46 protein-coding genes, 1 other RNA gene and 1 pseudogene (1 of these 48 running past the window's edge) are annotated in these 57,671 nt (G+C 36.8%); 28 read left to right on the top strand and 20 right to left on the bottom strand.

Annotation, left to right across the window (positions count from 1 at the left end; genetic code table 11):
• Both dgcA and dgcN read right to left on the bottom strand, forming a co-directional pair.
• Positions 1 to 343 carry the beginning of an N-acetyl-D-Glu racemase DgcA gene (dgcA, locus tag H5084_RS04605; protein WP_182689670.1) on the bottom strand. Its footprint begins 635 nt before the window's first position, so 343 of the gene's 978 nt are visible here — the first part of the coding sequence; it begins with the start codon at positions 341 to 343; its stop codon lies off the left edge, out of view.
• 10 nt (positions 344 to 353) lie between these two features.
• Positions 354 to 1,358 (bottom strand): N-acetyltransferase DgcN, encoded by a 1,005-nt coding sequence (gene dgcN / locus H5084_RS04600; protein ID WP_182689669.1) that lies wholly within the window; start codon positions 1,356 to 1,358, stop codon positions 354 to 356.
• Positions 1,359 to 2,251: 893 nt separating this feature from the next.
• Between dgcN and H5084_RS20025 the strand changes: the two are divergent.
• A pseudogene (locus tag H5084_RS20025) lies at positions 2,252 to 2,778 on the top strand (paraquat-inducible protein A).
• A gap of 270 nt (positions 2,779 to 3,048) precedes the next feature.
• Here H5084_RS20025 and H5084_RS04590 read toward each other — a convergent pair.
• A complete protein-coding gene (locus tag H5084_RS04590; protein ID WP_028868435.1) occupies positions 3,049 to 3,462 on the bottom strand; it encodes a PACE efflux transporter in 414 nt (137 codons plus the stop codon).
• 138 nt (positions 3,463 to 3,600) lie between these two features.
• Between H5084_RS04590 and H5084_RS04585 the strand changes: the two genes are divergently transcribed.
• Positions 3,601 to 4,479: a LysR family transcriptional regulator gene (locus tag H5084_RS04585; protein WP_028868434.1), complete on the top strand. Its 879-nt coding sequence runs from the start codon at positions 3,601 to 3,603 to the stop codon at positions 4,477 to 4,479.
• Between the two features lie 159 nt (positions 4,480 to 4,638).
• Here the strand turns inward: H5084_RS04585 and H5084_RS04580 are convergent, their stop codons facing one another.
• On the bottom strand, positions 4,639 to 5,520 hold the full coding sequence (locus H5084_RS04580; RefSeq protein WP_182689668.1) for a LysR family transcriptional regulator: 882 nt from the start codon (positions 5,518 to 5,520) through the stop codon (positions 4,639 to 4,641).
• A 142-nt stretch (positions 5,521 to 5,662) separates the two neighbouring features.
• Here H5084_RS04580 and H5084_RS04575 point away from each other — a divergent pair, with 142 nt between their 5' ends.
• Positions 5,663 to 6,853, top strand: a complete 1,191-nt coding sequence (locus tag H5084_RS04575) for an MFS transporter (protein WP_182689667.1) — start codon at positions 5,663 to 5,665, stop codon at positions 6,851 to 6,853.
• 217 nt (positions 6,854 to 7,070) lie between these two features.
• Here H5084_RS04575 and H5084_RS04570 read toward each other — a convergent pair whose 3' ends face one another.
• A complete protein-coding gene (locus H5084_RS04570; RefSeq protein ID WP_182689666.1) occupies positions 7,071 to 7,967 on the bottom strand; it encodes a LysR family transcriptional regulator in 897 nt (298 codons plus the stop codon).
• Positions 7,968 to 8,128: 161 nt separating this feature from the next.
• On the opposite strand from H5084_RS04570, the gene H5084_RS04565 reads away from it, so the two are divergent.
• The 3 genes from H5084_RS04565 (at position 8,129) to H5084_RS19660 (ending at position 10,005) form a co-directional block, all read left to right on the top strand.
• Positions 8,129 to 8,728, top strand: a complete 600-nt coding sequence (locus tag H5084_RS04565; protein ID WP_028868431.1) for a short chain dehydrogenase — start codon at positions 8,129 to 8,131, stop codon at positions 8,726 to 8,728.
• A 392-nt stretch (positions 8,729 to 9,120) separates the two neighbouring features.
• The gene (locus tag H5084_RS19665; protein ID WP_259396679.1) at positions 9,121 to 9,549 is read left to right on the top strand and encodes an AraC family ligand binding domain-containing protein; all 429 of its coding nucleotides are present in this window, start codon (positions 9,121 to 9,123) and stop codon (positions 9,547 to 9,549) included.
• Complete coding sequence (locus tag H5084_RS19660; RefSeq protein WP_259396678.1) at positions 9,550 to 10,005, top strand: helix-turn-helix domain-containing protein; 456 nt, start codon at positions 9,550 to 9,552, stop codon at positions 10,003 to 10,005.
• 555 nt (positions 10,006 to 10,560) lie between these two features.
• On the opposite strand, the gene H5084_RS04555 is transcribed toward H5084_RS19660, so the two are convergent.
• The gene (locus H5084_RS04555; RefSeq protein ID WP_182689665.1) at positions 10,561 to 10,962 is read right to left on the bottom strand and encodes an ACT domain-containing protein; all 402 of its coding nucleotides are present in this window, start codon (positions 10,960 to 10,962) and stop codon (positions 10,561 to 10,563) included.
• 380 nt (positions 10,963 to 11,342) lie between these two features.
• Here H5084_RS04555 and H5084_RS04550 point away from each other — a divergent pair, with 380 nt between their 5' ends.
• Entirely contained in the window at positions 11,343 to 11,867 is a 525-nt protein-coding gene (locus H5084_RS04550; RefSeq protein WP_182689664.1) for a M48 family metallopeptidase, read from the top strand.
• Positions 11,868 to 11,920: 53 nt separating this feature from the next.
• Here the strand turns inward: H5084_RS04550 and oleD are convergent, their stop codons facing one another.
• From oleD to mnmC, 5 genes are all read right to left on the bottom strand, one after another.
• Positions 11,921 to 12,994 (bottom strand): 2-alkyl-3-oxoalkanoate reductase, encoded by a 1,074-nt coding sequence (oleD, locus tag H5084_RS04545; protein ID WP_182689663.1) that lies wholly within the window; start codon positions 12,992 to 12,994, stop codon positions 11,921 to 11,923.
• A 48-nt stretch (positions 12,995 to 13,042) separates the two neighbouring features.
• Entirely contained in the window at positions 13,043 to 14,743 is a 1,701-nt protein-coding gene (oleC, locus tag H5084_RS04540; RefSeq protein ID WP_182689662.1) for an olefin beta-lactone synthetase, read from the bottom strand.
• Entirely contained in the window at positions 14,744 to 15,625 is an 882-nt protein-coding gene (locus H5084_RS04535; RefSeq protein ID WP_182689661.1) for an alpha/beta fold hydrolase, read from the bottom strand.
• Between the two features lies 1 nt (position 15,626).
• Positions 15,627 to 16,676: a 3-oxoacyl-ACP synthase III gene (locus H5084_RS04530; protein WP_028870123.1), complete on the bottom strand. Its 1,050-nt coding sequence runs from the start codon at positions 16,674 to 16,676 to the stop codon at positions 15,627 to 15,629.
• A gap of 153 nt (positions 16,677 to 16,829) precedes the next feature.
• On the bottom strand, positions 16,830 to 18,986 hold the full coding sequence (gene mnmC / locus H5084_RS04525) for an FAD-dependent 5-carboxymethylaminomethyl-2-thiouridine(34) oxidoreductase MnmC (protein ID WP_182689660.1): 2,157 nt from the start codon (positions 18,984 to 18,986) through the stop codon (positions 16,830 to 16,832).
• Positions 18,987 to 19,099: 113 nt separating this feature from the next.
• Between mnmC and fabB the strand changes: the two genes are divergently transcribed.
• The 7 genes from fabB to H5084_RS04490 all read left to right on the top strand — a co-directional run bounded on the left by fabB (position 19,100) and on the right by H5084_RS04490 (position 29,278).
• Complete coding sequence (gene fabB, locus H5084_RS04520) at positions 19,100 to 20,314, top strand: beta-ketoacyl-ACP synthase I (protein WP_028870125.1); 1,215 nt, start codon at positions 19,100 to 19,102, stop codon at positions 20,312 to 20,314.
• A gap of 223 nt (positions 20,315 to 20,537) precedes the next feature.
• On the top strand, positions 20,538 to 21,683 hold the full coding sequence (locus H5084_RS04515) for a 4-phosphoerythronate dehydrogenase (RefSeq protein WP_182689659.1): 1,146 nt from the start codon (positions 20,538 to 20,540) through the stop codon (positions 21,681 to 21,683).
• 2 nt (positions 21,684 to 21,685) lie between these two features.
• A complete protein-coding gene (locus tag H5084_RS04510) occupies positions 21,686 to 22,699 on the top strand; it encodes an aspartate-semialdehyde dehydrogenase (protein ID WP_028870127.1) in 1,014 nt (337 codons plus the stop codon).
• Between the two features lie 132 nt (positions 22,700 to 22,831).
• On the top strand, positions 22,832 to 25,717 hold the full coding sequence (locus H5084_RS04505; RefSeq protein ID WP_182689658.1) for a FimV/HubP family polar landmark protein: 2,886 nt from the start codon (positions 22,832 to 22,834) through the stop codon (positions 25,715 to 25,717).
• Between the two features lie 166 nt (positions 25,718 to 25,883).
• Positions 25,884 to 26,903 carry a beta-N-acetylhexosaminidase gene (gene nagZ / locus H5084_RS04500; RefSeq protein WP_182689657.1) on the top strand — a complete coding sequence of 340 codons (1,020 nt, stop codon included), beginning with the start codon at positions 25,884 to 25,886 and terminating at the stop codon, positions 26,901 to 26,903.
• Between the two features lie 261 nt (positions 26,904 to 27,164).
• On the top strand, positions 27,165 to 27,704 hold the full coding sequence (gene ycfP / locus H5084_RS04495) for an alpha/beta hydrolase YcfP (RefSeq protein WP_028870130.1): 540 nt from the start codon (positions 27,165 to 27,167) through the stop codon (positions 27,702 to 27,704).
• 287 nt (positions 27,705 to 27,991) lie between these two features.
• Positions 27,992 to 29,278: an NAD(P)/FAD-dependent oxidoreductase gene (locus H5084_RS04490; protein WP_037072222.1), complete on the top strand. Its 1,287-nt coding sequence runs from the start codon at positions 27,992 to 27,994 to the stop codon at positions 29,276 to 29,278.
• 97 nt (positions 29,279 to 29,375) lie between these two features.
• On the opposite strand, the gene H5084_RS04485 is transcribed toward H5084_RS04490, so the two are convergent.
• Entirely contained in the window at positions 29,376 to 29,837 is a 462-nt protein-coding gene (locus tag H5084_RS04485; protein WP_028870132.1) for a DUF2919 domain-containing protein, read from the bottom strand.
• 66 nt (positions 29,838 to 29,903) lie between these two features.
• Here H5084_RS04485 and H5084_RS04480 point away from each other — a divergent pair, with 66 nt between their 5' ends.
• Complete coding sequence (locus tag H5084_RS04480) at positions 29,904 to 30,875, top strand: Gfo/Idh/MocA family protein (RefSeq protein ID WP_037072224.1); 972 nt, start codon at positions 29,904 to 29,906, stop codon at positions 30,873 to 30,875.
• A 77-nt stretch (positions 30,876 to 30,952) separates the two neighbouring features.
• Here H5084_RS04480 and sppA read toward each other — a convergent pair whose 3' ends face one another.
• The 6 genes from sppA to H5084_RS04450 form a co-directional block, all read right to left on the bottom strand.
• Positions 30,953 to 32,815, bottom strand: a complete 1,863-nt coding sequence (gene sppA / locus H5084_RS04475) for a signal peptide peptidase SppA (protein ID WP_028870134.1) — start codon at positions 32,813 to 32,815, stop codon at positions 30,953 to 30,955.
• Between the two features lie 491 nt (positions 32,816 to 33,306).
• A complete protein-coding gene (fabA, locus tag H5084_RS04470; protein WP_028870135.1) occupies positions 33,307 to 33,846 on the bottom strand; it encodes a bifunctional 3-hydroxydecanoyl-ACP dehydratase/trans-2-decenoyl-ACP isomerase in 540 nt (179 codons plus the stop codon).
• 150 nt (positions 33,847 to 33,996) lie between these two features.
• Positions 33,997 to 35,694, bottom strand: a complete 1,698-nt coding sequence (locus H5084_RS04465) for an AAA family ATPase (protein WP_182689656.1) — start codon at positions 35,692 to 35,694, stop codon at positions 33,997 to 33,999.
• A gap of 75 nt (positions 35,695 to 35,769) precedes the next feature.
• Complete coding sequence (locus tag H5084_RS04460) at positions 35,770 to 36,177, bottom strand: hypothetical protein (RefSeq protein WP_051369269.1); 408 nt, start codon at positions 36,175 to 36,177, stop codon at positions 35,770 to 35,772.
• 197 nt (positions 36,178 to 36,374) lie between these two features.
• Positions 36,375 to 37,151 (bottom strand): hypothetical protein, encoded by a 777-nt coding sequence (locus H5084_RS04455; protein WP_028870137.1) that lies wholly within the window; start codon positions 37,149 to 37,151, stop codon positions 36,375 to 36,377.
• Positions 37,152 to 37,223: 72 nt separating this feature from the next.
• Positions 37,224 to 37,910 carry a sensor histidine kinase KdpD gene (locus H5084_RS04450; protein WP_028870138.1) on the bottom strand — a complete coding sequence of 229 codons (687 nt, stop codon included), beginning with the start codon at positions 37,908 to 37,910 and terminating at the stop codon, positions 37,224 to 37,226.
• A 247-nt stretch (positions 37,911 to 38,157) separates the two neighbouring features.
• On the opposite strand from H5084_RS04450, the gene cysB reads away from it, so the two are divergent.
• A complete protein-coding gene (gene cysB / locus H5084_RS04445) occupies positions 38,158 to 39,126 on the top strand; it encodes an HTH-type transcriptional regulator CysB (protein WP_028870139.1) in 969 nt (322 codons plus the stop codon).
• A 192-nt stretch (positions 39,127 to 39,318) separates the two neighbouring features.
• On the opposite strand, the gene pabB is transcribed toward cysB, so the two are convergent.
• Complete coding sequence (pabB, locus tag H5084_RS04440) at positions 39,319 to 40,749, bottom strand: aminodeoxychorismate synthase component I (RefSeq protein ID WP_182689655.1); 1,431 nt, start codon at positions 40,747 to 40,749, stop codon at positions 39,319 to 39,321.
• Positions 40,750 to 40,856: 107 nt separating this feature from the next.
• On the opposite strand from pabB, the gene H5084_RS04435 reads away from it, so the two are divergent.
• From H5084_RS04435 to H5084_RS04415, 5 genes are all read left to right on the top strand, one after another.
• Positions 40,857 to 42,398 carry a fumarate hydratase gene (locus tag H5084_RS04435; protein WP_028870141.1) on the top strand — a complete coding sequence of 514 codons (1,542 nt, stop codon included), beginning with the start codon at positions 40,857 to 40,859 and terminating at the stop codon, positions 42,396 to 42,398.
• An 84-nt stretch (positions 42,399 to 42,482) separates the two neighbouring features.
• Positions 42,483 to 43,673 (top strand): amino acid aminotransferase, encoded by a 1,191-nt coding sequence (locus H5084_RS04430; RefSeq protein WP_028870142.1) that lies wholly within the window; start codon positions 42,483 to 42,485, stop codon positions 43,671 to 43,673.
• Between the two features lie 316 nt (positions 43,674 to 43,989).
• Positions 43,990 to 45,339 (top strand): CDP-diacylglycerol--serine O-phosphatidyltransferase, encoded by a 1,350-nt coding sequence (pssA, locus tag H5084_RS04425; protein ID WP_037072227.1) that lies wholly within the window; start codon positions 43,990 to 43,992, stop codon positions 45,337 to 45,339.
• 559 nt (positions 45,340 to 45,898) lie between these two features.
• An RNA gene (ffs, locus tag H5084_RS04420) (signal recognition particle sRNA small type) lies at positions 45,899 to 45,994 on the top strand.
• Positions 45,995 to 46,113: 119 nt separating this feature from the next.
• A complete protein-coding gene (locus H5084_RS04415) occupies positions 46,114 to 47,085 on the top strand; it encodes a lauroyl-Kdo(2)-lipid IV(A) myristoyltransferase (protein ID WP_182689654.1) in 972 nt (323 codons plus the stop codon).
• Between the two features lie 414 nt (positions 47,086 to 47,499).
• On the opposite strand, the gene H5084_RS04410 is transcribed toward H5084_RS04415, so the two are convergent.
• Entirely contained in the window at positions 47,500 to 48,234 is a 735-nt protein-coding gene (locus H5084_RS04410; RefSeq protein WP_182689653.1) for a YciK family oxidoreductase, read from the bottom strand.
• Positions 48,235 to 48,361: 127 nt separating this feature from the next.
• On the opposite strand from H5084_RS04410, the gene sohB reads away from it, so the two are divergent.
• From sohB to purF, 7 genes are all read left to right on the top strand, one after another.
• Positions 48,362 to 49,411: a protease SohB gene (gene sohB / locus H5084_RS04405; RefSeq protein WP_028870146.1), complete on the top strand. Its 1,050-nt coding sequence runs from the start codon at positions 48,362 to 48,364 to the stop codon at positions 49,409 to 49,411.
• A gap of 175 nt (positions 49,412 to 49,586) precedes the next feature.
• On the top strand, positions 49,587 to 52,247 hold the full coding sequence (gene topA, locus H5084_RS04400) for a type I DNA topoisomerase (RefSeq protein WP_182689652.1): 2,661 nt from the start codon (positions 49,587 to 49,589) through the stop codon (positions 52,245 to 52,247).
• Positions 52,248 to 52,484: 237 nt separating this feature from the next.
• Complete coding sequence (truA, locus tag H5084_RS04395; protein WP_182689651.1) at positions 52,485 to 53,270, top strand: tRNA pseudouridine(38-40) synthase TruA; 786 nt, start codon at positions 52,485 to 52,487, stop codon at positions 53,268 to 53,270.
• Between the two features lie 15 nt (positions 53,271 to 53,285).
• Entirely contained in the window at positions 53,286 to 54,617 is a 1,332-nt protein-coding gene (gene folC, locus H5084_RS04390; RefSeq protein WP_182689650.1) for a bifunctional tetrahydrofolate synthase/dihydrofolate synthase, read from the top strand.
• Between the two features lie 3 nt (positions 54,618 to 54,620).
• Positions 54,621 to 55,262 (top strand): SPOR domain-containing protein, encoded by a 642-nt coding sequence (locus H5084_RS04385; protein ID WP_182689649.1) that lies wholly within the window; start codon positions 54,621 to 54,623, stop codon positions 55,260 to 55,262.
• Positions 55,263 to 55,333: 71 nt separating this feature from the next.
• Positions 55,334 to 55,837 carry a CvpA family protein gene (locus H5084_RS04380; RefSeq protein ID WP_028870151.1) on the top strand — a complete coding sequence of 168 codons (504 nt, stop codon included), beginning with the start codon at positions 55,334 to 55,336 and terminating at the stop codon, positions 55,835 to 55,837.
• Positions 55,838 to 55,925: 88 nt separating this feature from the next.
• On the top strand, positions 55,926 to 57,440 hold the full coding sequence (gene purF, locus H5084_RS04375; protein ID WP_028870152.1) for an amidophosphoribosyltransferase: 1,515 nt from the start codon (positions 55,926 to 55,928) through the stop codon (positions 57,438 to 57,440).
• Positions 57,441 to 57,671: the final 231 nt, after the last annotated feature.

Genomic DNA, 57,671 nt, shown 5'->3' with positions numbered 1-57,671 from the left:
GTTGCGCCACAGGTATGTGCTGCCAAATACGTTGCCCTTGTTGTTTACATGCTAAATCCCAATAAGCACAATCTAAAGCATTACGAGCAGCGCCTGCTGGTAATAAAGATTGCATTTGCTCACGGGTTAAACCAGATTCAATCTTAGCGACCAAGGTTTCAAGTTCAGCGAGTACCGATTCGATCGACTCACCATAGCGAGCATAGGGAACACATTCCCCACGACCGACATATTCACCTTGCTGTAGTTCGACGACAACTACATTGGCATGGGTTCTACTGCCTCGAGATATGGTAAAAGTACCGCGAATAAGGAAGCTCTCGCTAACAAGTTTAACCTTCATATTAAACCCCCTAGATTGCTTTTAATTTTTCTACAATACGAGAAACACCTTCACGGAAAGGGTCAACAGCAGGTAAAGCAAATTTAGCTTCAATGTCTGTTAAGTATTTTTCAGCTTCAGCTTCTGACAAATTGGAAGTGTTTACAGAGATACCAACAAATTGAGCATCGGGGTTGGTAATACGTGCAAAAGTAAGGTTGAGATCCATACAGGTTTTTAGGTCAGGTAAAGGATATGTTGGTAAACCGCGCATATGTTCTCGTGTAGGTTCGTGACATAAAATCAATGCATCAGCTTGTGAGCCGTGAATTAAACCTGCTGTAACACCTGAGAATGAAGCATGAAATAATGAACCTTGACCTTCAATAACATCCCAATGATCTGGAGTATTATCTGGCGCAATAGTTTCTACCGCGCCAGCAATAAAGTCAGCCACCACAGCGTCAATACTCACGCCAGATCCACTAATAAGAATACCTGTTTGACCCGTCGCTCTAAAACTTGCATTCATATTTTGTGCAAGCATCTCTTTTTCAAGTGCTAAAGCGGTATACATTTTACCTACTGAGCAGTCAGTGCCGACTTGAAGTACGCGCTTACCTGTTCGTTTTAAACCACTTGCCACGGGGAATGTTTGTGTTGGGAAGCGAACATCAAACAATTCACGGCCTAAGCTATCTGCTAATGCTTTAAGTATTGGAATATCGTTTAACTTATTGTGCAGGCCTGCTGCTAGGTCAAAACCTGCTTCAAGTGCTTGCGTCAAAATTGAAATCCATTGCTCAGAGATTATACCGCCACGGTTAGCAACGCCAATAACTAATGTTTTAACGCCAGCTGCTTTCGCTTGTGCAATATCCATATCCGTCAAACCACAATCAGCAACACATGAGTCCATGCGAAATTGACCAGCACAATATTCTGGATGCCATTGGCTTATTCCCTGAGCAACTTTTGCTGCAAGAGGATCTTGTGCATCACCTAAAAATAGTAAATAAGGTTTTTTGATTTCCATTTTTTTGATTCCTATTGGTAGTAAAACTAACCTCATTGGTTAACGTTTAGTTGCTGATTGAAACGACCTAATATTAAACTTATCATTAGTCAGTTAAATTTAATACAGCACCTTTTGTGCCATAAATAAATATTAATTAACTTCTACTCTGTAAAAATAAGAGAAATTTTTAGTAGGAAAAACAATAGAATAAATACAACAGAAGAAAAAACTGTTAATCAAAAATATAATCACCATAGTAGTTTTTAATGTTATTTTTTCGATATTTTTAGTGTTTAATACTGGAACGTATTTCTCGATTTGTAGTTGAAAAAAGTAAATTTGGTTAACTTAGGGTTTAATATTATTGTTTGATTATGCGAATATTTTTTAAAAAAGTTATTTTTCGCACCATTTTTGATCTTTTGGGCTATTTTGGTGCATTGGATTTAGAGTGGCTTAATTTGTAAATGTGTCATTGTAAACTTAATAACTTGCATTTTATTATCCGAATCTGCTGCTACTGCACGGTAATAAAGAGCAGTTAAGCTGTTAAATAAAAGTATTTGGTTTAGGAGCGAGTATTTACGGTATATGGGGAAGTTATGCTGCAGGATAAAATTTTTAATAGTGCTTTATTTAACTGGTTTAATGGTGTGCTTTTATAATAGGAATCGACATCCAAACAGCCTGAACAGGTTCATGTTTAACCTTTAGCTCGAACCTTTTAAAACTAGCTTTTAAATGATATCTGGTTTTATTTTGTTTGGTGTCACAGCAAAAGCTTGAATCCAATTTATAGTGCATATGTCATAATGTGTTCACCATCATAGCCCACGTATTTATAACATATCCAAACAACACTATTTCAAGCCATTGGAAGTAGGGAGTAACAGAGAAATAGGAGCTCTAATATGTCACAAAATTATGTTCACCGATTAAATGTCGTTTTATTTAGTGTGAAAGCATTACGTTGGCTTTTAATCTTGGCGACTCTTCTCTTTTTACTCGGTTTATTTCTGCCCATGATCACCATTTCTAAGTTTATGGTTATAAATAACTCCATTTCGATTATCTCTGGTTTAGCCGAACTGGTTAGTCAGGGACAAATTTTAATTTTTTTGACTGTCGGTATATTCAGTGTGGTATTACCTATCTGTAAAATTGGATTTCTATTTCTATTATTACAATCGAATATAACCTCTACCAAACAATACAAGAAATTACTTTACTTGATGCACGAATATGGAAGGTGGCTATGTTGATTGTCACGGTAAAGTTAGGTGTTATTGCCAGTATCCAAGTGCATGCGGGCCTTTATTTATTTGGTATTGCAGTACTGTTGTTAATGTTTATCACCAGTAACGTGTCTAAATTAAAACTAAAAAAAACAGACGATGAAAACGAAATACAGCGTGATGACTATATTATTAAGGAATAAATAATCATAAAGATAGCCAAGATTCAAGAAAGTCTAACTCAGCAACCACCTACTTTTGTAGGAGGTTGTTGAGTTTATAAACTTGTAGGTAGTTAATTAGTAACAGTAACCGAAGAGGGGCATTTATGTTTCTACTTACAAGTTTAGAGGAAAAGATGCTGCTGAACGTTCAATATTTCCGCATGCTCTTTGCACTACTTCTAAATACCCAGTAAGCAGCAGGCTTTAAGTAATTTTTCCGCACCAGGCCCCATAAATGCATCGGTAATGTTACTCTGCACAAATAATCCGTTCGCGGGCTAAATCATAACACCAGTTATAAATAATGGCATACACTAAGAAGAAAACGACCACGCCAATATCCATTATAAATACAGTCCAAAAATCTAATTGCAGTACCCACATCATTAATGGCAGTGTCACAATAATCATTCCAAATTCAAAACCAATACCATGACTAATACGCATTTGAAATGAACGCTCTATACGATTTTGTCCGAACAGTTGGTCGAATACTAAGTTATAAATATAATTCCAAACCATTGCCAACACTGATAAACCTATTGCCAATCCGGTAACTGATGCGATCCCTGTATCGGTAAATACTAAGGCGGCAGTTATTACAAAAAATAAGGCTATCGCTTCAAATAATATACTGTGTAAAATTCGTTCTTTAGTTTTCATATCAATCTCGTTATGTTTTAGTTTGGTTGTCATTAATTTGTTGTAAGTCTTAACTAAGTAGTGGTTAGCTACTTATTGGTTGTTATAATAATCATTAATTTTGAAAGAATATAGTTAGTTACCATCAGGAAAAGTGATATGTATAATTTAGAACAGTTAAGAATGTTTGTTGAAACCGCACAGTCAGGTTCATTCTCTGCCTGTGCTCGTCAGTTGGGGAAAGTGCAATCTGCTGTCAGTCAGGGTATCGCAAATCTAGAAGTCGAGCTCAATACTACCTTGTTCGATCGCACCAGTCGTAAACCTTCACTAACCCCTCAAGGAGAAAGGCTATTACCTTTTGCTATCGCAATTCTTCAGCAAACTTATGAGCTCGATTCTGTCAATAATGCGTTAAATTTATCTCATGAAACAAATATAAAAATGGCGGTTGATGATTCATTATTGCCAATGACAGCAAGCCTACTTAGTGAGTTTTCAACTAATTTCCCTGGGACAGCATTAGAACTGTATGGAGTATCCACCTCTGACGTTTTAGACCTAGTACAAACTGGGCGAGCCGATTTGGGGTTAATGTTCTCTAGTAGTAATTTTCCGCAACAAGTGGATTTATGTTATATCGGTAGTTTGCCGTTTAATGGTGTTGTGAGCCCTACACATTCACTGGCAAGTTTAGATGTGGTGACGGTTTCAGATTTGATCCCTCATCGTCAACTATTGAACCGTGGGCTCGAAGGTCAGGCCGCAGCGCAATGCCCAATCATCTCTTCACATATTTGGCGGGGTAATACATTTAACGCAGTTAATACCATGGTAATGGAAGGACTAGGGTGGAGTTATATACCCGCTTATATGGCGAAACAATATGAATCTCAAGGGAAGATGGTCAGAATGAAGCTAAGTTTTGATCATAAACCTTGGCCTGTGCAGATTGAACGGGTAATGACCAAACAAAAGGAAAGAGGGCCTGCGTTACAATGGTTGGCAGAGGCTGTCACACAATTGCTAGATAACTAACGTGATGCCAAATCAGTAAATTACTGTGATCATTTAATTTCAACTGGATAAGTGTCTTTGGTATGTTGATGGCATTCAAGTTGTAAATTGTCATTCATAGAGGTAATTGGAGATAATTATATAACAAAGACAACTGCATATCACAAAGACTACTGGGTATCATAAGGACAATTTAGGCTGTATAAAATCTATAAATGCCGATATACGTCTAGCTACAGAAGATGATTTATAAAACACAGCATTAATCTGTTCTCGCTCGGTATTGATTAGCTTTCCATGCTCTAATAACGGTATTAATCTACCCGCAGCGATATCGTTTTTGACCATAAAACCGGATAAGCAAGCAATGCCATTCCCTGAAAGGGCGAGTTGACGTACTGTTTCACCGTTACTGGCTGTCAATGAAGGGGTAATATAATCGCTTCCAGCAAGCGGCCAACGGTTTAATACTTTGGCGCCCGTAAAACCAATCAATTGATGACCTGTTAATTCACTGTGTTGTTTTGGTAAACCTCTTTTCGCCAAATATTCTGGTGATGCCACGATATATAATAAACTTTTTCCTAGCGGCCTCGCATACAAGGTTGAGTCACTTAATTTACCAATACGGATGGCCATGTCAGTTCTTTTTTCTAACAGATCTACAACCCCCTCATTGGAGGTGATCTCTAATTGAATATCAGGAAATGCTTTATTAAAAGAGTGGATTAAAGGTACCAGTTGATGCAAAACAAAAGGGCTGGCTGCATCAACACGTAATTTCCCAGCGGGCAACTCTCCTCGAGCGACGAGATCTTCTTCTGCATGCTGAATTTGTAATAACCCAATACGAACCGAGTCAACAAACTGTCTGCCTTCATCGGTTAACTCAACACGACGTGTGGTGCGATTTAAAATAGTAACAGCAAGCTGTTTTTCTATTTTACTGACAGCACGAGAGACTTTAGCAACTTGAATATCCAGAGCCTCTGCCGCAGCAGAAAAACCGCCACTGTCGATCACTGCCAATAAAATCTGTAAGTCGTCTGAACGAGTCAGCATGTTGTTATCCCTTCTTATATTTGCAATTTTTACAAAAGTAATTTGTTAATAATGCCATTTATTACAAAATAAAACTAAACAATAATGCTTTCCAAACAAAACACCCATTTAATTTATTGTAAACAGAGAAAGAGGAAAAATTATGCCTTTAGCATTATTTGCATTGACGCTTAGCGCCTTTGCTATTGGAACAACCGAATTTGTTATTGTTGGGTTAATACCAACAATGGCGCAAGATTTGAATGTATCGTTGCCATCTGCGGGTCTGTTAGTCAGCCTTTATGCACTAGGGGTTGCCGTTGGAGCACCAGTATTAACTGCATTAACAGGTAAGTGGAATAGAAAGCATGTATTACTGGCTGTGATGGCACTTTTTGTCGCAGGTAACTTACTGGCATGGCAAGCCCCAGGTTATGAAACATTAATTGGCGCTCGACTATTAACTGGTTTAGCGCATGGTGTTTTCTTTTCTATCGGCACCACCATTGCGACTGGGTTAGTTTCAAAAGAGAAAGCCGCGAGTGCGATTGCCATTATGTTTACAGGTTTAACTGTGGCATTGGTAACGGGAGTACCGCTCGGGACTTATATTGGCCAAACCTTTGGCTGGCAAGCAACGTTTTTAGTGGTGGCACTGTTAGGTTTGATTGCACTCATTGGTAGCGCATTGTTAGTGCCAAATAACTTAAAGCAAGCAACAGCAAGTAAGATTTCTACACAATTAAAAGTCCTTTCAGAGCCTCGCTTACTGTTGGTGTATGCCATCACAGCGATTGGTTATGGTGGTTCATTCATCGCATTTACTTATTTGGCGCCTATTCTGGAGCAAATCTCAGGCTTTGACTCAAGTGCGATCAGTTTGATTATGCTGGTTTATGGTGTTTCTGTTGCAGTTGGTAATATCTGGGGCGGAAAAATGGCAGATAAAATGGGGCCAATTAAAGCGCTTTCCATTATTTTTACAGGACTTGCGACGGTGTTGCTAGTATTCAGTGTTACGGCGGTTAATCCAGTTGCTGCTGTGGTCACTATTTTAGTGTGGGGCGCTTTTGCGTTTGGTAATGTCCCAGGTTTACAAGTTTACGTTGTCAAACTAGCCGAACAACACACACCTAATGCAGTGGATGTTGCATCTGGTCTTAACATTGCCGCATTTAATGTCGGTATTGCACTAGGTGCTTGGGGTGGTGGTTTAATCGTTGAAAGTGCAGGCCTTATGAATACACCTTGGGTGGGGGCGATTGTGGTTTTATTGGCGTTAGTATTAACCCGCTTTAGTGGCAGTTTAGACAAAAAAGCAGAGCAGAAAGCTTTGTTAGTACAAACTGCTTAAGCGCCTTTAGCTTAATAAGAATAAGAAGAAGTGGTAACGATAAGGTGCCACTTCTTTTTGCTTTTAGGCGATTCTCCATCTCTGTTATATTTTTGAAAGCCTAAATCAGAAAGCCCTAGCGGCTAGTTATAAGAAAGCTCTCACGGCATAGCATAACGTTGTCATCAGTGTTCGTATGAGACATCAATGTCTCTTTATCTGTTTTGGTAAACAGTGCTTAGTTATTAGAAGCTGTGTTTTCGAAATTTGATACTAAGAAATCTATTAAAGCGCTTATGGTGGCACTTTGCAGTTTATTTGAAGGGTAAATAACATTTAACGGTAAGGGGGCAGCAGCAAAATCGTTGAGCACCTCTAGCAAATTACCATTCGCTAAATCTTCTCGCACATACAGTTCTGGGAGCATGGCTAATCCTAAGCCCGCTTTTGCAAAGGATAAAATACAGGCAGATTCATTAGTTTCTATATCACCTTTTACTTTTATGCTTTTAATTTGATGGTCAATCTTGTATGACCAACGTTTGGGATTTGCATGTCCAGTATTCACAATACAATTATGTTGATAGATATCTTTTGGTTCGTTTAGTGATGGGCTCTTTTTTAAATAATCACTACTGGCCACGGTTTTAAAGGCAATCTCACCAATTTTACGCGCGTAAAAACTAGAGTCAGACAAATGCCCAGCCCTAATTGCAATATCGAAACCTTCCTCAATAAGATCTACTTTTCGGTTCATCAAGGTTAAAGCAATATTCACATCAGGATGTTGGGCTTTAAATTTCAACAACAGTTTCGGAACAATAAGGTTACCAATCATCATCGGCGCGGTAATTTTTACTTTTCCCGTCAGTTGCGATTGATCTTCTTTTAATACTTGCAACGCTTCTATTTGGCTAGAGATATCCGCCATTTTATCCAGATATTGTCTACCATTATCAGTCAGGTGTAATGAGCGAGTAGTACGATAAATCAATCTTACCCCGAGCCATTTTTCCAATTCACTAACTTGGCGACTGACCGCCGACGGCACAAGGTTTAAGTGATTTGCTGCCCGTGTGAAGCTCTGATCTTCAACTACCTGTTGAAAAATTTTAATCGATTTGACGATATCCACGTTTTGTAATTCCCATACGGCACTATTAATCAGAATTTATCACAAGTGAATTCATATTGGTGATATTTTTTAATGTAATGATTAGGCGTAGCATCCAATTCAACATAGCGACGTAATAAATATAAATTACATCATAACGATAACAATCAGAGGTAAAACATATGAAAGTAGTATTAGTTGGCGCAACGGGCACAATTGGGAAAGCGATAGTTAATGAATTAAAAGATCATGACGTGATCCGTGTTGGTTTCAAAGGCGGTGATTACCAAGTTAATATTGAAGATCGCAGTACTATTGAAGCGCTTTTTAAAGAAATAGGTACGGTTGATGCCATTATTTCTACCACTGGCCTAATCGCATTTGCACCGGTAAAGGAACTTGCTTATCAAGATATTAAACAATCTTTAGATAATAAGGTGATGGGTAATATTAATTTATTTCAAATAGGTAAAGAGTACCTTCGCGAAGGCGGTAGCTTTACATTTTCATCTGGTTACCTTGCACAAAATCCAATGGCTGGTGGTGCTGCGGTGAGTATGGTTAATGCAGCACTAGATTCATTTGCAAAAGCGGCTGCTTTTGAATTAGGTATGAGTCTTCGTGTCAATACGGTTAGCCCTCGCTTTGTTAAAGAGACGATGGAGTTAATGGGCATGGACAGTAGCGATGGAATTTCAGCCGCAGGTACAGCAAAAGCGTATAGACATGCAATACAGAGCAAAGAGACAGGGCAAGCATTCGATGTTGTAGATTATCTATAACAAGTGATAAAAGTAAGCTCCAATAGAGTTGGAGCTTATAATATATCCTGTATTTAACTATTTTAACGACAGCTCTCTGTCTACTTAACAACCTATCTAGACGTTTAATTTCAACGATAGCTATGTAATTAACTATCGCCTACCAGTCCAGTAGAGCCATTACAGTAATACGCTGTTTGTAAAATGTGTACCTGATTACGTCCTACTAACCTTTAGATAACTTATTAGCTAATTAATCATTTCACCAAAAGATAATTATTTCGTAAAAAAAGAGAAGAAATACAACCTATTAGAATATAGTGATGCTATGGTGATTGCATAGCGGTTACATTGTGATGTCTAATGATTGCGTATTGATGGCATGCACAAGTAGTTGATAGATGGAGAAATAAATGCACATCCCAAAGGTTGGATTTAATCACAATAAAACGCAGCAAGCTGAGTTTGAAATATTTGGACTTGAATCGCTTTATCAACGTAACTTTGAACTTGCCACTCATCATCCTGAGCATCCCCATCGTATAAGCTTTTTTAATCTTATTTATATCGAGGAAGGAAGCGGCACGCATATGGTCGATTTTAAAGAGTATCCATTGTCTCCTGGGTCGTTTATTTTTATTCAGCGGGAGCAAGTGCATGCCTTTGATTTTGTCTGCAAAGTAAAGGGAAAGATTATACTTTTTACCCAGTCATTCTTAGATCAGGTGCATGCTAATATGCGTTTGCCGAATTACACTCCGACGCACCTTAATAGCCAACACACACCATTAATCAAGCTGGATAAAGAAAATAATCAGCGCTGCCAGACATTAATCAATTAGATGATTAAAGAAAATCTTCATGCTCAATCTGACCCTTTGATTCTTATGTACCTCTTCTCTACGCTTTCACTGATGCTGCATCGCTTAAGGCCAGAACTGCGTCCCGATGTGCTATCACAGGGGCAAAGTATTAAATTTGCTCGGTTTTTGGATCTGCTGTTTATTCATTTTAATAAGATAAGAGATGGCAACTGGTACGCCAGTCAGATTAATACCACCTATAAAACCTTGAATCAAATCTGTAAGCTGGCAACCAATCTCACTGCTAAACAGCTTATCGACTCCTACACCATTATTGAGATAAAACGCTGTTTAGTTGTCAGTAGCATAACATCTCAACAAGTTGCTTATGATTTTGGCTTTGAGGATGCCAGCAACTTTGTTAAGTACTTCAAGAAACAGGTCGGGTTGACACCAAGTCAATTTCAGAAAAAGTATCTGAAACCCGTGTTGTAAGAATAGGCGAGTTGTTGTTTTAGAGCATCTGAAAAGTTAACTTTACACTATTATCTCGTATTGCATATTAATGAAGTAGAAGTTAATTCATTTAGTGAAAGTGTTTGCCAGCGTTAGCGTACTTCATCTTCAACGCCATTACTTGCTGCGGGTTGGTTAAACAATGAACCTACTTCTAAAGCGGAATAGGCTACCGTGATTGCTATTATGTATTGCTAATTGGCGTTAACGAGTAGCCGATATATCTCGGTTTATGCGTGTTATTAATGAATCTATTGCTCCTAAAGTCAATAATAAAGAGGGGCATGTGGGTCTCGAAAGGGCGTTTCAAGCTGTAAATGTTGTTAACTGATTGATTTATTACGACTTTAATTCTATTCGTGCAAAAATAACCACAAGTGTGAAGTCTCTGAATACACTTCTACTTAGGAGTGAGTTCACTGTGTTGCTTTTAAATAAGAGCACAGTGATAAGTATTGTGGTCGTCCTTATTTCTATTGATTTTGTGCAATTTCAATTCACTCTCGTGTGTTGAAGCAATTATTAATAGTTTGGCTATGACGATTTTGAAAACTCTTGAAGTGCTTTGAACGCTGCATCTGCTTTGTTTTTTTGAACAAAGATGTGATCGTGATAGTAACCTGCTATTACGTTAGCACTGATACCATATGAGGCAAGTTTATTTGCAAAAGCTGCTGTTAACCCTACGGCCTCAAGGCTGGAGTGTACGGATAAGGTGATCAGGCTGAATACAGCATCAAAATCTAACTTAGCTTCCGTCGCTTTATGCTCTTCCAAAACCAGAGTTAAACCTTCCTTTTCAAGAAAAGTTGCTATTGGTTGTAAGGGTAAATAATCTAATAATGCTCCGTTCACTGTGCAAAATACGTAGTTTCCTTCAATAAGCTCTGGTGACATAGATTTTAATAGAATGTCCAAGTCTGTAATAGCAGTCATGATTGTTATCCTTAAATAATAGCGTTTTGTTGTTTTTTAAAAAAACTACAATAAACATTAACTGTGCATAAGTGAAATTAACAATATTAATCTATTATCAGTAAAGCTAATGTGATAATTGTGTATTTGATGCTTATGTTGAGTAGATTAGTAGATTAGTAGATTAATAAGCATTAATCATGCTTTTAGGTAGAGGGGACCCGAAACTTTAGACTTAAACTAGGGTCTCCTAATGAGTGACCGAAACTCTATGTAAGCCATACATCACCTTGACCAAGTCACTTTGTGACCACTAGCGACTTAGTTTTCTAATTACCTTATAATTTTAGAATTAATAATAAATAAGTTATAATTTCATTTATTTATCTCAAGATGTAATTATGTCTAAATCATTAAAGCAACCCGAGTCACTTAAGTACCTTTCTGCGTATTCGCCTCAGGTGCAAACTCAAATACAGACCCTACTTGATCAAGATAAATTAGGGGAATTTTTGTTAAAAAAATACCCCCATCAACATAATATTAATAACGATAAATTATTGCGTGATTATGTAATGGATATTAAAAACCGCTATTTACGTAAGTCATCGCCGCTTAGTAAAATCATTTATGATAAAAAAATTCACGTAGTAAACAACGCACTGGGTTTACATACTTTTGTTTCAAGAGTGCAGGGTAGTAAATTAAAAAGTAAAAATGAAATCCGAGTGAGTGACGTTTTTAAAGTTGCACCTGAACCATTTTTAGAGATGATTGTGGTTCATGAATTGAGTCATATTCGTGAGAAAAATCATGATAAAGCTTTCTATCAGTTGTGTGAGCATATGTTGCCGGATTATCATCAATTAGAGTTTGAAATGCGCTTATATTTAACGCAGTTAGAGCTCAAAGGCGGGATTTACTAGTTTATCTACAGCAAGACTATATAGGGTTGTGATGGCAGAAAGCTAATTGACGGCTACTTATTTGTTCCTAAGTACGCTTTTAATTGCACCATCCCTTGATCTATTGACACTAATGCTTGGTAGTTAAAATCTTGTTTTGCGGCACTTATATTAAAGTAATGGCTGGTGGATAGCTGCTTTGCTACAAAGCGCGTCATGATTGGTTCATTGGTGTTGCTGGTGCGTAAGTACCACCATTCTAATAGAGTGCCAACTAAGTAAGCGAGGTGACTCGATATTCTAGCGGTGACTTTCGGTAAATTTGCTGCTGATAATATTTTATTGAGCATAGTCGCCATTAAAATAGGCTCATCGTTACTTAAAAAGTACGCTTTTCCTGCACACTGTGAATTTTTTTTATTCAATTCTACTGCGGCAAGCAGATGCCCATAAACGGCATTATCAATATAAATAGTATCTACTAATTTATCTATTTTACCCACTAGTTTTAACTTACCTGCCTTAGCGCGATCAATTACTCTAGGCACTAAATGCGGATCGTATGGCCCCCAAATAAGATGTGGCCTTAAGGCAACTGTTTTTAAATTTTCTGTATTTTGTTGTAGTACTTTCTGTTCAGCGACGGCTTTCGATAAGCCATAAAAATTAAGGAATTGTTTTGCGTAGGGCTGCGATTCATCAATGTTAGTTTCGTCTTCGCCACTAAAAGTGACACTGGGTGTACTGGTATAAACTAGTCGCTTAATATGGTTTATTCGGCATGCTTCAATAACATTCTCCGTACCCAGTACATTGGGTGTGAAGTAACTTTTTTTATCTCCCCATACACCGGCTTTTGAGGCAACATGAAATACAATCGAGCAACCTTGCATTGCGTCAATCAACGATTGTTTATCCTGTAAGTCACCTTGAATTAATGTTACACCAAGAGCTTGTAAATGTGGGTAATGTCCACGACAAAATCCAACGACGTTAATATTCGCTGCGCGTAAATAACGACATAGTGCCGTCCCTAAAAAGCCACCTGCACCAGTAACGAATATACAATCAACTTGCGTACTGAGTTTAGACAAAATGGACTGTTGCTGAGGGTGAAGATCAGAAAAGAGAAGGGGAGTTATCGCCATAATTTATCTCGTTGTAGTTAGTACTTAGCCATGTGAACCATATTGAATTTACTCAATTTGTTGCTGTGCCCATACCGCCAGTTTTTCTCTGAATATCTTAGCATTATGGCGAATATCCATTGGAAATTTTTTATGAATATAAAAAAGCTCAATACCTTGTGTTTGTGTATGTTGTTTAGCTATCTCTTGTAATTCATGAAATAACCGAGATGAATCATAAGTATTACTACTTTCAACTTCGATGCAAATAGCGGGAGTGACTTTTTTATCTATAACAACCGTCACTAGTGCACTTCGTTTAATACTTTTATGTGTATTAAATATTCGTTCACAAGGAATAGAATAATAAGGTTTATTGTACGCTAGGTGATTAGATAAAACTTGATGGGCTTTGCGACCACACATCCATAATTTACCTTGGTCGTCCAGATAACCTAAATCACCCATACGGTGACGTACACCGTTACCATCTTTAATTTTAGCTTGTTTTGTTGCTTGCTGACGATGGTAATAAGCGGCACTTACTTGCGGACCTTTTACTACAATCTCACCTATTTCAAAGGGGGCTAATATTAACTGTTGGTGCCATGTATTTATATTTTGCTCAGTGTTCTTAATAATTTTTATGTCTACATGTTCAATAGCATGGCCCACACAAATGCCACCACCTTGTTCGGTAATGTTAGTGGTGGTTAATAATTGCTGACTACCGATTTTACTTATAGGTAATGATTCTGTCGCGCCATAGGAGTTAATCACCTCAGCATCACCGCTTAACATTCGGCTAAATAGATTAATTGCGTCTAAAGAAGCAGGTGCTCCTGCGGAAATAACACGTTTAATGCTAGACAAAGTGTGCTGTTGTTTTTGTCCTGCTTGGCCTAATACGTCTAATAAAGCCGGGTTCGCAAATAGGTTGCTACATTGATATTTTTCAATGGCGGCAAAAATATAGTTTGGATTGGCTTTAATTGGTTGGCTGGCATCCATATCTGGCACAATCGATGCCATTCCTAATGCGGGGCCAAATAGTGAGAATAGCGGAAATGTCGCTAAGTCCGCTTCACCCGGTTGAATTTTGTAATCATTTTTTAATACGCTGATTTGCGCCTCGAACATGCTATGGCTATAAACCACCCCTTTAGGGGTTCCAGTGCTACCGCTGGTAAATAAAATAGCAGCCAACTGATGGGGATTAAGTTGCTGCATTGAGTAGTGTTTAGCGCGAGGGTATTTTTTTAATATACTTGATAGTTGAATACCACCAAAAATAGCCGGACCATTAACATTAATAATATGTTTAATGGTTTGCTTACCCCATGAAAAAATTAATCTTGCAAGGTGTGCTTTGGGGATGCCGATAAAAGCATCAGGTTGTGACTCTTCAAAGCATTGCTTGAGGTTGTTAACGCCCATTCCAGGATCAACTAAAATGGGAATAATACCTGCTTTAAAAAGAGCAAAGGTAAGGTTAAAAAATGCGATACTTGGGGTAACCATAAGTACCGCTTTGTCGCCTGCTTTAAGACCCCATTGATTTAGTGCATAGGCGATATCATCGCTTTGTTGATGTAATTCAGCAAAGGTTAGCTGTTGATAAGTTAACCCTTTTATCGTCTTTTTTTGTACACTAACCGCAAGATTTTCAGGAAACTTTTTTGATGCTGTCACTAAGTGTCGGCACAAGTTCCCTTGTTTGTTATTTTGGTTTTTATTGGATATTTTTTGTGGTTTACGTGCATTGGACATTTATGTGTTCTTACTCATAAATGTTTTCACTATATCGATTACTTCACGACTTGCGTCTTCAAGAATATAATGACCGCAGTCTGCGAACTCGTGCACCTGTGCGTGTGGCATTTTTTGTTTCCAAACACTTAAAAAGTATTTATCAAAAACAAAATCCTGTAATCCCCAACAAATGACAGTCGGAACATTCTGAAATTGTTGCAAACCTGCATCAATACTTTCTACTAACTGGTAGTTGAGGTGATGCGGTAATAAAGGAATATCTTGTACAAATCGAAGTGTTGAAATACGATTTTTCCAGGAGTTAAAAGGCGCAACATAGGCTTTACGAATTTCATTAGGCATTTTATTGCGTTTTACACCTACGTATGAAGCTACTGACGAGAAGGCATTAAAACCACGTACAAGTACTGTGCCTAAGTACGTATTTCTACAAATCCATAATGGGATTGGAAATTTTTTCGACTTAGGTAAATTAAACGCGGCCGTATTTAAAATAACTAAACGTTTAATTCGCTCTGGGTGACGTGCTGCATAACCCATTCCGATCATGCCTCCCCAGTCATGTACGACTAAGGTAATATTTTCTTTTATATCTAGGCTATCCAGTAAGGTTTCAAGGTCATCGATACGTTGTGCCAATGTATAGTCATAGTCTTTATCTGATGGTTTATCTGATAAGCCACAACCGATATGATCCGGTACGATACATTGATAGTTTGAACTTAACGCGCTTACCAAATTTCGGTAATAGAATGACCAACTAGGGTTACCATGTACCATCACAACTGGCTCGCCAGAACCTTCATTTATGTAATGGTATTTTTGACCATTTAGGTCTAAAAAATTGCGTTTGAATGGCAATAAATTATCAAGACTCATGTTACCACTCCAATCCAAGCATCATACAATTCAAACCACTGCCTATTCCTAAGAAGCTGACATTGTCACCTTTTTGTAGAAACCCTTGTTCATCTGCTAATGCAGCGGTAACGGGCAGTGAAACGGTTCCCATGTTACCGAGGTATTGATAAGTCGGAAATTCTTTTCCAACGGGAATATTTAACGCAGCAAGGACCTGTTTTTGATTTGCAGAACCTACTTGATGACAAATTACTTTATCGACACTATCTACTGTCCATTGTTGCTGCGTTAAAAAATGTTGCCAAGTATCAAACGCTAAGGCGACACCTTCTTTCAGTAATGGGACTGCATTGGTACGCATAAACTCTCGATGTAATTTAAGACCAACTTCTTGTAAACCCCATTTACATAAATCATGATGTTGTGGAGCAGAAAGGTGGCTAGCACCTAATAGTTTGTGTTGACGTTGATTATCTAACTGCAATGAACCATCCGTCAGCAATACTGCAACAGCACCAGAGCCACCAGTTAACGTTGCCAGCGACTGTGAAAAATTTTGAATGGTAGGATTGGATATCATATTGTCGATAGTGATATCAACAATATGCCGTGCAGATTCGCAAGACACAACTAAACCGGCTTTGATTTGGCCTAATTCAATGCGGTTTGCGATGTCTAAAATACCCGATAACACACCTAAACATGCGTTACTAATATCGTAAATAGCGGTACTCTTATTAACACCAATTTCTGCAGCGATACGACAAGCTGTCGCTGGCTCATGTTGGTCGCGACATACCCCCGTATAAACAACTGCACCAATATCTTCTACATTAATGCCTGTTTCATTTAATGACTTTTTTGCTGCTTCGATGGCACCATCCGATAACCGATGATCACTTGGCCACCAACGTCTATCTTCAATGCCCGTTAAGGCAGCAAGTTGACCAGCTGGTATACGTAATTTTTGATATAAAGGCGCAAGACGAGCTTCTAAATCTTTACTTGAAACGACTTCTGGGGCTAATTCATAAGCCATACTATTGATATAAACGCGGGAATATTTCATTAAGTTGTAATTTTTCTCATTAATGCTTCAAAAAGGACCAATTTAATCAACCCTTAAACCGGAGGCGTAGGTTACCGTATATTCTGACTTTAACAAAGTCCAATCCTAAACTGACCGCTAAATACTGTTAATTTTGATCAAAATTAGCTCGTTTTAAGACTTTAACGGTTTGTTTTTGTTTATATAACTTAACCATTGACGCGGTATTTTCATTTTTTCATCAATATACTTTGCTACAGGTAAGCTTTCTTTATTTATTTTGCTTGCTAAAATCTCTGCTAATAAAGGGGCGCTACATAAACCTCGAGAACCTAAACCTGTTAATAAGTAAGCATTAGGTAACGATGCTATAGGGTAGTTGATAGACCCATTCATTTCATAACTTTTTTTAAGACTATCATAATCGGTTAATTCACCTACATAGGGGAAATGATCTCGGGTTGTACAGCGAATGGCTGTATGAGCTTGATCATTTAACACAATATTATCTACCCATGTTTTGTCTGAAATACACTTTTTTAATTTTTGGTGGTTATCGTTTTGCTCTGTTTCACGATACGCCGTATCACTATCATGGCGCTTAAATGTAGCTCCCATACAATGTTGGACTGCTATTGCTGGTGTTAAATAGCCTTCATGACACAGGGTTCGTTTTAATGCAGTAAGTTCAGGCGTCGACTCGATATGGCTGACTTGGCCACGTGCAGCGGATAGGGGGACGGCTCGACACTGTTGAAAGTTAAGTGAATCAAAGCCCGCCGCAATAACCAGAGTTTGATGCTTAAAAATACCTGTATTCTCTGTAGCACTTTCTGTTTGGTTTTGATGAGCCATCGCGTGTATTGACAAATCTATCATATCTTTAGCTGAGGTGTTTGTTGAAGTACTTGGCAGCTTTCTTTTTAATATCCATTGATCATTATTTTTATTTTTTGCATCTTGGTCATAGTAAATCTGCTCGATATGATGATCGCAATGAATAGTGACATTGTCATATTCAGCTAACAAGTGTGCTAACGAAATTATTAATTGGCGAGGACTTAACCATCCTGCTCGAGGATAATATAAAGCAGGGTGGTCAATTTCGACACCAGCTAATTGGTTTGTTGAGTTTGCATCTATCCAATGTACTAATTGTTCAGGTAAACCTGCCGTTTTTATTTTTTGTAATTTCTTAGTCGAACTTGAGTCGTATGCGAGCTGAATTAAGCCATTAAACTGATGTGCAAAAGGGTGACGTTGATTAATATCTTGGTAAAAATTTAACGCGAACTGGTAGGCATTACTGAATAATTGCCCGAGTGCATCATGCCGTTCATTCAAAAGAGGATATAAGGCTCCTTGTAAATTACCTGATGCTCCACTGCCTAGTGTTTTATCCGAACAATAAACTGTTACCTTGTGATCGCGTTTTGCTAAAGCAAGTGCTGTGCATAATCCAGCAATACCACCACCAATGATGGCTATGTCATTTACTACGTTAGGTACCGTTTTAATCGCTTCTTTTATGATCGTTCGACGGTCATCAATTGGGTTAATAGCATGGCCATCTATAGAGGTGCTTTCAGGTAGTTGTCCTACTAGCATTTCACGTTTTTTTCCGTAACCTTTACGTTTTAGCATAGTAAAACCGGCTTCATTTAACGCTCTTCTTACAAAGCCTGCCGCAGTAAAGGTGGCTAATGTTGCTTGTGGTTTAGATAGCGCCACCATTTTTTTAAATAATATTAGATGCCACATATCCGGATTGGTATTGGGGTTAAAACCATCAAGATACCAAGCATCTGCAATACCATTGTGCTCGTTACTCAGATTGTCTATTTGTTGATTAATATCACCAAACCATAAATCCAAAATAATATTACCACCATCAAAGAATAATCGATGACATCCGAGCAGTGGCATCGGATATTGCACCACAAGCGAGTCAAGTAATTCGCTAAATTGTGGCAATTTTTGCAGGCTTAACTGGATATCATTGCTAGTAAGCGGGTATTTTTCAAAGCTAATAAAATGTATACGTTGCAGTGGTTTGTCTATATTATTTTTTCTAAAATTGATGAACTGTTGTGCGCTATTAACAAAATTGAGACCCGAACCAAAGCCAGTTTCTACGATACAGAACTGTTTTTGTTTAAAATTAACCCATCTTTGAGCTAAATCGTTGCCTTCAAAAAAAACATATTGAGATTCGCAGTGACCTTGATTATTATTAAAATAGATATCATCAAACATAGTCGAATATGGCTCGGACTGATCTGACCAGTTAAGTTGTGCATGCTTAATTATATTGTTTTTGGCTTGAGACAAGTTATATTCCTCTATATATGCGATCATATTTCATAACAGTCAGGTTGATTTAAGAAAATTGGTTAACTTTTGATGATCATATAATTAGTCCCTCAAGCAATAAAGGCTTAATAATGAAAAGAGCAGTAATTACAGGTATCGGTATTGTTTCTAGTATTGGTAACAATAAAGAAGAAGTATTAGCATCACTTAAAAGTGGCAAGTCAGGCATTACATTTTCTGAACAATTCAAAGAAGTTGGAATGCGTAGCCAAGTTTGGGGTGATTTAAAAATCAATCCTTCAGAGCATATTGACCGTAAAGTAATGCGTTTCATGGGTGATGCTGCGGCATATACTTATCTTTCAATGCAACAAGCAATTGCTGATGCACAATTACCAGAAGACATGGTTTCTAATGTACGTACTGGTTTAGTAGCAGGCTCTGGCGGTGGTTCTTCAAAAAACCAAGTCGATGCATGCCAAATTATGAAAGACAAAGGGGTTCGTCGCGTTGGTCCTTATATGGTACCGCGCACGATGGCGAGCACAACTTCAGCTTGTGTAGCAACACCTTTCAAAATTAAAGGGATCAATTATTCAATGAGCTCTGCATGTGCGACAAGTTCACATTGTATTGGTCATGCCCTTGAACAGATCCAACTTGGTAAGCAAGATATTGTTTTTGCCGGTGGTGGTGAAGAATTAGATTGGACTATGGCTTGTGAGTTTGACGCAATGGGCGCACTTTCAAGCAAATACAATGAAACTCCAGATAAAGCATCTCGTACTTATGATTCAAAACGTGATGGTTTTGTTATTTCTGGCGGCGGCGGTATGGTTGTTGTTGAAGAGTTAGAGCATGCTTTAGCTCGTGGCGCTAAAATATATGCTGAAATCGTTGGTTACGGTGCAACGTCAGATGGTTACGATATGGTTGCTCCTTCTGGTGAAGGTGCGGTACGTTGTATGCAACAAGCACTAGCTACCGTTGAAGGCAAAGTTGACTACTTGAATACACATGGTACATCAACGCCTGTTGGTGATGTAAAAGAGTTAGAAGCGATCAATATTGTTTTTGGTGATAATGCGCCAAAAATCAGTGCTACTAAATCACAAACAGGGCACTCATTAGGTGCGGCCGGTGTTCATGAAGCAATTTATAGTTTATTAATGATGGAAAATGACTTTATTTCTCCTTCTTGTAATATTGAAGAAGTCGATGAGAAAGCGCTTAACCTGCCAATCGTTAAAAACAAATCAGAAGCTGCTAAACTAGATATTGTTATGTCTAATAGCTTTGGTTTCGGTGGAACAAACGCAACATTAATCTTTAAACGTTATCAATAAAGTTTAATATTGTAATTAAAAAAGGAGCTTAGGCTCCTTTTTTTGTTTTACTGGTTTGTTAAAGCACTTAAGCTTTACGTGGTTTTTGCTGATATGTCATTAAGATCATTTAACTTAAGAGCTAAAAGTGGTTGTTATAAGTAATCCTTTTGAAAAGTTGAAACGAATACTGGTTACTTGAATATAATATATGATTTGTACAAATTAAATTGGTTAAATGAATATGAAAATTTATATTGACGAAAATATGCCGCATGGCAAAGATTACTTTGACAGTTTTGGGGAAGTCATTACTTTCTCAGGCCGAGATGTAACTGCAGAACAGTTAAAAGATGCCGATATCTTGTTAGTACGCTCAATTACTAAGGTGAATGAAAGCTTACTCGCTTTGAACGAGCGTATTCAGTTTGTGGGTACTGCAACTATCGGTACAGATCATATTGACCAAGCTTATTTAAAACAACGTAATATTAGTTTTAGTAGTGCGCCGGGCTGTAATAAAATTTCGGTCGCGGAATATGTACTTAGTGCGCTTTTAATTTTAGCAGAGCGTAAACAGTTTGTGTTAAATGACAAAACAGTGGCGATTGTTGGTGCAGGCAATACTGGTAGTGCTGTTTACGAGTGCTTAACAGCAGTTGGTGTGACTTGTAAATTGTATGATCCACCATTACAAGCCGCTGGCGACCAAAGGGCTTTTTGTGATTTTGATGACGTTCTCGCTGCTGATATTATCTCTCTACATGTGCCAAAAACCATGCGCGGTGAGTATAAAACATTTCATCTATTTGACCATGAAATACTGCAGAAATTAAACTGCAATCAAATTTTAATCAATGCTTGCCGTGGCGAAGTAGTTGATAATAAAGCTCTATTATCTCTTGCACAAGAAGAAAAAGCCCCCATATTAGTATTGGATGTGTGGGAAAATGAACCTAATATCGAAAAAGCATTATTACCTTATGTTGAACTTGCAACGCCACACATAGCCGGTTATAGCTTAGATGGTCGTGTACGAGGTACTGAAATGTTATACCAATCACTTAACCAACATTTGAATCTACCGACAACTTTAAATAGTATTGATTTTAAAGCTAAAGCAAATATTACCGACATAACTATTTCGAATAACATTAATGCAGAATTATTAAAATCTTTAGTACATTTAATATATGATGTGCGCAGAGATGATGCGTTATTTAGAGCAAAAGTAAATGATCTGAATGGCTTTGATCAAATGCGGAAAAATTATCCTGAACGTAGGGAATTATCTACATTATCAATTACTTTAATAGATCCTATTAATCCTAGTTCAAAAGCAATTGATTTAAACAGAACCGGATTTACAGTAAATAAAAATAAAAGGTAGACATGAACAAAGAATATAACATTGCACTCATTGGTGAAATTGATGGTTGTATAGAAGCAACACTGGAAGTACTTTTAAAACGAGACTTCCCAATTAATAACCTGTTCCCTCTTAGTATTGGTGAATGTGATACAAACTCAGTGATGTATTCAGGCAAGCCTGTTGATGTTATTGAAATAGAATCTTTTGATTGGGAACAAGTGGATATTGCTTTATTTGTTTCTGACCGTGATGTGGCAATGCAATGGATACCAGTAGCCAAAGAGCATTGTGTCGTAATTGATATCAGTGGTTATTACTTAGAAGATCCATCTGTGCCATTAGTACAAATGGGGATTAATGAAGATGAAATAGCTCGTTATGGTGAATCAAATATTATTGCGATCCCAAGCCCTGAAACAGCACAATTAACACTGGCTATTAAACAAATCCATCAAGAAGTAGGTATTAAACGTGTCACTGTTGCAGGATTTCAATCAGTTTCTTGTATTGGTAAAGTTGGTGTCACGGCATTGGCGGGAGAAACGGCACGATTATTGAATGCAAAAGGAGTAGAGCAGCATAAATTTAAGCAACAAATTGCTTTTAATGTTGTTCCACAAATTGATGAGTTTAATGAAGATGGTATTGCTTTTTCTGAGCTACGTTTAATGGCTGAAACAAGGCGCTTACTCAATGATCCTGAAATGGTGGTATCGACAACACAGGTTGTTGTGCCAATGTTTTATGGTTGTTCACAAGCGGTTCATATTGTAACCCATTATCCTGTTGAGCTGAGTGAAGTTGCAAACGCGCTACACCATAGTGACAATATTATATTATCAGAATCAGTTGGTGATTACGCTAATATGATTGATGATGTGGTTGGAAATGTTGAAGTTCACGTGGGGCGTTTACGTAAAGATACCTGTGATGCTGCTGGTATTAATATGTGGGTTTGTGCTGATAATGTTCATTACGGAATTGCAACGAATGCAGTGTTAGTAATGGAAAAATTAGCTTTTACCTATCTATAAAGTTGTAGTAATTACGTTAAAGTGGGCTAGATCTCAATTCTAGCCTTATTACTTGCTTTAAACATCTTCTATTACTTGTCCTAGTTTATTATATAATCATTATTATTCAGCTTTTCCTCACAAGGAACGTTTATGAAGCGCATTTTGCTTAGTCTGGTTTTCTGTTCTCCATTGTTATTCAATGTACCTATTGTACAAGGTGTTGATTTAGTTGGTCCTAATGATGAAGACCAAGTAATACAACCCGCTGAAACAATTAAAACACCTTCGTCAAATACTACGTCCACAGTGGATACTTCTCTGACAATTTCAAAATATGGGCCTATCTCTTCTCGAGAAACTTTGTGGTCTATTGCGTCAAAATTACGTCCTGATTCAAGCGTGTCTGTATTTCAGACTTTAGTGGCAATATACAAAGCAAATCCAAGTGCTTTTTATCAAAGTGACATTAATAGAATTATTCCTAGATCGATGATCACAATACCTAGTAAAGCATTCATAGCACAACAAACAAACAAAGAAGCGGAACAATTATTAAGACCCAGTAAACCTGCACCAAAAGTAACAAAACCTGTTGTTCTGAAAGAGGTGATCGAAACAGCTCCCGTTGAACCAGTTATTGTAGATACTAAAAATACTGACGAAAACCTGAATGATGATAAAACTAACAGTGAGTCAACCGAGGTTGTTGAACCTGAAATTATTGACCAGTTGAAAAAAGAGGCGCTAGATAAAGCCGCCGCTTTAGAAGCAAAAATCCAGTTGCTAGCCGATCAAGAAAAAGAATTTCAATTATTGAATGAGCAACTGATAGTTGCCACTGAAGCTAATCAAAGTTTAAAACTAAAACTACAACCATTAACAGATCAAGTTAATAGCCTTGCACAACAAGTAGAGGAAGATATTGCCACACAGAAAGAATTGCAGGCGATAATTGATCAATATCGTCAACAAATAGAGGCATTTGAAGAGCCTCCTTTTAGTGGGCCTGGCTTATTAAATGAAATGTTACGGGCCATGACTGGTTCCATTTCTAGCTTAATGTTAACTATTTTGGCTCCTCTATTGTTCTTGATTGCCATTTTCTTAATCATCTTACGTTTGAAATCTAAACGTGAGCTTGCGTCAAGAGAGCAAGAGATTGCAGAGTCTACTTCTATTCTGATGGAGGAAGATGGACAGTTTGATTCCCTATTAACAGATGATCTAGATGAAGATGCGGTAAATACAGAAACTAGCAGTGATATCGATTTCACTGAAGATGCTGATCTTTCGGTAGTGACTCCTCTCGAAACTGAACAAGAGCAATCAACTGAAGCTGAAAGTGAGCTTATTACAGAAAGTGACAGTGATTTCGATATTGTTGATAGAGAGACGTTTGATGATAACGAAGTTACTGACAGTAAGAGCTCTGACGACATTGAACTAGAAAGTTCATCGATTGAAAGTACTGATGAGTTTACGCAACCGGAAACTAGTGAAGATGACCCATTTGGAATCGCAGGTTTAATTGATAGCGAAGATTTTGACATCGATTCTCTAATTGAAGGTAAAGAAGAGGTTATCGAGTTATCTGAAGTTGATCTTTCATTAGATGCCAATATTAACCAAGAAGATTTAGACCTTGCGGCGGAATGGGAGACACAACTTGCCGAAGACGTTGATAGTGACCCAGATAGTGCTATAGAAAATATTGGTCCTTCTATAAATGACGCTAATACAGAAGAAGAAGCTAAACCTGAAGATTTAAGTGAAGGCGTTGATGATATCGATGCGCTAATAGAGCAAGAAGCAGTAGCTAAACCTGATGTTGTAAATGAAGCCGTTGATGATATCGATGAACTGATCAATCAAGAAGTTGAAGCCGCAAACGAGACTGTCGTTGAATCAGCTGAATCTGCTGAATCAGCTGCAGAAGTTAAACCAGAAGCGGGAAGTGAAACTGTTGATGATATCGACGAGCTAATCAGTCAACAAGTTGAAGCGGCGAACGAGACTGTTGTTGAATCAGCTGATTCAGCTGAAGAAGTCAAACCAGAAGCGGTAAGTGAAACTGTTGATGATATCGACGAGCTAATCAGTCAACAAGTTGAAGCGGCGAACGAGACTGTCGTTGAATCTGCTGAATCAGATGCAGAAGTTAAACCAGAAGCGGCAAGTGAAACTGTTGATGATATCGACGAGCTAATCAGTCAACAAGTTGAAGCGGCGAACGAGACTGTCGTTGAATCTGCTGAATCTGCTGCAGAAGTTAAACCAGAAGCGGCAAGTGAAACTGTTGATGATATCGACGAGCTAATCAGTCAACAAGTTGAAGCGGCGAACGAGACTGTTGTTGAATCTTCTGAATCAGATGCAGAAGTTAAACCAGAAGCGGTAAGTGAAACTGTTGATGATATAGAAGAGCTCATCAATCAAGAAACTGAAGCGGAGAAAGAGACAGTTGCTGAGTCATCTGAAGCTATTAATACAGATGACATTATCGACGATGATTTAAGTGAATTTGAAAATGTTGATCTTTCAACTTTAAAAAGTGTTGACCAAAGTATTTCCGAGTTAGATGCTGCAGAGGAAGCTCAGACTGATGCAGAGCAATTAAGTGATCAACTAGATAATAATGAATCAGACGATCAGGACAGTGACAGTGAAGGCAAATCATTAGCAGAACAATTAAGCCAAGGTGCCTTTGATGAGGATGTTGAATTACCTACAATAGATAAAAGTAAGCATGATGAATTTATTGATATCGACACATTATTAACAAGTAGTGGGGGTGATGCGATAAATGAAGAAGACTTCAATCTAGAGTTTGGCCTTGATGAGTTCCCGGATGTGGTAGAGTCATTCACTGAGTTTGACAGTGATGATGATGGTATAGCCGCACAATTAGATTTGGCTCGTGCCTATTTAGAAATAGATGAAAAAGAAGGGGCTAAGGACATTTTAAACAAGTTATTAACTACTGCATCAGATGATAAATTAAAAGAGGTACAAAAATTACTCGCAAGAATTAAATAATATTTTGTAAATCAATCTGCTAAACAGATACACTAAGTATTTTAATTCGCTGAGTAACTTAATCGAGTGAAATGCTAGAAAGCATACCTCATTAGCGTTATCACCCTATATTTGTGTATCTAACAAGCCAGCATTGCTGGCTTTTTTAAATTGGAATAAAAATAGTATGCGACCAATTATTTTGGATGTGGAAGGGGTCTCATTAACACCTTCAGAACAAGAGTATCTATCCCACCCGTTAGTGGCGGGTGTCATTTTGTTTACCCGTAACTTTGACAACCGTGTACAATTGAAAGAGCTCGTGCAGCAAATCCGCTTTTATGCAAAACATCAGATCATTATCGCTGTTGATCACGAAGGTGGACGAGTGCAACGTTTTCGAGAAGGGTTTACATCGTTACCTGCATGTGGAGACCTATTAACACAATCAAATGATTTACAAGTAGCGCTTAAATTAGCAAAAGCCAGCGCTTTTGTGATGGCCAGTGAATTGATCGCCTGTGATATTGATTTAAGCTTTGCTCCAGTGTTGGATATTAATGGTATCTCCGATGTAATTAGAGAGCGTAGTTTTAGTAAACATCATGATCAAGTTAGTATTATTGCGAGTGCTTATATTGATGGAATGAGAGAAGCGGGTATGGCAAGCACTGGCAAGCATTTTCCCGGACATGGTAGTGTCAAAGCAGATTCTCATATTGCATTACCCGTTGATAAACGCAGTGAGTCGGAAATATTTAACAATGATATGCAACCCTTCATCAAATTAATTAATGCCGGTCAGTTAGATGCGATCATGCCTTCACATGTTGTTTATTCACAATGTGATGATTTACCCTGTGGATTTTCTGAATATTGGCTACAGAAAATCTTGAAGCAGCAATTAGGCTTTAAAGGCGCAATAATTAGTGATGATATTTCAATGCATGGTGCTAGTTTTGTCGGAGATCACCTTTCAAGAGCTAAAAGTGCTATCAATGCCGGTTGCGATCTTATTTTAGCGTGTAATGACACACCTGCCGCAATGCAAATTTTAGACGGATTAACATTAACTAACAGTAGAAATAATGAACCACTAATTCAGTCGTTATTTGCACAAAAAAGCAAACTTAAATTACCATTACAAAAGAATCAAACTTGGCTAGAACATAGACGCTTACTACTTGAATTTGCTGATCAAAGTTAAATACTGCTAAGCGAGTCTAATTAGTATTAAGCAAGGCTTGCACTCTTTAACAATTTACTTAGACTAGATTAAACGATGCTGTGCCTATACTGAGAGAATGTTTTAATTTAAGCACTAACAATGAGATTTAGTTATACTACTAATATAATAACTATACTTGCCCATTTATTATCAAAAAATAAAATGAAGTTGGCAATGTTTGTAGACTCAAAAGACAGATCGCTAAATAACAGTTAAGAATAATAAAGGCGGAATTTAAAAATGATCATATATTTACACGGTTTTGATGCAACGAGCCCTGGTAATCACGAGAAAGTGATGCAATTAAAATTCATTGATCAAGATGTTCGTTTTGTTCATTACAGCACTATTCATCCTAAGCATGATATGAGCCATATTCTTAAAGAGGTACATCAACATGTGCAAGATAGTGATGACAAATCTCCACTTATTTGTGGTGTAGGCTTAGGAGGATATTGGAGCGAACGTATAGGGTTTTTATGCGGTATTAAACAAGTTATTTTTAATCCAAATTTGCATCCTGAAGATAATATGGTTGGCCGTATTGAATGGCCTGAAGAATATTTAGATATCTCAACTAAATGTGCTAGTGATTTTAGAGAACAAAATAAACCTAATTGTTTATGCATTTTATCTGCAACGGATTTGGTCAGAAACACCGAAATTAGTGATTATGAGTTATCGAATTATTACCCTATTATTGTTGATGATAAACAAAGTCATAAATTTTCTGATATTGCTGCCCACCTTCAGACAATTAAAAAATTCAAAGATGATTAATAAATAAACGGTATATGTAGTTATTTTGCACAGGATTTGTCTACTCAATAAGTATTATATCCACAGGCGTTAATCACTTCTTACGGTAAAAATTTTACTTTTTACAACTAAAATCGCTTTCAAGTAACATTATTGATAATCAAACCATAAAAAAGGTGACTTGAGTCGCCTTTTTTTATAACCTTAAATTCTTAATAATAAGATCTAGGTCAGTTTTTTTACAAAAGAATACTTTTTGTCACAAAATAAGTTGTTTTTTGTAAAAAAATTAAATTATTGAGGTGGTTATGAAGAAAATAGTAATAGTTGGTGGTGGTGCTGGCGGGTTAGAGTTAGCAACTAAATTAGGCAATAAATTAGGGCGTAAACAAAAAGCGCATATCACGCTAGTGGATAAAAATAGTACTCACCTGTGGAAACCTCTTTTACATGAAGTTGCAGCCGGTTCATTAGATGACGGTATTGATGCGGTAAGTTACCGTGCTCACGCAACTAATCATCATTTTAACTTCAAACTTGGCGCAATGCGTAATCTTGACCGCGTTAAAAAAACTATTTCAATTGACCCTTTGATAGATGAAGAAGGCACTATGATATTACCAGCTAGTGAAGTTGAATATGATATTTTAGTGATGGCGTTAGGTAGTGTCAGTAATGATTTTAATACTAAAGGAGTGCGTGAACATTGCATTTTCTTAGACAGTCCACAACAAGCCAAAAAATTCCATCATCGCATGTTAAACAAGTACCTGCAGTTAGGGGTTGAAGAAACAAAATCTGTAAATGTTTCAATTATCGGTGCTGGCGCAACGGGTGTAGAGCTATCTGCGGAACTATATAATTCACTTAAACAAGTTTCTAGCTATGGGTTCTCACATATTAAAAGTACAGATTTACATGTTAGCTTAATAGAAGCGGGTGATAGTATTTTACCTGCCTTACCTAAACGTATTTCAGCATCAGCGCATCAAGAGTTACTAAAACTAGGTGTAGATGTACGTATTAATACTATGGTTACTGAAGCAAACTCTGAAGGGTTGTTAACTAAATCTGGTGAGTTGATCAAAGCAGATCTGATCGTATGGGCGGCAGGCATTAAAGCACCTGATTACATGAAATCATTGGCAGGTTTAGAAACCAATAGAATTAACCAGTTAATAGTTAAACAAACATTGCAAACTACCTTAGATAAAGATATCTATGCGATTGGTGACTGTGCAAGTTGTGCATTACCAAGTGGTGGCTTTGTTCCTCCTCGAGCCCAATCTGCTCATCAAATGGCATCGTTAGTGGGTAAAAATATTTTAGCGACATTGAATAATAAACCACTAGTTGATTATAAATATACTGATTACGGTTCATTAGTTTCACTAAGTAACTACAGTACAGTGGGTAGTTTAATGGGGAATTTAATGAAAGGTTCTATGATGATAGAAGGGCGTTTAGCTCGTGTTGTCTATATTTCCTTATATCGTATGCACCAAGTTGCATTACATGGTTATATTCGAACTGGCTTAATGACTTTAGTTGAACGTATTAACCGTGTTTTACGTCCACGCCTAAAGTTACATTAAATCTAAACTCTTAAAGTTTCATTGTTTATTTCTAATGCGACTTATTTATTTTTAACGCTTTCAAAATTATAAAATGCCTCACTTTATTGAGGCATTTTTAATTTGTAATGTTAAAGCAATCTCTTAGTTGTTTACTTTTGAACAGATATAAACAACTCCAGGTAACCAACACTATTTGTAAAGATGCAGCGACTGAATAGGTAAAATGCATCATATATAAATAATATAACTGCAATGCTAAATCACTGAAAGTGGTTAATAAAATAAGAAAGAAACACCAAGGCCAACAACGTATTGCCCATTTGTCCTGTGCGTGACGACGTCCTGAAATAATAAAAATAAGTACTGGGAGTACGCCGACTGATAAGCCTAAATAGAAATGACTTTTTTCAGGATAAAAAATTTGTAGTAGTGTATTACCTGTTTGTTGTGAAGCGACAGAGATAATTAATAATACCCATGTCCTAGAAAGGAATAACAAAATAAATAACAGTATGGGAGGCGCCTTTAAATCACCGGATTCTGTATAATGTTGTAATGCATATAAACGTTTTTTCATAGCTGACCCAATAATTTTTATCTCATTATTATTGAAAGTGCTGGTGAATACTAATAGGAATTGTTAATGAGCGAAAATAATCTAATTAAAAAACGCATTGCGATGGTTGGGCTAGGTGATATTGCTCAAAAAGCATACTTGCCGATCATTTCGCAACATCCACTAATAACGCCCGTACTTTGTTCTAGAAATATTGACACGTTGTCATTATTAGCAGATAAGTATCGAATTGCAGAAGTGTTTGATGATTATCAGATGTTACTTAAAAGCAAACCTGATGCGATAATGATCCACGCCGCAACATCTGCTCATTATCATCTCGCAAAGCTTGCTATTGAGCATAATATTGCAGTCTATGTAGATAAACCTTTAAGCGATAACATTCAGCAAGTTAATTTATTAATACAATTAGCAGAGCAACACAATGTTTTAATCTATGTTGGATTTAATCGGCGTTATTCGCCACTGGTACAGGAAATTAAATCTTCATTAAGTGAAAATATGACTGTAAATAAAGATATTACAGTACAAAAAAACAGATTTAACCTACCCGCTTTTGCTGAAACATTTATTTTTGACGACTTTATTCATGTTATTGATACTGTACGTTATTTAGATTGCGAGTCTGATTTTTATCCCAAACATATAAATGTGATGGCTCAATTTGAATCTGATTTACTAGCCAATTTACAAATATCATGGCAGAGCCAATTTTCAATTTTGAATGCCAATATGAACCGTATTGCAGGAATCAATCAAGAGCGGTTATTGGTAACAAGTAAAGGAAGCAGTTGGCAGGTAGATAACCTAAATGAAGGTGAAGTTTACCAAGAACAACAATTTAAACGCTTATCTTTTAATGATTGGGAGCAAACTCTATATAAGCGAGGCTTTGTTTCACTAATTGAAGATTGGTTAGAGCAACTGCAAGTTGGTTTATTTAATAAAAGAATTGCTGAGGATATCCTGATCACGCATCAAATTTGTGATCAAGTATTAAAGCAGGTAAACACTTTAGCGAAAATTAATAAAGCTTAACTATTTTTGACTGGCTTTGGGGTTAAAATACTTGCCTCACCATTATTGTATTAAGTTATGGTGAGGTAAATTTAAGTTTATTCTATTCTACATTGGGTACAGTAAATAAAATGATTCTTTGGATCATTTAAGCGGGTAATGAAGTTGCTTTGTTTTTCTAAACGAAGAAAAGCCTCAATTAAAGGCGAAGATTGCATGATCGTTGACGGTAAAAAGCTAATCGACTGCGATAGTAATTTATTAATAAATAACTGCTTTGGTGATATCTCAGGTTGGATTGATACAATATCATATTCACTTAACGACGCTAATTGTGCTGCTGAGTTGATCGCAGTTTGTAAATTTCCCAATTCATCAACCAAGCCTAGTTGTAGTGCATCCACACCTGTCCATACTCGACCCTGAGCAACTTTATCTACTTCCTGCTTGGTCATATCTCGCCCATCCGCTACTACCTCTAAAAAGCTTTGATAGCCGTGTTCGATGCCTATCTGAAAAATTTCAGCTAATTGAGGGTTAAGTGGTTGAGTTATACCAACGTCAGATAAAGGGCTAGTTGAGACACCATCTTGATGAATGCCTATTTTATTTAAGGTTTTATCAATAGTGGCAAACATACCAAATATACCAATCGATCCCGTCAATGTAGTTGGGGAAGCAATTATTTTATCGGCAGCAGAGGCTATCCAATAACCACCTGAAGCGGTCACTGACCCCATTGAGACAACGACAGTTTTTCCCTGTTTTTTTAATGCAAGTATTTGTTGACGTATCAGCTCTGAAGCGGATGCACTACCACCGGGTGTATCCAGTCTAATAACAACTGCCTTTATCTGTTTATTTAAGCGTGCTTGTTTTAATAATGTATTAAAACTTTTATCTGCAATCGTTGTTGCATCACTAGTGCCTGACACTATTTCTCCAGAACCATGAATAACAGCGATTTGATTGTTACTACCGGTAAACGTATAAATTGGAGGTAAGCTTGATGCGTAGTGGTTGTAATCAATACGATTTAGCGGTTTAGACTTTGTTTCTGCTTTGAGCGTCAGATTAGCAATAAACTGCTCATGATAGGCAAGTTCATCTACTAAACCTACGCTCATTGCATACAGGGCTCCGTCGCCAGAAACTGTACGTAATTGTTGTTTAAGTTGATCTAAACTTGGGTTGATGGATTGTGCACTTAATGAGTCAATATTATTTCTTTGTAATAGCACTGTATCGATATAACCCTGCCATAATTGGTCCAACCAATGTTTGTTTGCATCTTTACTGTATTGAGACATTTTTGTTTCAGTAAATGGTTCAACAAAAGATTTATAAGTGCCGACTTTGAAAATATGCGGTGTGATCAATAGCTCATCTAGTAAATCTTTAAAATACAAACGATTAACTGCGTAACCTTGCAGGATCACTAACCCATTGGGAGCAAGAGTTATATGGTCAGCATAGGCGGCTAAATAATATTGCGTTTGGCTATAATTATCTGCATAAGCGTAAACTGGCTTACCTGACTTTTTGAATTCATTGATTGCATCACCAATATCCGAAAGTTGATCTAAACTTGCTGATCTTAACCCGCTAAGTTCTAACACCAGCCCAGTAATTTTATCATCATGTTGTGCATGCTGAATTGTATTAATTAGCGCTTGTGTTTCGAATTCTTGTATTTGCTCTTGTTCAGTACCGGTTAGCTGATTTGTTATTTTTTGAGAAAGATCTGCAGGTTGCCTTTGTTCTACGATATAACCATTTAAGTTTATTTGCAGATAAGAGTTATCTGCAACATAGATTTTTTCTTCTGTTTCGTTGAATGAAACAACAATCAACAAGACGATAAAAATAAAGATGGCATTAAGTATGATTAAACGGAGACAATTAATCAGTTTAAATAATTTTCTAAAAAACTGATTAATAAAGCGAAATATAATAGCCATAAAAGATCCTTCAAGTGCAGTGGTGATTAATGTTAATCGATAGAAAAAGGTAATTGATAGTAAATCAGGCAACAGTGATATTGCCCTTATAATGGAGTTATCATAAACTTTTTTTTAGCTAAAAGTACGATAAAGGCAAAATGCTAGCTAACTTTTGGAATATGGTTTGGTATTAATGGCAATTCTGGTTCATAGCAGATCATTATTGTTGCTTAAAATTGATCCCTTTGGGGTTAGAAATTTTGTAAGAGGGACAAGCTATTTGATGCGATTTCTACCTTAAATTAATGCATTTTTCTTTGCCAATAATGGTGCACCTAGTTAATGAAATTAACATAAACACAGATAGGGCTTAACAATCTCTATAAAAAAGCACCAATTACTTGAGTAATTAGTGCTTTTCTTCGTTAAAATTTCTTAACTAATAATTGCTTCCGATAATTTAAATCTAACTAAATTAGTTAGACCTAGAATTAGTATCAGTATCAGTATTAGAAGCTTGAAGTATCAACAAATAAACCTACTTTTAGATCTTCTGCTGTATAAATAACTTTACCATCTACTTCAACAACACCGTCTGCAATACCCATTACAAGTTTACGCATAATTAAACGTTTCATTGTGATGCGGTAGGTTACTTTCTTCGCGGTAGGCAATACTTGCCCCGTGAATTTTACGTTGCCTACACCTAGCGCACGTCCTTTACCTGGACCACCGCTCCAACCTAGGAAGAATCCAACTAGTTGCCACATAGCATCCAGTCCTAAGCAACCAGGCATAACAGGGTCATTAGGAAAGTGACATTGAAAAAACCATAAAGCTTTATCAATATCTAATTCAGCAATCAACTCACCTTTGCCATGCTCTCCACCATCGGAAGTAATAGAAATAATGCGATCCAGCATAAGCATATTATCAACAGGTAGTTGACAGTTACCTTCACCAAATAACTCACCTTGACCACATTTAATAAGTTCTTCTTTGTTGTAAGAGTTTTTACCCAACTCTTTTTGGGATACGATTTTAGTCATAATCACTTTTCTTAAGATAATTGATAAGGTGAGGCATTAAAGAGGAAATTAACTTAATACCACGAAATAATGAGCGCCATACTGTATATGAGCTATTAAAAACAATCAAGAATAATCAAAGTCCTTGATTGTATTTTGTTTTTTATTCTACTAATTGAAGATAGAGTCTTTTAACCGAGAAAACAAGCCAGCTGATGTTTCATCCATCTCTTCTTTAGCGGTGATCTCAATTCTTGTATTAATTGCTTTAATTACTTGCTCAAAAGATTTTCCTAATAATAAAGGAAAAGCCTGATGGCAGTGTGAAACTGAGTGAATATTAATTTTACCTGATTCTACTAACGCTAAAGTATTCATATTCAGTGTTAAATTTATTTGATTGGCTTTTGGCATAACAATTGAAATAGGCGCATCTAACAAGCCTAATTCAAATAGACGCGCAACAGCTTCTATCTTTTGATTGATACCTCCTATAGCTAGTACGTTACCATGTTGGTCTAATGAGCCTGTCACAAAGATATTTTGCTTCACTGGAAATTGTGCATAACAGGAGCTAACAGCTAGTAGGATAGCTAATGAAGCGCTATCGCCATCACTTTCTTGATATGACTGTTCAAAAACTAAATTACAAGAATACGGGAATGCACTGATATGGCTAAAGAAATGATTTAAATAACCTTGTACGATCAATGTACTTTTTGCATGGATATTACCTGCAAGTTCTACTTTTCGTTCAACATCTATAATTTCACCATCGCCAATCATATCACTGGCCGATATTCTAAATACTTCACCAAATTCACAGGGATAACCTAATAGTTCAACAACTGCTAAGCCATTAATTTGTCCGATGTTTTCTCCGGATAACTGCAAGTTCACTTGTCCTTCAAGCAAAGATTGCTCACTGTATTTTCTGGCTAATGACTGGGCTTGATCTATCTCTTCGAAATAAGCAACCAAATCAAGCTTAGTGATTTGTTTGTTGTCAGTGAAAAGGTTTGCATATTGTAATATTTGTTTTATTAACTCTGGTGAAAATAATAACTGTTTTTGATGTTCACATTGAATCGATAAATAGTTTAATAATGTCGCTAATGCTTCATCTTGTAATGATTTTAACCCCAATTGCTTCGTTAAATTGTGACAATAACTCACAATAGCATTAACAGAGTTTTGAGATACTGGCACTTGGTTTGCTAATTCACAAAATAATGAAGACACTTGTGCATATTCTGGATCGATTTGAATTAACTCTTCAAGCTGCAACCGACTGGCTACTAAAATGATTTTGGTCGTAATAAGCTGAGTTGATAAATCAGGTAATATTTGCTTTATTTTTTCAGCATTAACTGCGTCACTCGCAAGTAAATATTGACGTTGTAATACTGACTTAAGTTTAAACCAAAGACCCGGTTCAACTAATAAAGGACTAATATTAAGAACAAGTAGTCCTCCATTAGATTTTTTTAATTGTCCATCAGCAAAATTTAACTCGCCATCATTCATTAATGAGATGCGCCCAAATAGTATCTCTTGATTAAAACTTAAAAGGTACTGAGTGGGGTAAGTATCTGGAATCACCTGCTTAAGCAGTTGCTCCGCACTTAACCAATGACGACTATTAATCAACAACAGTGGTGTAGGCAGCTTTAAATAGTGCGAAATAATAGAAACAGCATCGGAAAATAGCTCTGCTAATTCACCCTTTTGAATTTCTTTATACTGTTTAAGGTAGACGTCAAAATGTGTTGTACATTGCTGTGCTGACAGGGGAGTTATTTGCTCACTAATCTGATCTTTCTTGCTAGAGGCATTGCTTGTAGTTAAAGGCGAAATAGTTTTGATCAAAATGTATGCTCTAGTTAACGTTAAAGGAGGGCAATTTATCACATCCCTCCTAATAAAGTTAACAATAAAATGTACTTATAGTTTAAAACCCTTCACCTTTTGTTGTTGGTATTTAGTTTCACAACTATCACAACGTTGTTGGGTTGGACATTTAAAGAGAGCATCGATGTCTAATGCAGTTTCGCAATCAGAGCATAAACCATATAACCCTAATTCCATACCTTGCAGCGCTGCATCTATGCTTTTTATTTGTTTTTTGTAAAGGTTAAGTGAATGACTTTCGCTGTGTACTAAGCTATCTATCAAAGTATCCGCATTCATATTATCCACTTGCTCAACTAAGTCATTAAGGTATGGCTTTGATGAAGTAGCTAATCTTGCTTTCACTTTTTCTTTTAACACCGCAAACTCAGACAATAGGTGCTGCTGTAAAATATGTTGCTGCTCAGTTGTAATTTCTTGCATAGCAATTGCCTTACTCATTATTATGTATCCTTATAATAAGCAAGATTATTTAAAAGTTATTGATTTGTATCAAATTAAATATCTTTTTTAGTACTATTTTTTGACTTATTACTAATCGACATGAAGTGCAATCTGAGCGCATAAATAACATCCAACTTGAGATGTTGTGATTTTGATTTTTAGGCTAATTTATAATCGCTGCAAAAGGGCAAGGATTACCACTTTTTCCTTTCAGCGAATAAAGCATCTAAATCATTTTCATTTTCTGATTCTTTCTTTTGTATTGCTTGTAACTCTTCATTGCTCGCTTTAGCTAAATGCGATCGAATTTCTTCTGCATATTGTTTCAATTGTTGTTCTTTATTTTGCAGATAATTATCTTTGGTGGGCACAGAATCAATGGCCTTTAATACTTTATTTATCATTTGGTTAGCACTGCCGAATTGCTGCGCAGCTTTAGATTCATTAATACGTTTAATACTATTTTCTAAGTTTATTTTTAGCTGCATCATCTCGATTTGTTGTGCTTCTGCAACGAATATATCTGTACTGATTTTACCTTTTGCATGCTCCGAGCGTAACACCGCACGTATCTTTTTTGTAACTTGCAATAACGCGAGTGCTTCTTTGTTATCTTCTGGAGTTCTAAAACTATTAGTATCGGGTGTAGTGTAATTTTCTTTTATTTGCTTAATTTGTGAATCTGTATTAGTTAGGTGTTCTCGAATAGCAGGGGTGCTTGGAAATAGATTTACCATGGTTAATAGCGCATTTCTAATTCTATTTTGCATTATTAATAGCAATGATTTGGTGAATGGAATTTTTGTTGCGGTTAATAGGAGTTCGTCGACCTCTGTAATAATAGCCCGTTGCTTACTCATAGTAATACGTTTTTCAGCTTCACCTTTTTGTTTATATTGTTCAATTATATTGTAACCAATTAAAACAAAAAGCAATAAAGCAATCAGACCAAAAATTATTGTATATAACATAGAAACTCTTAAATAAAAAATTGCGTAGAAGGCAGATTATAGAACATTACCAACCCATCATGGGTATTATCTTTAAGGTATATATAAGGTAAATATACTGCCGCGATTATTAGGTTTATTTTCAAGAGAAATATAACCTTTATGTTGATTCGTTATATGCTGCTCTGCTATTTTTTTTGCGAATAAAAGCCCTAAACCACTGCGACCTTTATTTGCATTAAACGAATTTGATGCCCCTTGATTAACATCCAACATGTGCTGTGGGTAGCCATCACCATTATCCTCGACCTTAAATACTAAATAAGCAGGCGTTTGAACAACGGTTATAGCAACCAAACTTTTAGTATGACGTAATGCATTAATGAAAATATCTGAAAGAAGATATTTTACTAAATCTAAATCAAAATATGCGAATAAGTGTGTATCGATCTTAAGTGAAACATCGATATGACGACTTTGAAAGTAAAGTCGATGACGCTCAACAATCTCATCCATTAGTTCATTAACTGAATTCTCTTCAATAAAAATGGGTAATTGTTGTTTTTCATCCCGGTATAAGGCTAACAACTGCATTAAGGTGCCGTTAACACGAGAGGTTTGATAATGTAAATCAGCAACGGTTTGATGTTGATGTGCAGTCAAATTATCTGCTAGGTCTAAACCTTCTATGGACTGCATTAACATAAATAATGAATTTTTCATGTCATGGATGCTAGTCGCTAATATTGTGCTGAAATCTAATTGATCATGATTATCCATAGACATACCTCACGTTACATTATTAATTGGATCTATTTTACAGAGTTAGCGCCGCAAAAATTGGGTAATTTTGGCCTTCATAGTAACGGTTATAAATAACAAAACGAAACATCTAATTCAATATTTAGTGTAAATATATGGTGATAGGCAAAATAAGAAAGTATAACTTTGTAAATATTAGAACTCTGATAGAATTAAATGGAATAAGCCCTAATTTTAATTCATTCAATGATAAGCTGATAACATTATGAAATTACAACAATTACGTTACATTGTCGAAGTATTGAATCACAACTTAAATGTATCAGCAACTGCTGAGAACCTATTTACCTCTCAACCAGGTATCAGTAAACAAGTTCGTATGTTGGAAGATGAACTTGGCATTCAGATATTTGAGCGAAGTGGTAAACATCTCACTAAAGTCACCCCAGCAGGAAAAGAGATAATTCGCTACTCAACTGAAATTTTAGGCAAAGTTGAGAGTATTAAAGCGGTGGCTAATCAATATACTATGCCAGATCAAGGAACCTTGAATATTGCTACTACCCATACTCAAGCTCGTTACGCGTTGCCAGATGTTATTAAAGGTTTTATCAAGCGTTACCCGAAAGTTTCATTGCACATGCATCAAGGTACACCGACACAGATCAGTGAGTCTGTAGTTAAGGGTAAAACAGATTTTGCAATCGCAACGGAAGCATTACATTTGTATCAAGATTTGATTATGTTGCCTTGTTATCATTGGAATCGTTCTGTGATCGTTCCAAAAGACCATCCTTTAGCTAATATTAAACATTTAACGATTGACGATATTGCTAAACATCCCATTGTTACTTATATATTCGGTTTCACAGGGCGTTCAGAATTAGATGAAGCATTTAATGCTGCTGGTTATAAACCAGATGTCGTGTTTACCGCAACAGATGCTGATGTGATTAAAACCTATGTGCGTTTAGGTCTCGGCGTTGGCGTGATCGCGACTATGGCAATCAACGAAGATGATGATTTTTGTGTGTTGGACGCAAGCCATATCTTTAAATCAAGTCTAACTAGTATCGGATTTAGAAAAGGGTCGTTCCTACGTGATTATATGTATGATTTTATGGTTCGATTCGCACCACACTTAACTCGACCTCTAGTTGAAAAAGCCATCCAACTTAAATATACCGCAGAAGTAAATAAATTATTTGAAGATATCGAGTTACCAACCCGTTAGTTTTGCAATGATATCATTTCTAATGGTACTAAATACTAAAAGCCCATCATGGGCTTTATTATTTGGCGGATTCAAGTTGAATCTAAATCAGCTAATCATTTTTTGTGTTTTTATTTGGTATTGGTTAGTTTACGACTCAACAAACCAGAACATATAACAGAATAAATAATCACTCCCTGATAAGGGTATAAATCAGTGATTGAGCTTGGCTAGTATGGGAAGAATTTTACTCACTTTATCGAAACACTCTTTATATTCACTTTCAACATTTGAATCCGCAACGATACCTCCGCCTGCCCAACAATATATCTGTTGGTTCTTACACACTAAAGTGCGAATGGTTATACTGCTATCCATATCGCCATTACCATTAATATAAGCAATGCTGCCACAGTATATTTCACGTTGAAATTTTTCTAGTTCACAAATAATTTCCATTGATCTTATTTTAGGCGCTCCAGTAATAGATCCACCTGGAAAACATGCTCTTAGTAGATCTTCACAACGGTATTGAGCATCTAATTGTCCTGTGACGGTACTTACCAAATGATGTACAGCGGGAAAGCTTTCAATATCAAATAACTTAGGCACTGAAACGCTGCCTGACTTACAAACTCGACCTATATCGTTACGCAATAGATCTACAATCATTAAGTTCTCTGCTTGATCTTTTTCGGAATCCAATAACTGTTGTTTGTTAATTAAATCCTGCTCAGGCTCTACATGGCGTGGTGTTGTGCCCTTAATGGGTTTGGTTTGAATCTGTTTGCCTGATAGAAATAAAAAACGTTCAGGTGATAACGATATAATTACTTGTTCTGGTAAACGAATGAAGGCGGCAAAGGGCGCCTTATTTTCCAGTAGCAAAGCTTGATAGGCCTGATATTCATCGCCCTGATAAGGTGCTTGAAATCGTTGTGCTAAATTAACTTGGTAGCAATCCCCACTCAAAATATAGTTTTGAATTTTGTTAAATGAAGCTCGGTATTCAGCCTCGGTATAGTTAGAATGCCATGACTCTTTTAAATTGAAGGTGCTAGCCATAGACAGAGTACCTAACCTTTCCTCTGCAAGTCGTTCAAGCCAACGATATCGAGACTGCCAAAGATCTTCGACTGTTTTATTTTGATTGGTTGTACGTTGCTGCACTAAATAATATTGTTGCTGTTTAAGATGGTATAAAATAGCCCAATCATAAAAGCCGCAATGAAATGGACCTAAGTCTAACCCTGAATTTTGTTGTTGTTTATGCAGTGACTCAAACACTTCTCCCATCTCGTAATGATAAGCTGCGATCACGCCACCGGTGAATGGATAATCGGATTGGTTATCATGGTGAAATAATTGTTCACGCATTTTTTTTTGTGCCGTTAAAGGATCTTTTCCCATATTGCTTTTTGTATCAGCAAGTCGGTCATGAAAAATTGCATCACTATCAAAAGAGGTGAGTGTGGCTATTGGATCTGCAGTGAAAATAGACCAATTACTATCAACATGTTCGGGGCTAGCTGATTCCAATAACATTGACCAATCTAAGCAAGAAAGTTGTTGCTTAATAAGAGTGATTATCTTTTCAGAAAAAAATAGTGGTTTTAAGAGTGTATTAGTTGATATATAAGTCATTTTTTCGTATTTAGTCAACATTTTTATAACAAAAAGTTAGGCGGATAAGGTCATCAATATTACCATTGTTTTATTGAAAACGGTTTACTATTTATTGGGAGCGACTGATGACAGTCATTAAAGAGCAAGATTTTATTAACAGCGTTAAAAATTCACTGCAATTTATTTCATATTACCACCCTTTGGATTTTATCCAAGCCATGGATAAAGCCTATCAAGCAGAACAAAATCCAGCGGCTAAAGATGCAATAGCACAAATACTTATCAACTCACGTATGTCAGCGGAAGGAAAACGTCCGATTTGTCAGGATACGGGTATTGTGACCGTATTTGTTAAAATTGGTATGAAAGTATCCTTTGATACTGAATTAACTGTACAAGAGTTAGTGGATGAAGGCGTAAGACAAGCTTACAACGACCAAAGCAATCCGTTACGAGCTTCGATTGTGGCTGATCCTGCTGGCGCAAGAAAAAACACTAAAGACAATACGCCTTCTGTCGTGCATGTTGAAATGGTCAAAGGCAATAAAGTAGAAGTCATGGTTGCAGCTAAAGGTGGTGGTTCTGAAAACAAATCTAAGATGGCGATGTTGAATCCATCTGATTCTATTGAAGACTGGATTGAGAAAACGGTTCCTAGCATGGGGGCAGGTTGGTGCCCACCTGGTATGTTAGGTATAGGCATTGGTGGTACTGCAGAAAAAGCGGCAGTTATGGCGAAAGAATCATTGATGGAACCGGTGGATATTTTTGAACTACAGGCAAAGGCAAAAGCAGATCCTGAATCATTGGATACCGACGAGAAACTACGTTTAGAAATTTTCAAAAGAGTAAATAACCTTGGTATTGGTGCACAGGGCTTAGGGGGCTTAACCACAGTACTTGATATTAAAATCAAAAGTTGCCCAACCCACGCAGCCTCAAAACCAGTGGTGATGATCCCTAACTGTGCTGCCACAAGGCATGCGCATTTCACTTTAGATGGTTCAGGTGAAGCAACATTAACGCCACCATCTTTAGATCAGTGGCCTGAAATTACGCGAGAAGTCGGCGAAAATGTTAAACGCGTTAACGTCAATGGTTTAACCAAAGAAGATATGAGCCAGTGGAAGAGTGGGGATACTATATTGCTGTCGGGCAAAATCTTAACCGGTCGTGATGCTGCACATAAACGTATTCAAGAATTAATCTCTAGTGGTAAAGGTTTACCAGAGGGAGTTGATTTTAAAGGTCGCTTTATTTATTACGTAGGGCCAGTTGATGCAGTACGTGATGAAGTGGTCGGTCCAGCGGGTCCCACTACCGCAACTCGTATGGATAAATTTACTGACTTTATGTTGGAAGAAACGGGCTTACTCGGCATGATTGGTAAATCTGAGCGTGGTCAACAAACAGTGGACTCGATTGCCAAGCATAAATCAGTATATTTGATGGCAGTGGGCGGTGCGGCTTACCTAGTGGCTAAAGCCATTAAGAAATCTCGCGTTGTTGCCTTTGATGACTTAGGAATGGAGGCTATCTATGAATTTGATGTTGAAGATATGCCCGTAACTGTCGCTGTTGATAGTCAAGGAAATAACGTACATGAGCAAGGTCCAGCTATTTGGAAAGCTAAAATTGCCGAAATAGACAGCAAAATGTCAGAATAGTCATGAAATTGATTGATTGAAAAAGTAGTAATGGTATAAAAGCATCAACGTATATAACTTATCATTACTAATAAAGGAATAAGTATGTTTGAACAAGTAAGTATGGCGCCTGCAGATCCTATCTTAGGTTTAACGGATGCATTCAAAAAAGACGAACGCGATTATAAAATCAATCTGGGTGTTGGTATTTATAAAAATGAAATGGGCCAAACCCCAATTCTTGCGACAGTGAAAGAAGCTGAAAAACGTCTACTTGCTGAAGAAACCACTAAAAGCTACTTAACCATTGAAGGAATAGCTGCTTATGGTGAGGCTGTTCAGACATTATTATTTGGTCAAGGCGCTGAAATAATATCTTCGAAACGTGCTCGAACTGCACAGGTCCCTGGTGGAACTGGCGCGCTGCGTACCGGTGCAGATTTTGCTGTAAGCAAACTAGGCATTAAAAAGATTTGGGTAAGTAATCCAACATGGGCAAATCACGGCAACGTGTTTAAAACCGCTGGTTTAGAAGTGGTTACTTATGATTATTATGATCCGGAAACAAAAGATTTAGACTTTGATGCCATGATTGCTTCATTGCAATCAGTTGAAGCTGGAGAGCTAGTATTATTTCACGGCTGTTGTCATAACCCTACAGGTATTGACCCAACACCAGAGCAATGGGATATTCTTGCAAAATTAATCGCTGAATTAGGTGCTATTCCATTCTTTGATTTTGCTTATCAAGGTTTTGGGAATGGCGTTGAAGAAGATGCACAGGGTTTACGTAAATTTGCGCAATATAATAAAGAGCTTTTGATTGCTAATTCATTCTCTAAAAACTTCGGTTTATATAATGAACGTGTTGGCGGTATAACACTGGTAGCAGAAAACAGTGAGATAGCAGAAGCTGCATTTAGTCAGATTAAATCAGGAATACGTTCTAACTACTCAAACCCTCCTTGTCACGGTGCTGCGATTGTCACAACAATTTTGAACGATCAAGTACTGTACGAACAATGGGTACAAGAAGTTGCTGATATGCGTAACCGTATTCAAGAAATGCGCGATTTATTTGTCGCAACACTTAAAGAGAAAGGTGTTCCTGGTGACTTTAGTTTCATTAGTCGTCAACTAGGTATGTTTTCGTTTTCTGGTTTGAGTGTTGAGCAAGTGAATCAACTTAAAGAAGAGTTTGCAGTTTACATTGTTGGTTCTGGCCGTATTTCAGTAGCCGGTATGACAAAAAATAACATGCAACCATTGTGTGATGCATTAGCAAAAGTTATCTAATTAATAACGATCTATTGATGTGATTCAAAAATATAGCTAGATTTAAAAGCGAGTTCAATTAGGACTGTCGTCAAATAACAGTTAACTAACAACTCGCTTCTTACAATCAGCACTATTGATCATCTATTCATTTCATTGTTCCAGTGATCTTTTGGCTGTTAAGTTTATCTTTTTGTGTTTTTTCTGATGATTTATTAATCATTAATAGAAACGTTTACTAGTTGATAAAAGCAGCACATTATTGCAATCAAAATATTGTTTTTATTCTTTTTATCTAGCTACACGAGATAAAGAGGATATGACATAATAGAGATCTATGAGTAAAAAAATAAATCAAAGTCTTTCATTTTTAACTAAATTGAAAAAGCTGCCAATATCTGCAGATGAAGTAAAATGCTTATTAACTACCACTGCATTTAAAACTGAGTTATTCAATCAAATTAATACTGCCACCAAACGTATCTATATCGCAGCTCTATATTTAGAAGCGGATGAAGCGGGTGCTGAAGTATTGAATGCATTATATGCGGCAAAAATACGTCATCCAGAAATGGATATAACCGTCTGTGTTGATTTTCATCGAGCACAACGAGGTTTGATTGGTTCAGTAAAGGGCGGAGAAACAAATACAACGTGGTATCAGCAGATTGCTAGTTTAAAAGGCCGTGGTGTTAAAATTATTGGTTTACCTGTAAAAAGAAAAGAACTATTTGGCGTCCAGCATTTAAAAGGTTTTATTTTTGATGACATGGTTTTTTATAGTGGTGCTAGCATTAATAATATTTACCTTCATCAACAACAACGCTACCGATTTGACCGTTACTGGCTGATCAAGGATCATGCTCTCGCTGATTCAATGGTGGATTATCTGCAGCAAGTTATCATTAACAGTGAAGCCGTGGTTGAATTAAATGCGCCTAGTGTTCCAAAGTTTAATGAATTTAAGAAACAACATAAGAATTTAAGCCGCAATTTAAAGTTAGCAGGTTACCGTTTTGACCCCGTTTACACTGATGGTTTAGCAATTCGACCGTTAACAGGGATTGGAACCAATAAAAATCTGTTAAATAAAGTTATTCGTGCCATTTTTCATTCTACAGAGAAAGAGTTAGTGTTATTCACACCATACTTTAATCTACCCACTGCATTGTCACGCGATATAACTGCCTTACTAAAGCGAAAAGTAAATATCACTATCGTTGTTGGCGATAAAACGGCTAATGATTTCTATATTCCTGAAGATAAACCATTTAAAACAATTGGTGCGTTACCTTTTTTATATGAAGTGAATTTAAGAAATTTTGCAAAAAAACATCATACTTCTATTCTGCAAGGACATCTTAATTTACATTTATGGAAGCATGATACTAATAGTTTTCATTTAAAAGGTATTTATTCAGATCACCGATTTTCATTATTGACGGGGCATAATCTTAACCCTCGTGCATGGCGATTAGACCTAGAAAATGGATTGTTAGTGGATGATCCAAATCAACAGTTAGCAGGGCAAATGAATGAGGAGCTGAGTAATATCCTTGAACATACTCGACAAATTGGTAGTTATAAAGGTATTGACGACATTCATACTTACCCTGACAAAGTTAAGCAACTTATCTCTAGATTAAGAAGATTAAAAGCAGATAAGATAATCAAAGGCATTATTTAAGATAGTGCTTATTGAAACAATGCTGCTTTAAATATTGAATGTAGTAATATTAGGCAGCATTGTCCTATAAGCGTTGTCATCAAATAACATTATCCTTAATGATCATTATCAATTTATTGCATCAATTTAGGACTTATTTTTTCAGTTGATAAATTAGAAGCTAACAGTGATGTAGTTTAGTCTTTGTATACCTAAGTCATTAAATAGGAGTAAATAATTAAACAGGTTGCTCCGTGCCGCACCGTACGTTTAATTTTTTCACATTCTCTCCATAATCATACGTCACCCTTTAATTTTTTTCATAACATATCAATATTCCTAAAAAATCACTGCTACGTTAACTATTCTCTAAAAATGTACTGCCATAGTGGATCGTTTTATCATGTTAATGCTCATATTTTGTGCTTATAAATTAGTAAAAACACTTATTTTTCAATAAACTGCTGACTATTTAATCGTTTGAACAGAAAACTGTTATTTATCTATTGAATTATCAATTAGCTTACGTATAATTCCTCGCATCAAGTGTTAACACTTGATGCAGTGACAATGGTAGGCCTCTTGGTTTCTCGCATTGATAACTTATTAACCTGGTCAGAGCCGGAAGGCAGCAGCCATAGTAGGTGATTCAAGTGCCGAGAGTTTGCTGGGAGGTCTACCACCCACATAACTTCAGTCGAACAATTTTACTCACTTAATTGAACTCGCATAGCTAAATCCATATAATCATATTAAAACACTTCTCACTCAACTTTAGTTTCTTAAGGTCTAATTATGACCCAATATAATTCTCGATTTGATACATCTCTCAAAGCAAAACATTTTCTACCGAAATATTGGGGAACATGGGTTTTGTTGGGCCTACTATTTATAGCTAGTTTTATCCCGGCTAGTATTAGAGATAAATTTGCAGGGTGGTTAGCAGATCGCTTTTATAACGCAAAATTTCTCAATAAACGAAAAAAGATAGCATTTATAAATATTGGTTTATGTTTTCCTGAATATAGTGAACTTGAAAAAGATTTGTTGATGCGTGAAAATTTACGCTCAGTGGCACAAATTACCCTTGCCTTAGGTGAAATTGCATTTCGTAGCCCATCATTTCTAAAAAAACGTATTAACTTTATCGGCGAACATTACGTTAAAGAAGCGGAAGAAGCAGGGCAAGCGATCATCTTTTTAGCGCCGCATTGTTATGGTCTTGATTTTGCGGGGGTCGCCGCTATTTCTGCACGTGGTTATCCCCTATCAAGCATGTTTAATGATTACAAAAATCCAATTTTCGATTGGTTTGTCACAAACTATAGAACGCGTTTTAGCCGTCTTAATGATAAAGGCACTTTGTATCACCGTAGTGAAGGTTTGAAGCCTTGTATTAAAAGTCTACGAGATAAAGCACATTTCTACTACTTGCCTGATGAAGATCACGGTCGTGATAGTAGTCTTTTTGCTCCATTTTTTGCTACACAAAAAGCAACCTTACCTGTTATTGGCCGATTAGCTAAATTAGGGCGCGCTATCGTTATCCCTACTTATACGTCTTATAACGCCAAAACAGGTAAAGTTGATGTGATCTGTCATGCGCCATTAAGTGAGATTCCAAGTGGTGACGAGCAAAAGGATACTGACCTGATGAATGAAGCTATTGAACGGGTTGTTAATGAAAATAGGGCGCAGTACATGTGGACTTTAAAACTCTTTAAAACAAGACCTGAAGTTGGTTTGAAAATTTATAAGCAAGGATAATGCTATAGGGGGTAATACCAGTTATTCTCTTTCAAAGTCTATAAACTATTCATTATGCATAAAACAATGGAAGACAGGTTGCTGTCTTTCACTGTTAGCGCGATTTCATAATAATTTGTAGCGTTGTTTGATTTACATTACTAGTGCTTTCTAAGAGTTCACCATGGACTATCTAACCTCAGTTCTGGATAAGCAAAGCGATACAACACCGTTATTTCCGCGGATCTCTTCGTTAAACACTCTCTCAATAACCCGTTATTGCTTCAATAATTCGCCTTGAACTACGCAAAACTAGCGGCACTGTATAGCCCAAAAAATATAGTCTAATATAGTCTTATGATTTTAAATACAATTCCACTTTCATTAACAAGAATTGAGGTTATCTGAGATAAATAAAAGTGCTATAAAACTATTTTATTGTGCGTTAAACCGTTGTCCAGTAACTTCAATGCTTTCATCACCTAACAAATATAAATAAACATCTAATATTTGTTCTGGTGTTTTTAATAAACTCACATCTTCAGCGGGATAAGCACTTGCTCTCATTGCCGTTTTTGTTGCACCTGGATTAATCGCATTAAAGCGTAAGGTGCTATTCTCGTACTCATCAGCGATAACTTGCATCATGCCTTCAGTTGCGAATTTAGACACGCTATAAGGGCCCCAGTAGGCTCTTCCTTTGAGGCCAACACTTGATGTCGTAAAAATAGTACTCGCATATGGTGCTTTTGCCAACACTGGGATCAGGTACTTGGTCATTAAAAAGGCAGCATTAACGTTGGTTTGCATTACTTCATCCCACATTTTACTCTCAACTTGTGTAAATGGACTTAATACACCTAGTTGACTGGCATTATGAACAAGGGCATCAAGTTTTCCATATTCACGTAATACAGTATCGGCAAGGTCTCGATAGTGTTCTTCTGATGCTCCGTTTAAATCCACAGGTAAAATAGCTGCTGATTGCTTATTTAATGCTTCAATTTGGTCATAAACAGCTTCTAATTTACTGACTGTTTTACCTAAAAGGATAACGTTAGCACCTAGTTCTGCACATTTTATGGCTAAGGTTTTACCTATACCTGCACCTGCACCGGTGATCAGGATAGTTTTATTTTCTAATAAATTATCAGGCGCTTTATAATCCATTTATTATTCTCTTGTTGTTAAAAAAAACAATATGATAGCTTTTTTTAAAAAAAACTCACAATCTCTTTTGTAGGTTGAGACATTTTTTGTCATTATGAGCACAATTAATTTATAAAGAGGATTTATTTTGGATTATTTAATGCAGTATGGGCTATTTTTAGCCAAAGCCGTGACATTTGTGATCACAATAGTGGCTATTTTGATTGCTATTATTGCTTTAACCAGCAAACAAAAAGCAAAAAAAGGTGAGTTGGAAATTACCGATTTATCAGAGCAAATTAATGAAACTAAAACATCAATAAGCGAGCAGTTATTAACACCCGCTCAATTAAAAGCAAAACATAAAGAAGACAAAAAAGCACATAAAGCAGAGCAAAAAGAACAAAAAGCATTAGCTAAAAAAGAAGTTAAAGCGACCATAAAACCGCAATTATACGTACTTGATTTTAAAGGCAGTATTGATGCTAAAGAGGTTGCTTCACTACGTGAAGAGATCACCGCGATTGTTAGCGTTGCTTCTGAAAAAGATGAAGTATTTGTGCGCTTAGAAAGTGGCGGTGGTATGGTCCATGGTTATGGACTAGCGGCTTCACAATTACAACGTTTAAAAGACAAAAATATTTCATTAACGATTGCCGTGGATAAAGTAGCAGCGAGTGGTGGATATATGATGGCATGTGTTGCAGATAAAGTCATTGCGGCGCCTTTTTCTATAATTGGCTCGATTGGTGTGATTGCACAAATTCCAAATTTTAATAAATTACTTAAAAAACATGATGTTGAATTTGAACAATTAACTGCAGGTCAATACAAACGCACGTTAACTATGTTTGGTGAGAATGATGATCTTGGTCGTGAAAAATTTAAACAAGAGCTTGAAGAGACGCACCAATTATTTAAACACTTTGTGAGTGAGCATCGTCCGCAATTAAACATTGATAAAATTGCAACGGGTGAACATTGGTATGGTACTCAGGCATTGGATTTAGAGTTAGTGGATAAGATTCAAACCAGTGATGATTATTTACTCGAACAGCTCGAATCTAAACATATTGTGCAAGTACAATACAAAAAAAGTAAAAAATTAGCTGAAAAGATAGGTAAGAGCGTCGCAACCTCTGTAGAATCCAGCTTATTAAAAATTATGCACAGTAATATTTCTAGACTCTTTAAATAGTTTACCTTGAAATAATTGCAAAAGCCGACTAAGAACCAGTCGGCTTTTATTTTTATTGTACAAAATGAAAGAAATAGGTTGCTATTCGTTAAAAGTTTGGATTATATAAAAAGAGAAATTCAGTGGACATGTTTACATTCCGTCTAAGACAAGACAATTTAGGTATCAAAGCAATATGAGCAAATCTCTAGTTATCGTAGAATCACCTGCCAAAGCAAAAACAATCAATAAATATCTTGGTAACAATTTTATTGTTAAATCAAGTGTTGGTCACGTACGTGATTTACCAACAAGCGGCAGTGCCAAAAAATCAATCGATGCTAAAAAGAAAAAATCTTTAGCTGGCCTAACACCCGCGCAAAAAGCAAAAGAAACAGCAAAAAGAACGCAAGCTGCACTTGTTACGCGTATGGGTATTAACCCAAATAAAAACTGGGAAGCGAATTATGAGATTTTGCCCGGTAAAGAAAAAGTTGTCGATGAGTTACTAAAATTAGCTGCTGATGCACCTACTATCTATCTCGCAACCGATTTGGATAGAGAGGGTGAAGCAATTGCATGGCACTTAAGAGAAATATTAGGTGGTGATGACAGTAAATATCAACGTGTTGTTTTTAATGAAATAACCGAATCTGCGATACAAGAAGCTTTCAAGCATCCAACTGAATTAAATATTGATGGTGTGAATGCACAACAAACCCGTCGTTTCTTAGACCGACTTGTTGGTTTTATGGTTTCTCCTTTACTTTGGAAAAAAGTTGCGCGTGGCTTGTCTGCAGGACGCGTTCAGTCTGTTGCAGTAAAGTTATTAGTTGAACGTGAACGTTTAATTAAGGCGTTTAATCCTGTTGAATTTTGGGATTTACATGCACAAACACTTGCGCAAGATAAAACACAGCTTCGCCTAGAAGTTTATAAATATAACGATAAAACTTTTGCCCCTGTGACTGAGCAAGAAACTGCTGCTGCAGTGGCTGCCTTAAAAGAGGCGACCTTCACGTTACATTCACGTGAAGATAAGCCAACTAAAAGTAAAGCAAGTGCCCCTTTTATTACTTCTACACTGCAACAAGCAGCGAGTACACGTTTAGGTTTTGGTGTTAAAAAGACCATGATGTTAGCACAACGTCTGTATGAAGCGGGTTACATTACTTATATGCGTACTGACTCTACAAACTTGAGTAAAGATGCGGTTGCCTCTGCACGTGATTTTATAGAAAAAGAGTTTGGTAGTAATTATTTACCGGAAGCGGCTGTTTCATACAGCAGTAAAGCAGGAGCACAAGAAGCCCACGAAGCGATTCGTCCATCGGATGTATTACAACGTGCTGAACTGATTGATGTAACTGATAAAGACGCAAAACGTTTATATGAATTAATTTGGCGTCAGTTTCTAGCATGTCAAATGTTACCTGCACTTTATGATTCTTCTACCTTGGTGGTTGAAGCGGGTGATTACAAACTACGTGCCAAAGGCCGAACATTACGTTTCGCGGGCTGGACAAAAGCGCAACCAGTTACAAAAAGCAAAGCTGATGAAGTTAATTTACCGGACTTAAAAGCGGGTGAAGTATTAACATTAGTTGAGCTTGAGCCTTTACAACATTTTACTAAACCGCCAGCGCGTTTTTCAGAAGCAGCATTAGTAAAAGAACTTGAAAAGCAAGGTATTGGACGACCTTCAACTTATGCGAGTATTATTTCTACAATCCAAGATCGTGGTTATGTAAAAGTAGATAAACGCCGTTTCTTTGCTGTGAAAATGGGTGAAATAGTAACGGATCGCTTAACAGAAAACTTCACTGATCTAATGAGCTATGATTTTACTGCGGCAATGGAAGAAAAATTGGATGCGATTGCCGAAGGCAAAGCTGATTGGCATAAAGAATTAGACCGTTTCTATAAAAACTTAACGACTCAACTTGATACTGCAGAGTTACCCGTAGAAGAAGGTGGTATGCGTCTTAATGATCCGGTGATCATTGATGATGTCTCATGTCCAACCTGTGGACGACCAATGGGTATTCGTACCGCGAGTACCGGTGTATTTTTAGGATGTTCTGGTTATGCATTACCACCTAAAGAGCGTTGTAAAACAACCATCAATTTAGTTGATGGTGAAGAAGTTGAAGATATTTTAAGTTCAGAAGATCTTGAAACAGCCGCATTGATGGCAAAACATCGTTGTCCTAAATGTGATACTGCGATGGATAGCTACTTAATTGATGAAACACGTAAATTGCACGTTTGTGGTAATAATCCATTGTGTGATGGACATACGGTTGAAGTGGGCGAGTTTAAAATTAAAGGCTATGACGGCCCAGTTGTTGAGTGTGACAAGTGTGGTTCAGATATGCAGCTCAAAGATGGACGTTTTGGTAAGTACATGGACTGTACTAATGAGGAATGTAAGAACACTCGCAAAATTCTACGTAGTGGTGAAGTTGCTCCTCCCAAAGAAGATGCGGTTCATTTGCCTGAATTAGAATGCGAACAAAGTGATGCTTACTTTATTTTACGTGATGGGGCTGCTGGTATCTTCTTAGCGGCTAGCACATTCCCTCGTTCGCGAGAAACACGTGCACCTAAAGTGGTCGAATTAGCAAAATTCCGTGATAGAATTTCTGAAAAGTTTTACTATTTAGCCGATGCGCCACAACAAGATCCCGATGGAAATTTAGCAATTGTTCGTTATAGCAGAAAAAATAAAGAACAATATGTGATGACCGAAATCGATAAAAAGGCGACAGGTTGGACTGCAAAATATATCGACAATAAATGGGTCGAAGAGCTCCCTAAGAAGAAAGTGGCTAAAAAAGCGAAAGCTAAAAAGTAACTTTTTTTGAATTTACAATGGCAGCTTTCGCTGCCATTTTTATATCTAATGAATTTTATAACTAATCAAAAAGGTGAATTAAGTATTTACTGTCTATGATTGCTTTTCGCGATATAGCATTAGCTTAGTGCTTGTTTTTTCATCATCTAGTAAGAATGTTATTCGCTTCAGTATGCTTGCTTGTTTAATTTTTTAAACATTTGTATATACTAGCGTTTTCTAAAAGGGTGGTTTCAAATGCGCATTGCTTTAGGTATTGAATATGATGGTGCTAACTATTACGGTTGGCAAAGACAGAAAGAAGTGAATTCTGTACAAGAAGAACTTGAAAAAGCATTATCCAATATCGCTAATCACCCGGTCAGTGTTAATTGCGCAGGTCGTACCGATGCCGGTGTTCACGGTACGGGGCAAGTTGTACATTTTGATACCGATGCAGACCGCCAAATCGGTGCATGGACCTTAGGTGTTAATGCCAAATTGCCCGATGATATTGCAGTACGTTGGGTAAAAGAAGTCGATCACTCTTTCCATGCCCGCTTTAGTGCAACGGCGAGACGCTATCGCTATATTATCTATAATGGTGTTTATCGTCCTGGAATTTTAAGTAAAGGCTTAAGCCATTATCACTGTGATTTAGATGCCGATAAGATGCATTTAGCCGGACAACAATTGGTTGGTGAACAAGATTTTACATCGTTTAGAGCATTACATTGCCAAGCAAATAGCCCTGTACGTACCATTGAATATTTAAATGTGACAAGACGTAGTAACTTTATCGTTATTGATATTAAAGCAAATGCTTTTCTGCACCATATGGTGCGTAATATTGCGGGTAGTTTAATCGAAATTGGCCAAGGTAAGCAGCCCATTGATTGGTTAAATACTTTGCTAGATTACAAAGATCGTTCAAAAGCGGCTGCAACAGCAAAGCCCGGTGGTTTGTATCTTGTAGAAGTAGATTACCCAGAACAATTTGATTTACCGAGACCTGCTTGTGGGCCTTTATTTCTAGATATTTAATGTGGCAAATTTATTATGACTAATAACACCATACAATCGGTTTTCAGTTCAGAAACATTAAGTGAATGGTTAATGCACTTAGAAAAATTACATCCCAGTGCAATAGAATTAGGATTAACACGTATTACTGAAGTGGGTAAACGTCTTAATTTAATTCATTTCGATGCTAAAGTGATCACGGTTGCTGGCACCAACGGTAAAGGGACAACCTGTGCTTATTTAGAAAAAATATTAATTGATGCCGGTTTTAAAGTTGGCGTTTATAGTTCTCCACATATACATCGTTATAACGAACGATTACGTATCAATTTAAAAGAACTCGATGATAAAGCTCACTGTGAAGCTTTTGCCATTATTGAACAAGCTAGATTAGATATCTCATTGAGTTACTTTGAGTATGCTACGTTAGCTTGTTTATATTTACTTCAACAGCAACAATGTGACTATATTTTATTAGAAGTAGGACTAGGTGGTCGTCTAGACGCTACCAACATGGTTGAATCTGATTTGAGTGTTGTTACTACCATTGGCATTGATCATATTGATTGGCTTGGCAGTGACAGAGAAGTAATAGGTTTTGAAAAAGCCGGTGTATTTAGAGCACATAAGCCTGCTATCTGCGGTGAGTTAGATGCACCTGTCTCCATTTTAAAACACGCGACTTCCATTTCAGCTGACCTTAAACTAGCGAATAGAGATTTTAGTTTTTCCGTTATTGATCAGGAAAATTGGTCATGGCATGGGCAAAAAGAATTGTCTCCAATTAAACAAACATTGATGCCAATGCAAAATGCTTCAACTGCCTTAGCTGTGATAGAAGCGTTAGCGATAGACATTGCTCCTAAACAACTCATTAAATCCGTTGAAACGGCATCGTTAGCAGGGCGTTTACAAACTATATCGGGTTATCCTTGTGACGTCTATATTGATGTGGCACATAACCCGCAATCTGCACAATATTTGGCGACACAATTACAACGCTTAAAAGCAGAGAAAGGCGAAGATTGTAAAGTGCATGCTGTCGTGGGCATGTTATCTGATAAAGATATGAGTGCGACACTAGCGGAAACTAATTTATCTATTACAGATTATAGTTTTGTTGATTTAAATTGTTTTAGAGGCGCATCTTCAGCTTTACTTTTAGAAGCTTATCAACATAGTCAAAATCATAATACCGTTACTAACAACATTAATAATAACGGCAACAATAGGCATAATGTGACCTGTTTTAAAAATGTACAGAGTGCTGTCGATCAAGTCGTCAAAAGTGCAGCAGCTTCTGATATAATTATTGTATTCGGTTCTTTTCATACCGTTTCTGATATTTTAACTAATTGGCAAGGGTAAAACGTGGCAACTCAGTTTAAAAACCGTTTAGTAGGCGTCACCATCTTAGTTGCCCTTGTGGTTATTTTTTTACCTTCATTGATAGACGGTAAAAAAACATCATACCAACAAGAGTTTGTTGCAACGCCGATTAAGCCTGAATTAAAACCTCATACTAAAACTTTCGCTGATCCTGCGAGTATTAATGATCCTAAACTGGTTGTTGACCCCATCAAAGTGTCTCAATCTATTAAAACTGTTGATCAAAAAATATCACTGCCAGTTAAAGAGAATACCAAAAATGCTGAATGGAAAGTAGAAGAAATTGCTGCAGTCGAAGAAACAAAAGCTAAACAGACTGCGGCACCTACTCAACACAGTAATGCTGTTTCAAGTTATGAAAAAGTGAACTTTACTGATCCTGCATGGACTATTCAACTCGGCGCATTTGAAAATAAAGCCAACATTAATGCCTTATTGAAAAAGCTTAATAAAGCTGGATTTAGAGCACATACCATTCCAAAAGTTGTAATGGATGGGCAATTAACACGTGTATTTGTTGGTCCAGACGTTTCTAAAGAAAAACTTGAAGGACAATTACCTAGGTTAAAAAACTTGACCAGTTTAAACGGAAAATTAGTACCGTTTACACCGATTGAGCCTTAGTTTTTGAAGCCTTTCTAAAAAATCTCTGTTAGAATGCGCGCGTTTAATACTTACTACAAATTAGGGATCTTATGAATTGGTTTGATATCGCCATTCTTGGTGTAATTGGTTTTTCTTCATTAATCAGTTTAGTTCGCGGTTTCACCAAAGAGGCCATCTCACTTGTTACTTGGTTTGCTGCATTTTTTGTTGCCAGCAATTTTTATCCTGAAGTTACACAATACTTAACTCAAATCAATGACGATAAATTACGTAATATTGCTGCTATTGGCATTTTATTCGTTGCGATTTTATTAATTGGCGCTTTAATTAATTACATCATTAATCGACTTGTTGCTGTCACTGGGTTATCAGGTACAGACCGTTTGTTAGGTGTGATTTTCGGTGCAATACGTGGCATTTTAATTGTCAGCGCGGTACTCTTTTTTATTGATTCCTTTACTTCATTCCATGACAGTGCGTGGTGGAAAGAATCTACATTGATCCCTGAGTTTGGGATTGTAATCGAATGGTTTTTTGAACATTTGGAAGGATCGTCAAGTTTTCTAAAAAATATTAAATCGACCACTATTTAATGGTTGGTTTAAATTAGTTACTCAATTTTAAGGTACATTAATTTGTACTTTTTTGTGAACACTCTCAAAAATAGAAAGGCTTTAACTTATGTGTGGAATAGTGGGTATCGTTGGTTCAACTCCTGTCAATCAAAGTATTTATGATGCATTGACCGTATTGCAACACCGCGGGCAAGACGCAGCGGGAATTGTTACGACATATGGTGGTAACTTTAAACAACGTAAAGCAAACGGTTTAGTTAAAGATGTTTTTGAAACTAAACATATGCAACGTCTAAAAGGTAATAGTGGTATTGGCCACGTGCGTTACCCTACTGCAGGTAGCTCTAGCGCTGCTGAAGCACAACCATTCTACGTTAACTCTCCTTGGGGGATTTCTCTAGCACATAACGGTAACTTAACTAATGCCAAAGAATTACGTGCTGCGTTAATTAAGTCGCGTCGTCATATTAATACTACTTCTGATTCAGAGCTGTTGTTAAATACCCTAGCTGCTGAATTAGGTAAAACTAAAACAGATCATTTATCCGCTGACGATATCTTTAATGCGATTTCAGAAGTACATAAACAAATCAGTGGTGCTTATGCAGTGACTGCTTTGATCATTGACCATGGTTTAATTGCTTTTCGTGACCCAGACGGTATTCGTCCTTTAGTACTTGGATCTCGCCAAACAGATGAAGGCGATATTGAGTACATCGTTGCTTCTGAAAGTGTAGGCCTTGATACCATTGGTTTCAGATTTTTACGTGACGTTGAACCGGGTGAAGCAGTATACATTACTGAAAATAGAAAATTATTTACCCAGCAATGTGCTGAGAAAACATCGTTAACGCCGTGTATTTTTGAATATGTCTATTTTGCACGTCCAGATTCAACATTAAATGGTATTTCTGTATATGAAGCGCGTTTAGAAATGGGCCGTAAATTAGGTGCCAAAATTAAACGTGATTGGGCAGATGTGGATATTGATGCTGTTATTCCAATTCCAGAAACCTCTAATGATATAGCTTTAGAAATTTCTGTTGAATTAGGATTACCGTATCGCCAAGGCTTTGTAAAAAATCGTTACATTGGTCGTACCTTTATCATGCCGGGTCAAACCCAACGTCGTAAATCTGTACGTCGTAAGTTAAATCCAATTACTGCTGAATTTAAAGGTAAAAATGTTTTACTAGTTGATGACTCAATTGTACGTGGCACAACATCAGAGCAGATCATTGAAATGGTAAGAGAAGCGGGTGCTAAAAAAGTATACCTAGCTTCAGCTGCACCAGAAGTGCGTTTTCCAAATGTGTATGGTATTGATATGCCAACACCTGAAGAATTGATTGCACATGGTCGTAATGTTGAACAAATCAGCGATTGTATTGGTACTGATAAATTAATATTTCAAGACCTACAAGATTTAAAAGATGCGGTTGGCAAACAAAATCCATCAATTAAAGAGTTTGAGTGTTCAGTATTTGATGGTAAATACGTGACTGCTGGTATCAATAAAGAATATTTTGATTATTTAGCAAGTTTACGTAGTGAAGATGCTAAGAAAATCCAAACTCAAAAAGAAGAAATTGCTAATTTAGAGATGTACAACGAATCGTAATCCCATTGATTAGTTTTTCTTAGAATGATCTAAAAGCACAGCTTCGGCTGTGCTTTTTAGTGTTAGCCTTAATGAGAAATCTATCTCACAAATTAAGTGATTTATTTCCCTACGTAACAATTGATCACATATTTGTTGGTAATAATAACTTTATTTGTAGCTGAGAGTTTGTAGGTGGTAGTTTGTAGGTAAAGTTTACTGGTTTACTGGTTTACTGGTTTACTGGTTTAC

The sequence above is a fragment of the Psychromonas sp. SR45-3 genome, assembly GCF_014163575.1.
In the GTDB taxonomy this organism is placed as follows: domain Bacteria; phylum Pseudomonadota; class Gammaproteobacteria; order Enterobacterales; family Psychromonadaceae; genus Psychromonas; species Psychromonas arctica.
Note: the sequence above shows the minus strand (reverse complement) of the source record. Positions and strands in the feature narration are given on the sequence as shown.

Coding starts and splice junctions, on each gene's coding strand:
- H5084_RS04450 (WP_028870138.1), bottom strand. CDS start 37,910: ATGGATAATCATGATCAATTAGATTTCAGCACAATATTAGCGACTAGC.
- oleC (WP_182689662.1), bottom strand. CDS start 14,743: ATGTCCAATGCACGTAAACCACAAAAAATATCCAATAAAAACCAAAAT.
- H5084_RS04590 (WP_028868435.1), bottom strand. CDS start 3,462: ATGAAAACTAAAGAACGAATTTTACACAGTATATTATTTGAAGCGATA.
- folC (WP_182689650.1), top strand. CDS start 53,286: ATGACTAATAACACCATACAATCGGTTTTCAGTTCAGAAACATTAAGT.
- H5084_RS19665 (WP_259396679.1), top strand. CDS start 9,121: ATGCACATCCCAAAGGTTGGATTTAATCACAATAAAACGCAGCAAGCT.
- purF (WP_028870152.1), top strand. CDS start 55,926: ATGTGTGGAATAGTGGGTATCGTTGGTTCAACTCCTGTCAATCAAAGT.
- H5084_RS04410 (WP_182689653.1), bottom strand. CDS start 48,234: ATGGATTATAAAGCGCCTGATAATTTATTAGAAAATAAAACTATCCTG.
- H5084_RS04535 (WP_182689661.1), bottom strand. CDS start 15,625: ATGAGTCTTGATAATTTATTGCCATTCAAACGCAATTTTTTAGACCTA.
- H5084_RS04580 (WP_182689668.1), bottom strand. CDS start 5,520: ATGCTGACTCGTTCAGACGACTTACAGATTTTATTGGCAGTGATCGAC.
- H5084_RS04550 (WP_182689664.1), top strand. CDS start 11,343: ATGTCTAAATCATTAAAGCAACCCGAGTCACTTAAGTACCTTTCTGCG.
- H5084_RS04515 (WP_182689659.1), top strand. CDS start 20,538: ATGAAAATTTATATTGACGAAAATATGCCGCATGGCAAAGATTACTTT.
- H5084_RS04380 (WP_028870151.1), top strand. CDS start 55,334: ATGAATTGGTTTGATATCGCCATTCTTGGTGTAATTGGTTTTTCTTCA.
- oleD (WP_182689663.1), bottom strand. CDS start 12,994: ATGGCGATAACTCCCCTTCTCTTTTCTGATCTTCACCCTCAGCAACAG.
- H5084_RS04505 (WP_182689658.1), top strand. CDS start 22,832: ATGAAGCGCATTTTGCTTAGTCTGGTTTTCTGTTCTCCATTGTTATTC.
- fabA (WP_028870135.1), bottom strand. CDS start 33,846: ATGACTAAAATCGTATCCCAAAAAGAGTTGGGTAAAAACTCTTACAAC.
- sppA (WP_028870134.1), bottom strand. CDS start 32,815: ATGGCTATTATATTTCGCTTTATTAATCAGTTTTTTAGAAAATTATTT.
- H5084_RS04555 (WP_182689665.1), bottom strand. CDS start 10,962: ATGACTGCTATTACAGACTTGGACATTCTATTAAAATCTATGTCACCA.
- H5084_RS04480 (WP_037072224.1), top strand. CDS start 29,904: ATGAGCGAAAATAATCTAATTAAAAAACGCATTGCGATGGTTGGGCTA.
- H5084_RS19660 (WP_259396678.1), top strand. CDS start 9,550: ATGATTAAAGAAAATCTTCATGCTCAATCTGACCCTTTGATTCTTATG.
- H5084_RS04435 (WP_028870141.1), top strand. CDS start 40,857: ATGACAGTCATTAAAGAGCAAGATTTTATTAACAGCGTTAAAAATTCA.
- pabB (WP_182689655.1), bottom strand. CDS start 40,749: ATGACTTATATATCAACTAATACACTCTTAAAACCACTATTTTTTTCT.
- H5084_RS04585 (WP_028868434.1), top strand. CDS start 3,601: ATGTATAATTTAGAACAGTTAAGAATGTTTGTTGAAACCGCACAGTCA.
- H5084_RS04485 (WP_028870132.1), bottom strand. CDS start 29,837: ATGAAAAAACGTTTATATGCATTACAACATTATACAGAATCCGGTGAT.
- H5084_RS04455 (WP_028870137.1), bottom strand. CDS start 37,151: ATGTTATATACAATAATTTTTGGTCTGATTGCTTTATTGCTTTTTGTT.
- H5084_RS04430 (WP_028870142.1), top strand. CDS start 42,483: ATGTTTGAACAAGTAAGTATGGCGCCTGCAGATCCTATCTTAGGTTTA.
- ycfP (WP_028870130.1), top strand. CDS start 27,165: ATGATCATATATTTACACGGTTTTGATGCAACGAGCCCTGGTAATCAC.
- H5084_RS04490 (WP_037072222.1), top strand. CDS start 27,992: ATGAAGAAAATAGTAATAGTTGGTGGTGGTGCTGGCGGGTTAGAGTTA.
- nagZ (WP_182689657.1), top strand. CDS start 25,884: ATGCGACCAATTATTTTGGATGTGGAAGGGGTCTCATTAACACCTTCA.
- H5084_RS04460 (WP_051369269.1), bottom strand. CDS start 36,177: ATGAGTAAGGCAATTGCTATGCAAGAAATTACAACTGAGCAGCAACAT.
- truA (WP_182689651.1), top strand. CDS start 52,485: ATGCGCATTGCTTTAGGTATTGAATATGATGGTGCTAACTATTACGGT.
- H5084_RS04565 (WP_028868431.1), top strand. CDS start 8,129: ATGAAAGTAGTATTAGTTGGCGCAACGGGCACAATTGGGAAAGCGATA.
- H5084_RS04530 (WP_028870123.1), bottom strand. CDS start 16,676: ATGAAATATTCCCGCGTTTATATCAATAGTATGGCTTATGAATTAGCC.
- topA (WP_182689652.1), top strand. CDS start 49,587: ATGAGCAAATCTCTAGTTATCGTAGAATCACCTGCCAAAGCAAAAACA.
- fabB (WP_028870125.1), top strand. CDS start 19,100: ATGAAAAGAGCAGTAATTACAGGTATCGGTATTGTTTCTAGTATTGGT.
- H5084_RS04510 (WP_028870127.1), top strand. CDS start 21,686: ATGAACAAAGAATATAACATTGCACTCATTGGTGAAATTGATGGTTGT.
- H5084_RS04415 (WP_182689654.1), top strand. CDS start 46,114: ATGACCCAATATAATTCTCGATTTGATACATCTCTCAAAGCAAAACAT.
- cysB (WP_028870139.1), top strand. CDS start 38,158: ATGAAATTACAACAATTACGTTACATTGTCGAAGTATTGAATCACAAC.
- pssA (WP_037072227.1), top strand. CDS start 43,990: ATGAGTAAAAAAATAAATCAAAGTCTTTCATTTTTAACTAAATTGAAA.
- H5084_RS04575 (WP_182689667.1), top strand. CDS start 5,663: ATGCCTTTAGCATTATTTGCATTGACGCTTAGCGCCTTTGCTATTGGA.
- dgcN (WP_182689669.1), bottom strand. CDS start 1,358: ATGGAAATCAAAAAACCTTATTTACTATTTTTAGGTGATGCACAAGAT.